General features: G+C 63.6%; 46 protein-coding genes. 24 read left to right on the forward strand and 22 right to left on the reverse strand.

The features are described from left to right. Positions 1 to 608: 608 nt before the first annotated feature. Genes dctA through P3C29_RS29150 form a run of 5 tightly spaced genes read right to left on the reverse strand, consistent with a single transcriptional unit; the run spans position 609 to position 5,446 of the window. On the reverse strand, positions 609 to 1,907 hold the full coding sequence (gene dctA, locus P3C29_RS29130) for a C4-dicarboxylate transporter DctA (protein WP_275966094.1): 1,299 nt from the start codon (positions 1,905 to 1,907) through the stop codon (positions 609 to 611). 49 nt (positions 1,908 to 1,956) lie between these two features. Continuing rightward, the gene (locus tag P3C29_RS29135) at positions 1,957 to 2,898 is read right to left on the reverse strand and encodes a D-2-hydroxyacid dehydrogenase (RefSeq protein ID WP_275966069.1); all 942 of its coding nucleotides are present in this window, start codon (positions 2,896 to 2,898) and stop codon (positions 1,957 to 1,959) included. Continuing rightward, complete coding sequence (locus P3C29_RS29140) at positions 2,895 to 3,278, reverse strand: VOC family protein (protein ID WP_275966070.1); 384 nt, start codon at positions 3,276 to 3,278, stop codon at positions 2,895 to 2,897. Before P3C29_RS29140 ends, P3C29_RS29135 begins: the two co-directional genes overlap by 4 nt. After that, positions 3,275 to 4,240: a hydroxymethylglutaryl-CoA lyase gene (locus P3C29_RS29145; RefSeq protein WP_275966071.1), complete on the reverse strand. Its 966-nt coding sequence runs from the start codon at positions 4,238 to 4,240 to the stop codon at positions 3,275 to 3,277. The genes P3C29_RS29140 and P3C29_RS29145 overlap by 4 nt, the downstream gene beginning before the upstream one ends. A gap of 15 nt (positions 4,241 to 4,255) precedes the next feature. Further along, positions 4,256 to 5,446, reverse strand: coding sequence for a CoA transferase (locus P3C29_RS29150; RefSeq protein ID WP_201122948.1), 1,191 nt, complete (start codon positions 5,444 to 5,446; stop codon positions 4,256 to 4,258). A 117-nt stretch (positions 5,447 to 5,563) separates the two neighbouring features. Here P3C29_RS29150 and P3C29_RS29155 point away from each other — a divergent pair, with 117 nt between their 5' ends. Next, positions 5,564 to 6,466 (forward strand): LysR family transcriptional regulator, encoded by a 903-nt coding sequence (locus P3C29_RS29155; protein WP_201122947.1) that lies wholly within the window; start codon positions 5,564 to 5,566, stop codon positions 6,464 to 6,466. Here the strand turns inward: P3C29_RS29155 and P3C29_RS29160 are convergent. Continuing rightward, a complete protein-coding gene (locus P3C29_RS29160; protein ID WP_201122945.1) occupies positions 6,463 to 7,347 on the reverse strand; it encodes a LysR family transcriptional regulator in 885 nt (294 codons plus the stop codon). The two genes, P3C29_RS29155 and P3C29_RS29160, sit on opposite strands and share 4 nt — an antisense overlap. Before the next feature lie 104 nt (positions 7,348 to 7,451). On the opposite strand from P3C29_RS29160, the gene P3C29_RS29165 reads away from it, so the two are divergent. The 4 genes from P3C29_RS29165 (at position 7,452) to P3C29_RS29180 (ending at position 11,457) form a co-directional block, all read left to right on the forward strand. Beyond that, entirely contained in the window at positions 7,452 to 8,108 is a 657-nt protein-coding gene (locus P3C29_RS29165) for an RraA family protein (RefSeq protein WP_275966072.1), read from the forward strand. Next, complete coding sequence (locus P3C29_RS29170; protein ID WP_275966073.1) at positions 8,105 to 9,334, forward strand: pyridoxal phosphate-dependent aminotransferase; 1,230 nt, start codon at positions 8,105 to 8,107, stop codon at positions 9,332 to 9,334. Before P3C29_RS29165 ends, P3C29_RS29170 begins: the two co-directional genes overlap by 4 nt. 96 nt (positions 9,335 to 9,430) lie before the next feature. Continuing rightward, positions 9,431 to 10,768 carry an MFS transporter gene (locus tag P3C29_RS29175; protein ID WP_275966074.1) on the forward strand — a complete coding sequence of 446 codons (1,338 nt, stop codon included), beginning with the start codon at positions 9,431 to 9,433 and terminating at the stop codon, positions 10,766 to 10,768. Between the two features lie 26 nt (positions 10,769 to 10,794). After that, the gene (locus P3C29_RS29180; RefSeq protein ID WP_010175397.1) at positions 10,795 to 11,457 is read left to right on the forward strand and encodes an RraA family protein; all 663 of its coding nucleotides are present in this window, start codon (positions 10,795 to 10,797) and stop codon (positions 11,455 to 11,457) included. A gap of 7 nt (positions 11,458 to 11,464) precedes the next feature. Here P3C29_RS29180 and gspD read toward each other — a convergent pair whose 3' ends face one another. From gspD to P3C29_RS29240, 12 genes are all read right to left on the reverse strand, one after another. After that, positions 11,465 to 13,672, reverse strand: coding sequence for a type II secretion system secretin GspD (gspD, locus tag P3C29_RS29185; RefSeq protein WP_275966075.1), 2,208 nt, complete (start codon positions 13,670 to 13,672; stop codon positions 11,465 to 11,467). After that, entirely contained in the window at positions 13,669 to 14,193 is a 525-nt protein-coding gene (locus tag P3C29_RS29190) for a general secretion pathway protein GspN (RefSeq protein ID WP_275966076.1), read from the reverse strand. Before P3C29_RS29190 ends, gspD begins: the two co-directional genes overlap by 4 nt. Next, the gene (gene gspM / locus P3C29_RS29195; RefSeq protein WP_275966077.1) at positions 14,190 to 14,801 is read right to left on the reverse strand and encodes a type II secretion system protein GspM; all 612 of its coding nucleotides are present in this window, start codon (positions 14,799 to 14,801) and stop codon (positions 14,190 to 14,192) included. Before gspM ends, P3C29_RS29190 begins: the two co-directional genes overlap by 4 nt. Further along, positions 14,776 to 15,813 (reverse strand): PilN domain-containing protein, encoded by a 1,038-nt coding sequence (locus tag P3C29_RS29200; RefSeq protein ID WP_275966078.1) that lies wholly within the window; start codon positions 15,811 to 15,813, stop codon positions 14,776 to 14,778. Before P3C29_RS29200 ends, gspM begins: the two co-directional genes overlap by 26 nt. After that, positions 15,810 to 16,532, reverse strand: a complete 723-nt coding sequence (locus tag P3C29_RS29205; protein WP_275966079.1) for a type II secretion system protein GspK — start codon at positions 16,530 to 16,532, stop codon at positions 15,810 to 15,812. The genes P3C29_RS29200 and P3C29_RS29205 overlap by 4 nt, the downstream gene beginning before the upstream one ends. Beyond that, the gene (locus P3C29_RS29210; RefSeq protein WP_275966080.1) at positions 16,529 to 17,149 is read right to left on the reverse strand and encodes a prepilin-type N-terminal cleavage/methylation domain-containing protein; all 621 of its coding nucleotides are present in this window, start codon (positions 17,147 to 17,149) and stop codon (positions 16,529 to 16,531) included. Before P3C29_RS29210 ends, P3C29_RS29205 begins: the two co-directional genes overlap by 4 nt. Continuing rightward, positions 17,146 to 17,517 (reverse strand): type II secretion system protein, encoded by a 372-nt coding sequence (locus tag P3C29_RS29215; RefSeq protein WP_275966081.1) that lies wholly within the window; start codon positions 17,515 to 17,517, stop codon positions 17,146 to 17,148. The genes P3C29_RS29210 and P3C29_RS29215 overlap by 4 nt, the downstream gene beginning before the upstream one ends. Continuing rightward, positions 17,514 to 17,945: a type II secretion system protein gene (locus P3C29_RS29220; RefSeq protein WP_275966082.1), complete on the reverse strand. Its 432-nt coding sequence runs from the start codon at positions 17,943 to 17,945 to the stop codon at positions 17,514 to 17,516. The genes P3C29_RS29215 and P3C29_RS29220 overlap by 4 nt, the downstream gene beginning before the upstream one ends. Then, entirely contained in the window at positions 17,945 to 18,370 is a 426-nt protein-coding gene (gspG, locus tag P3C29_RS29225) for a type II secretion system major pseudopilin GspG (protein WP_201122922.1), read from the reverse strand. The genes P3C29_RS29220 and gspG overlap by 1 nt, the downstream gene beginning before the upstream one ends. Before the next feature lie 20 nt (positions 18,371 to 18,390). Next, positions 18,391 to 19,593, reverse strand: a complete 1,203-nt coding sequence (gspF, locus tag P3C29_RS29230; protein WP_275966083.1) for a type II secretion system inner membrane protein GspF — start codon at positions 19,591 to 19,593, stop codon at positions 18,391 to 18,393. After that, positions 19,590 to 21,326, reverse strand: coding sequence for a type II secretion system ATPase GspE (gene gspE / locus P3C29_RS29235; protein ID WP_201122917.1), 1,737 nt, complete (start codon positions 21,324 to 21,326; stop codon positions 19,590 to 19,592). Before gspE ends, gspF begins: the two co-directional genes overlap by 4 nt. A 591-nt stretch (positions 21,327 to 21,917) precedes the next feature. After that, the gene (locus tag P3C29_RS29240) at positions 21,918 to 22,958 is read right to left on the reverse strand and encodes a LacI family DNA-binding transcriptional regulator (protein ID WP_275966084.1); all 1,041 of its coding nucleotides are present in this window, start codon (positions 22,956 to 22,958) and stop codon (positions 21,918 to 21,920) included. Positions 22,959 to 23,163: 205 nt separating this feature from the next. Here P3C29_RS29240 and P3C29_RS29245 point away from each other — a divergent pair, with 205 nt between their 5' ends. Genes P3C29_RS29245 through P3C29_RS29255 form a run of 3 tightly spaced genes read left to right on the forward strand, consistent with a single transcriptional unit; the run spans position 23,164 to position 27,700 of the window. Next, a complete protein-coding gene (locus P3C29_RS29245) occupies positions 23,164 to 25,404 on the forward strand; it encodes a TonB-dependent receptor (protein ID WP_275966085.1) in 2,241 nt (746 codons plus the stop codon). Positions 25,405 to 25,406: 2 nt separating this feature from the next. Beyond that, positions 25,407 to 26,738, forward strand: coding sequence for an LLM class flavin-dependent oxidoreductase (locus tag P3C29_RS29250; protein WP_275966086.1), 1,332 nt, complete (start codon positions 25,407 to 25,409; stop codon positions 26,736 to 26,738). Further along, complete coding sequence (locus tag P3C29_RS29255) at positions 26,735 to 27,700, forward strand: sulfonate ABC transporter substrate-binding protein (RefSeq protein WP_275966087.1); 966 nt, start codon at positions 26,735 to 26,737, stop codon at positions 27,698 to 27,700. The genes P3C29_RS29250 and P3C29_RS29255 overlap by 4 nt, the downstream gene beginning before the upstream one ends. On the opposite strand, the gene P3C29_RS29260 is transcribed toward P3C29_RS29255, so the two are convergent. Next, positions 27,670 to 30,060 carry a TonB-dependent receptor gene (locus tag P3C29_RS29260; RefSeq protein ID WP_275966088.1) on the reverse strand — a complete coding sequence of 797 codons (2,391 nt, stop codon included), beginning with the start codon at positions 30,058 to 30,060 and terminating at the stop codon, positions 27,670 to 27,672. The genes P3C29_RS29255 and P3C29_RS29260 overlap by 31 nt on opposite strands. Positions 30,061 to 30,147: 87 nt before the next feature. Further along, on the reverse strand, positions 30,148 to 30,570 hold the full coding sequence (gene hpaR / locus P3C29_RS29265; protein ID WP_010175430.1) for a homoprotocatechuate degradation operon regulator HpaR: 423 nt from the start codon (positions 30,568 to 30,570) through the stop codon (positions 30,148 to 30,150). A gap of 212 nt (positions 30,571 to 30,782) precedes the next feature. Here hpaR (P3C29_RS29265) and P3C29_RS29270 point away from each other — a divergent pair, with 212 nt between their 5' ends. Further along, positions 30,783 to 32,039: an OprD family porin gene (locus P3C29_RS29270; RefSeq protein ID WP_010175431.1), complete on the forward strand. Its 1,257-nt coding sequence runs from the start codon at positions 30,783 to 30,785 to the stop codon at positions 32,037 to 32,039. 11 nt (positions 32,040 to 32,050) lie between these two features. Here P3C29_RS29270 and hpaA read toward each other — a convergent pair whose 3' ends face one another. After that, complete coding sequence (hpaA, locus tag P3C29_RS29275; RefSeq protein WP_010175434.1) at positions 32,051 to 32,953, reverse strand: 4-hydroxyphenylacetate catabolism regulatory protein HpaA; 903 nt, start codon at positions 32,951 to 32,953, stop codon at positions 32,051 to 32,053. A 143-nt stretch (positions 32,954 to 33,096) separates the two neighbouring features. Between hpaA and P3C29_RS29280 the strand changes: the two genes are divergently transcribed. The 8 genes from P3C29_RS29280 to hpaI all read left to right on the forward strand — a co-directional run bounded on the left by P3C29_RS29280 (position 33,097) and on the right by hpaI (position 40,543). Beyond that, the gene (locus P3C29_RS29280; protein WP_169387706.1) at positions 33,097 to 33,762 is read left to right on the forward strand and encodes a fumarylacetoacetate hydrolase family protein; all 666 of its coding nucleotides are present in this window, start codon (positions 33,097 to 33,099) and stop codon (positions 33,760 to 33,762) included. Next, a complete protein-coding gene (locus tag P3C29_RS29285; protein ID WP_010175437.1) occupies positions 33,759 to 34,529 on the forward strand; it encodes a fumarylacetoacetate hydrolase family protein in 771 nt (256 codons plus the stop codon). Before P3C29_RS29280 ends, P3C29_RS29285 begins: the two co-directional genes overlap by 4 nt. 5 nt (positions 34,530 to 34,534) lie before the next feature. Beyond that, positions 34,535 to 35,995 (forward strand): 5-carboxymethyl-2-hydroxymuconate semialdehyde dehydrogenase, encoded by a 1,461-nt coding sequence (gene hpaE, locus P3C29_RS29290; protein WP_154973868.1) that lies wholly within the window; start codon positions 34,535 to 34,537, stop codon positions 35,993 to 35,995. 170 nt (positions 35,996 to 36,165) lie between these two features. Continuing rightward, the gene (gene hpaD / locus P3C29_RS29295; protein WP_169387705.1) at positions 36,166 to 37,023 is read left to right on the forward strand and encodes a 3,4-dihydroxyphenylacetate 2,3-dioxygenase; all 858 of its coding nucleotides are present in this window, start codon (positions 36,166 to 36,168) and stop codon (positions 37,021 to 37,023) included. A 141-nt stretch (positions 37,024 to 37,164) separates the two neighbouring features. Further along, on the forward strand, positions 37,165 to 37,557 hold the full coding sequence (locus P3C29_RS29300) for a 5-carboxymethyl-2-hydroxymuconate isomerase (protein WP_275966089.1): 393 nt from the start codon (positions 37,165 to 37,167) through the stop codon (positions 37,555 to 37,557). Positions 37,558 to 37,606: 49 nt separating this feature from the next. Next, on the forward strand, positions 37,607 to 38,911 hold the full coding sequence (locus P3C29_RS29305) for an MFS transporter (RefSeq protein WP_169387704.1): 1,305 nt from the start codon (positions 37,607 to 37,609) through the stop codon (positions 38,909 to 38,911). Positions 38,912 to 38,921: 10 nt separating this feature from the next. Beyond that, a complete protein-coding gene (gene hpaH / locus P3C29_RS29310) occupies positions 38,922 to 39,725 on the forward strand; it encodes a 2-oxo-hept-4-ene-1,7-dioate hydratase (protein ID WP_201122899.1) in 804 nt (267 codons plus the stop codon). A gap of 17 nt (positions 39,726 to 39,742) precedes the next feature. Further along, positions 39,743 to 40,543, forward strand: a complete 801-nt coding sequence (gene hpaI, locus P3C29_RS29315) for a 4-hydroxy-2-oxoheptanedioate aldolase (protein WP_275966090.1) — start codon at positions 39,743 to 39,745, stop codon at positions 40,541 to 40,543. 142 nt (positions 40,544 to 40,685) lie between these two features. On the opposite strand, the gene hpaR (P3C29_RS29320) is transcribed toward hpaI, so the two are convergent. Next, a complete protein-coding gene (gene hpaR, locus P3C29_RS29320) occupies positions 40,686 to 41,108 on the reverse strand; it encodes a homoprotocatechuate degradation operon regulator HpaR (protein ID WP_010175444.1) in 423 nt (140 codons plus the stop codon). Positions 41,109 to 41,303: 195 nt separating this feature from the next. Between hpaR (P3C29_RS29320) and P3C29_RS29325 the strand changes: the two genes are divergently transcribed. The 7 genes from P3C29_RS29325 to P3C29_RS29355 form a co-directional block, all read left to right on the forward strand. Further along, on the forward strand, positions 41,304 to 42,602 hold the full coding sequence (locus P3C29_RS29325) for an FAD-binding oxidoreductase (protein WP_275966091.1): 1,299 nt from the start codon (positions 41,304 to 41,306) through the stop codon (positions 42,600 to 42,602). Positions 42,603 to 42,627: 25 nt separating this feature from the next. Continuing rightward, a complete protein-coding gene (locus P3C29_RS29330) occupies positions 42,628 to 42,993 on the forward strand; it encodes a cupin domain-containing protein (RefSeq protein ID WP_201122884.1) in 366 nt (121 codons plus the stop codon). A gap of 50 nt (positions 42,994 to 43,043) precedes the next feature. Next, complete coding sequence (locus P3C29_RS29335; RefSeq protein WP_275966092.1) at positions 43,044 to 43,703, forward strand: helix-turn-helix transcriptional regulator; 660 nt, start codon at positions 43,044 to 43,046, stop codon at positions 43,701 to 43,703. An 85-nt stretch (positions 43,704 to 43,788) separates the two neighbouring features. Further along, complete coding sequence (locus tag P3C29_RS29340) at positions 43,789 to 44,610, forward strand: molybdenum cofactor biosynthesis F family protein (protein ID WP_201122880.1); 822 nt, start codon at positions 43,789 to 43,791, stop codon at positions 44,608 to 44,610. Beyond that, positions 44,603 to 45,403, forward strand: coding sequence for an SDR family oxidoreductase (locus P3C29_RS29345; RefSeq protein WP_201122877.1), 801 nt, complete (start codon positions 44,603 to 44,605; stop codon positions 45,401 to 45,403). The genes P3C29_RS29340 and P3C29_RS29345 overlap by 8 nt, the downstream gene beginning before the upstream one ends. Then, entirely contained in the window at positions 45,396 to 46,157 is a 762-nt protein-coding gene (locus P3C29_RS29350) for an SDR family oxidoreductase (RefSeq protein WP_275966093.1), read from the forward strand. The genes P3C29_RS29345 and P3C29_RS29350 overlap by 8 nt, the downstream gene beginning before the upstream one ends. 174 nt (positions 46,158 to 46,331) lie before the next feature. Further along, a partial coding sequence (locus P3C29_RS29355; RefSeq protein ID WP_275966095.1) for a DUF6531 domain-containing protein occupies positions 46,332 to 47,970 on the forward strand: 1,639 nt, incomplete at its 3' end.

Consider the following 47,970-nt stretch of genomic DNA (forward strand, 5'->3'; position numbering starts at 1 on the left):
ACTACCTGCGTTCGGCCAGCGTGGTTTAACGGGGCGCCTAAGATCAAGATCAAAAGCAGATCAACAGCACAGCGGCCTACAGGCCGGCTTGAGTGGTGTGAAGCAAAGGCAACATCAAGATCAAAATCTACAGCGGGCACGGTCAAATGTGGGAGCTGGCTTGCCTGCGATGGCCTCACCTCGGTGTACCTGAGAGACCGAGTTGTCTGCATCGCAGGCAAGCCAGCTCCCACAGAAAAGCAGAGCTGCATCAGTTTCAGATTTGGCTTTGGCTTTTGATCTGGCTTCTACCACTCAAGCCGGCCTGTAGGCCGCTGTGCTCTTGCTTTTGATCTTGATCTGGCTCTGACTGCCCCATTCAGCCCGAGGCCGAACGCAGGTGGTGCGGAGCGGGTAAACCGGCAGGACGCCGGTTTAGCCGCGCTGGGCCAAGGATGGCCCATCGCGGCGGCCCGCGGAGCATCGCCGGAGTGAGGGAACGCCGAGCCTAGGCGAGGCGCCGACAGGCGGGGCAGAGCCCTTTGCTTACTTTGGGGCTTTTCCAAAGTGAGTCGCTGTAAGAGCGAAACCATAAGTGGCCGTTACCTAACAAACGGATATACACCCAATCACACCCGCCCCTCCCTACCACACCCATCCCGCAACTGCGCCGCCAGCTTCCCCTCATCCAACGCCCCTTCCCACTTGGCAATAAACAGCGTCGCCACCCCATTGCCAATCACATTAATCAACGCCCCACCCTCAGAAATAAACCGATAAACCCCAAGCACCAACACCAACCCCGCCGCCGGAATCACATCCAGGCTGCCCAGCGTCGCCGCCAACGTAATAAACGCCCCACCCGTCACACTGGCAGCACCCTTGGAAGTCAGCAGCAAAATCAGCAACAACGTGACCTGGTGCCAAAGGTCGAGGGGAATATCCAACGCCTGGGCAATGAAAATCGCCAGCACCGTCATGTTGATGCAACTGCCATCCAGGTTGAAACAGTACCCCGACGGCACCACCAACCCCACCACCGATTTCTCACACCCCAGGCGCTCAAGCTTGCCCATCAACCGCGGCAACGCCGACTCCGAAGACGATGTCCCAAGCACCAGGAACAACTCATCACGAATGTACTTGAGAAACTGCCACAGACTGAACCCGGCCAACCGCGCCACCAGGTTCAACACCACAAACACAAAGAAAACCGCCGTCACGTAGTAGCAAATCAGCAAGTTCCCATAGGCCCCCAACGACCCCACACCATACTTGCCGATGGTAAACGCCATCCCCCCAAACGCCCCCAGCGGCGACACATACATGACAATCTTGACCATGCGAAAAAACGCCTGGGCCACCAGATCAATCAGGCTCAGCAACGGCTTGCCCGCCGCCCCCAGCATCTGCAAGGCGAACGCAAACAGGATGGAAATAAACAGCACCTGCAGGATATCGCCCTCGGCAAACGCCCCAAACACCGTGCTCGGCACGATATGCGTAAGGAACCCCACCACACTCTGCTCATGGGCCAGCTTGCTGTAGCCGGCAACTGCCTGGCCATCAAGGGTCGCCGGGTTGATGTGCATCCCCGCGCCGGGCTGCATCAGGTTGACGCCGATCAGGCCGATCACCAGCGCCAGGGTCGTGAGCACTTCGAAGTACAGCAGCGACTTGAAGCCGACCCGGCCGATGCGCTTGAGGCTCTGCATGCTGGCGATGCCGCTGACCACGGTGCAGAAGATGATCGGGGCAATCAGCATCTTGATCAGCTTGATGAACGTGTCGCCCAGGGGCTTCATCTGTTCGCCAACGCCAGGGTAAAAGTGCCCGACGATGATGCCCAGCAGGATCGCCAGCAGCACCTGCACATACAGGTGGCGCAGTACGCGGCGCAGGCGTGACGGGGATTTTTCCGAAATCATGCTTGTTATTGTTTTCATGAGTGGACCTTGTTGTGGGAGGGTGAAACCTCTACGACACGACGTTGATCAGGCTCCCGCTGTGGTAACCCTGAAGGTTGCCGAGGATGCCGTCGGCCAGCCGTTGCAGGCTGCTCTGGCTGGCCCAGGCCACGTGGGGCGTGACGATCAGGTTGGGATGCGGGCTGTTGAGCAAGGGGTGATCGGCCGGCGGCGGTTCCTGGCACAGCACATCCAGCGCGGTGCCACCCAGGCGGCCGCGCTCCAGTGCCGCGAGCACGGCGGACTCATCCACCAGCGGCCCGCGTGCGGTGTTGATCAGCAAGGCGCCGGGTTTCATCTGTGCACATTCAGCAGCGCCTATCAGGTGACGGGTGCGCTCGGTCAGCGGGCAATGCAGGGAAATCACGTCGCTTTGCGCCAGCACGGTTTCAAACGATTGGTAACCCTGGCGCACCGACGTCACGCCCCGGTGTTCAGCAAACAGCAGGCGCATGCCCAACGAACTTGCCAGGCGCGCCGTGGCCAGGCCAATCGCGCCTTTGCCGAAGATGCCCAGCACGCTGCCTTGCACATCCTGGATCGGCGCGCGGTGCACGCAAAAGTGTCGCGAGTCCGGCCAGTCCTGCCGGGCCGCACGCTGGTAGGCAAACAGCTGCCGGCGCAGGGCGAAGATCGAGGCGATTACCGATTCGGCAACGCTTTGCGCCGAATACGCCGGCACGTTGGACACCGTCACGCCGAAGTCGCGGCAGGCGGCCAGGTCGATGCAGTCGTAGCCGGTGGCCGCGACGCAGATGAAGCGCAGGTTCGGCAGTTGTTCCAGTTCGACGCGGCCAATGCGCACCTTGTTGGTGATCAGCACGTGGGCATGCCGGGACACGTCCACCACTTGATCAGCAGGCGTATCGGGGCGGTCTTGCCAGTCAGTGACCCAGGCCGGCGCGGGAATGTTCAGGGGCAGGCTGTCGCTGTCGAGGAACACCACGTTCATGGCTGTACCTGCTCGGAAATCTCGATCAGGTTGAGGTCCGGGTCGCGCACATACACCGAGCGGATCGGCCCGGTGGCGCCCGTGCGCATCACCGGGCCTTCGATGATTGGCCACTCGACCCTGGCCAGGTGCGCAATCACCTGATCCAGTGGAACCGAGGCGATAAAACACAAATCCAGCGCCCCCGGCACCGGCAAGTGCGCCTTGGGTTCGAACTCGTGGCCGCGCACGTGCAGGTTGATTTTCTGCTGGCCGAAGGCGAACGCCTTGCGCCCGCCGGCGAAGGTCTGCACCTGCATGCCCAGCACGCGCACGTAGAAATCCTCGGCGGCAACCGGGTCGAGGGTGGTGAGTACCAGGTGGTCAAGATGGTCGATCATGGGCGCAGCTCCAGGGTGTTGGCCACCTGCTTTTCCAGGCGGGCGACATGGGCGGGAATCGGGTGCAGGTCCAGGCGTTTGCCGGCCTTGAGGACCTGGCTGGGAATCTCGTGGCCGATCAGGTCGGGCAGTTGCCGGGCAACGGCCAGCACGCGGTCGAGGTCGACGCCGGTGCTGAAGCCCATCAGTTGCAGCATGTGCAGCAGGTCTTCGGTGCACACATTGCCGCTGGCACCCGGCGCGTAGGGGCAACCGCCGAGGCCGCCGAGTGATGAATCGAAGCGGTCAACCCCGGCGTCGATGGCCGCCAGGGCGTTGGCCAGGGCCATGCCACGGGTATTGTGAAAATGCAGGGTCAGTTGCAGCGCCGGGAACCGCTCACGCACAGCCCGGGACAGCGCCTCGACCTGGCTCGGGTAGGCCATGCCAGTGGTGTCGCACAAGGTCACGCCACGGGCACCCAATTCCGCGAAGCGCTCGACCCAATGCAGCACCTCCCCCACCGGTACATCGCCCTGCATCGGGCAGCCAAACACCGTCGACAGCGACACATTGATCGCCACCGGGCCCTTGGCGCCGATCACGCTGAACACTTCGCGCAGTTGAGCGAACGACTGCTCGCGGCTCATGCGCAGGTTGGAGCGGTTGTGGGGTTCGCTGACCGACATCACCAGGTTGGCTTCATCAATGTTGCACGCCAGCGCCCGCTCGGCGCCACGCACGTTGGGCACCAGCACGGTGTACTCCACTGCGGGGTTGCGGCGGATGCCGTGCATCACCGCTTCGGCATCCCGCAACGCGGTGATGGCCTTGGGCGAGGTAAACGAGGTGACTTCGATCTTGGCGAAACCGCACTGGCTGAGGGCGTCGATCATGGCGATCTTGTCGGCGGTCTCGATAAACCGTGCTTCGTTCTGGAAGCCGTCACGGGTGGCGACTTCCTGCAAAAACAGGCGTTGCATGGCTGTTCCTCCGGTTCAAATAATGCCGCGCTGGCGCCAGTCGGCTTGCTGCGCGGGGGCGATGCCGAGGCCGTCGAGGATCTCGGTGGTGTGCTGGCCCAGGGTGGGCGCCGGGTGCATGACGCGGCCCGGGGTGGTGCCCAGCTTGGGCACGATGCCGGGCAAGGTCACCGGCGTGCCGTCGCCAAGCACGCTGTCGAGGAGCATGTCGCGGGCCCGGTAATGCGGGTCGTGGGCGATGTCGGCGGCGGTGTAGATCTTGCCGGCGGGGATGCGCGCTTCGGTGAGGATCGACAGCACTTCTTCCAGCGGCAGGTGTGCGGTCCATTGGGAGATGGCGGCGTCGATGCGTTCAACCTGCAACACCCGGCCGTCGTTCTGCGCCAGCGCCGGGTCGGCGGCCAGGTCGGGTCGACCGATGACCTCCATCAGGCGCTGATAGATGCTGTCGCCATTGCCCGCGATCAACGCAAAACCGCCGTCGCGGCAACGGTACGCATTGGTCGGCGCAATGCCCGGCAAGCTGCTGCCGGCGGGTTCGCGCACGGCGTTGAACACCGAGTATTCGGGCAACAGGCTTTCCATCATGTTGAACACCGACTCGTACAGCGCCACGTCGATCTGCTGGCCTTCGCCGCCGTTCTGGTCGCGGTGCCGCAGGGCCAGCAGGATGCCGATCACCCCGTGCAACGCCGATAGCGAGTCGCCAATGGAAACGCCCACTCGCACCGGCGTACGCCCCGGCTCGCCGGACAGGTGGCGCAGGCCGCCCATGGCTTCGCCGATCACGCCGAAGCCGGGTCGGTCCCGATAAGGGCCGGTCTGGCCGTAGCCGGAGACCCGCAGCATGATCAACTTAGGGTTCAGCGCATGCAGCGTGTCCCAGCCCAGGCCCCAGCTTTCCAGGGTGCCGGGGCGGAAATTTTCGATCAGCACATCGGCGTCGGCCACCAGTTGGCGCACCACCTGCTGGGCCTCGGCCTGGCGCAAATCAAGGGTCAGCGAGCGTTTATTGCGTGATTGCGCGGCCCACCATACAGACGTGCCGTCGTGCAGCAGTCGCCATTTGCGCAGCGGGTCGCCGGTCACCGGCGGTTCGATCTTGACCACCTCGGCGCCGAATTCGCCGAGCATCTTGGCGGCAAAGGGTCCGGCAATCAGTTGACCCAGCTCCACGACCTTGAGACCTTGCAGCGGTAAGCCCATGACGTTTTCCGTTCTTGTTGAGTGCGTGTGCCCTGGATAATCGACACAAACCGGGCGGATGAAAATTTCGGATTTCGCCACTATCCTTTCCAGATTGGAAACCCTCGGACTCCCTTGATGATCAATCCCCTGCATTTCGACCTGCTGTCCCTGCGCTTGCTGATCTTCGCCGCCGAAACCGCCAACCTCACCCGCGCCGCGGAAAAGGCCAACATGACCGTCTCGGCCGCCAGCAAGCGCCTGGCCGAACTGGAGCGCACCACCGAATGCCCGCTGTTCGTGCGCCTGCCACGGGGGCTGGAGCTGACGGCGGCGGGACAAGGCATGGTTGGACACGCAAAAATCATCCTGGAAGGCGTCAACCGCATGGCCTGCGACGCCAGTGACTACGCGGTGGGGGTGCGCGGGCATGTGCGGCTGTTCGCCAACACGTCGGCGGTGGTGCAGTTCCTGCCGGACGACCTGGCGGCGTTCCTGCGGGACAACCCCCACGTGCGCATCGGCCTGGAAGAAGCCCTCAGCGAGCCGATCATCCAGGCGGTGGAAAGTGGCCGCGCCGATATCGGGATCTTTGCCGATAACGTCCCGGCCGAGGGGCTGTACAAGCTGCCGTACCGTGAAGACCGGCTGGTGTTGCTGGTGCCTGTGGGCCATGCGCTGGCGGCGCAGCGCTGCGTTTCTTTCAGCGACACCCTGGGTTTTGACTACGTGGCCCTGAATCAGGGCAGCTCGCTGCTGCGCCGGATCACCGACGCCGCCGCGAGCGCCGGCAAGGTGCTCAAGGTGCGGATCCAGGTCAGCAGTTTCGACGGGATCTGCCGGATGATCGAAGCCGGGCTGGGCATCGGTATCCTGCCGTTGTCATCGGTGCGTGACGAATTGCTGGGCAGCCGGTTGATCGCGGTGGAACTGGACGACGACTGGGCGCAGCGCACCCTGTTTGTCGGGGTCAGCAGCCAGGCGCAGTTGGCACCGGAAGCAGCAAAGCTGTTCGAGTACCTGAGCCAGCGCAACCCTTAGCGAAACCGCGCGATCACCGCCTCCACCACCGGGTTAGGGCGCTGGGTGTTCCAGGCGATGGCCGTGGTGACGACATTGAGTTTCTGGCTCAACCCGCGAAACACCACATTGGCCGGGGCCAGTTTTTTCAGCGACGCCGGCACCAGCGCAATGCCCTGCCCATAGCTGACAAAGGCGATCTGCGAGGCCACCGAACGCACCTCATGCAGCACCCGTGGGGAAAAACCGCTGGCGCGGCAGGTGGCGATCAGGTTGTCGAAATACACCGGGCTGACATTGCGCGAGAACATCACCAACGGTTCATTGGCCAGGCTCGACAGGCTGATGCGCGTGCGGCTCGCCAATGGGTGATCGGTCGGCAAGGCCACCACCAACCGGTCTTCCGTCAGCGGCAGCGACTGCACCGAGGCGCCCAGGTCGCCGTCCAGACGGGCGAAGGCCAGGTCGATGTCCCCCGCTTCCAGCGCCGGCAGCGCCTCGACGCTGTCGATTTCCCGCACCGACACCGTGAGCTGGGGGTAATCGAGTTTCAGTTGTTCGATCAGGCCGGGCAACACATCGAACATCGCCGTGGAGATCGCGCCAATGGTCAACATCCCCGACTGCCCCGCCACCGCTTCCTCCACCGCAAGCTCCAGGCGCTCCAGTTGCTCGGCGAACTTGCGCACCGCCGGCAGGATCGCCGCGCCCACCGGGGTCAACTGGGCCCCGCGTCGCGAGCGGTCGAACAGTTTGACCTTGAGCGCCTGCTCCAGCACCTGGATCTGCTCGCTCAGAGGCGGCTGGGACATGCCAAGGCGCTTGGCGGCGCGGCCGAAGTTCTGCTCTTCGGCCACCGCGAGGAACAGCCAGAGGTGACGAATCAGGCGAAAGTTGATCATGGTTTTATCCATAGGTTAAGCGTATGCAAGGCTTCTGTACTTCGTAATATACCTATCAAAGCGACTCGCTGACACTGGCCGCCTCCGTCACCCGAGGCTTGCCCATGACCGCTGACCACTTGCTCGACCGCCTGGCCGCACTGGACACCAACACCGTGTCCGACGCCCTCGACTTCCTCGGCCTGCCCGGTGCTACCGTAGGCCTGCGCCCGCTGTGGAACTGCCCGAAGATCGTCGGTCGCGCCAGTACCGTATTGCTCGGCCCCAAGTCCGACGCGGCCCCCACGGTGCACCTGATCACGCCGGTGATCGAACAGGTGGAGAGCCGCGACCGGGTGCTGGTGATTGCCGGCGGCATCGAGGGCATTTCCTGCTGGGGCGACATCATCGCCAACGCGGCGTCGCGCAAACACATACGCGGCACGGTGATCGACGGGTTCAGCCGTGATATCGACGGTAGCGAGGCCATCGGCTACCCGGTGTACGGGCGCGGCGTGACCATGATCAGCGCACGCAACCGCGTGGTGCAGCTCGATGCCGGCGTGCCCCTCAGCGTTGCGGGCGTCAGCGTCAGCGAGGACGACTATGTGATCGCCGATGTGTGCGGCACGGTGTTCGTGCCCCAGGCGATGATCGAAAAGGTCCTGGACCTCGGCGAGCGCATCGCCCGCCGCCAGGACGGCATGGTGCAGGCGGTGCGCAGCGGGCGCTCGGTGGTCGAGGTGATGCACGACGCACAGTTCGAGGCGATCACCCAATGAGCCCCGATATCCAGCGGCTCAACCCGCGCCTGGCCAGCGCGCAACCGTCTGCCACCTATCGCATCATGGACCGCGTGGCAGAACGCCGGGCGCAAGGTGCACAGATCATCTCGCTGTGCGCCGGCGAGCCGGATTTCGATACGCCGGCGCACATCCGCGAAGCCGCGATCCAGGCCATTGAAAACGGCCATACCCGCTACACCCAGGTGGCGGGTGCCCGCGCCCTGCGCGAAGCGGTGGCGGCGAAGTTCCGGCGTGAAAACGGCCTGGACGTGTCCTGGCAGGATACCCTCGTGTGCAACGGCGGCAAACAGGTGATCTACAACGCCCTGGCGGCCACCCTCAACGACGGCGACGAGGTGATCGTGCCCGCGCCGTACTGGGTCAGCTACCCGGAGATGGTGCAGCTGTGCGGCGGCGAAGCGCGCATCGTCACCTGTGGGGCCGACAGTGGGTTCAAGCTGACAGCCGAGGCGCTGGCCACGGCGATCACCCCGCAGACCCGCTGGCTGATCCTCAATTCGCCCTCCAACCCGACGGGTGCGGTGTACAGCGAGGACGAGTTGCGGGCACTCGCAGCGGTGTTGTTGGCCTACCCGCAGGTGCTGATCCTCGCCGATGACATCTACGAGCACCTGATCTTCGACGGCCAGCCATTTCACACCCTGGCCCAGGTTGAACCGCAGCTGGCATCGCGCACATTGACCATGAACGGTGTGTCCAAGGCCTACGCCATGACCGGTTGGCGCATCGGTTTCGCCACCGGGCCGCGCTGGTTGCTGGAGGCCATGGAAAAGCTGCAAGGCCAGCAAACCTCCGGCGCCTGCTCGATCTCGCAACAGGCGGCCCTCGCTGCACTGGAAGGCCCCAAGGACTTCATCCGCGACAGCCGCGTGGCGTTCCAGGCGCGTCGGGATTTGATGGTCGACCTGCTGAACGACACCCCGGGCCTGGGGTGCATCCGCCCCGCCGGCGCGTTTTATGCGTTTGCCTCCTGCGCGGCGCTGATCGGGCGTACCTCGGCGGGCGGGCGCGTGCTGCACAGCGATGAAGAGGTGGCCCTGGCGCTGCTCGATGAGGCCAATGTGGCCGTGGTCCACGGCAGCGCCTTTGGCCTGGGGCCGTACCTTCGCATCGCCTATGCCCTGGATGATGCCTCGTTGCGCCAGGCGTGCGAGGCAATCCGCGGCTTCTGCAGCAGCCTGCTGACTGAAGAGGAAAAGTGATGAATTCACATAAATAAATATCGCTAATGGTGGCGTTCGGCCCTTCATAAGATTAGGGCCGAACAGGACAACACTCACAACAACAAGGTCCGCCCCATGTCTATGCCTGAAGTCATAAAACCCGCTGTGCGCAGCCAATACCGCTGGGTGGTTGCGGCGCTGATTTTCCTGATCTACACGGTGGCCGCGGCCGACCGGGCCAATCTCGGCGTGGCGCTGCCGTTTATTCGCCAGGAATTTGAAATGAGCAACGCCCAGGCCGGCGGTCTCGTCAGCCTGTTCCTGCTGGCTTACGCCCTGGCGCAACTGCCTTCGGGCTTTGCCTTCGGCCGCTTTGGCGTGAGCCGCATCCTCCCGGGAGCCATGGTGCTGACCTCGTTGCTGACCGGCCTGGTGGGCACCGCCAGCTCACTGCTGGCGCTGAAACTCTATCGCCTGGGGCTGGGCGTCGCCGAGGGCCCGTTGCCCATCAGCATGACCACCACCATCAACAACTGGTTTCCGGCGCGGGAAAAAGGTACTGCGTCGGGGATCTTTCTCTCGGCGGTGAAGTTCGGGCCGGTGATCGTGCCGCCGCTGTGTGCCGTGATCATTTCGGTGTGGGGCTGGCGCGAGATTTTCTACTTCTTTGCCATCCCCGGCATCGTGCTGGCAGTGGTCTGGTACTTCCTGGTCGCCGACCACCCGTCCCGCAGCCGCTTCGTCAATCAAGCCGAACTCCAGTACATCGTCGAAGACACGGCAATCACCCAGACCGCCCGCGTGCACAAGACCCCGGCCTGGGTGGAAAAGCTCGACCGGATGATTCGCACCCGCGATGAAAAGCGCCTGGAAACCAACCGCGAGGTGTTCAAATCCTGGAACGTCTGGGGCTGCGCCACCAGCTATTGCTTCCAGCTCGGCGTCTCCAGCGTGCTGCTGGCATGGATCCCGACCTACCTGATGACGGTCAAGCAGTTCTCGATCATGAACATGGGCCTGGTCTCGGCAGCGCCCTGGGTGGGTGCGGTGCTGGGCAACCTGCTGGGTGGCTGGTGCTCCGACCGCCTGATGGGCGGGCGCCGCAAGCCGGGCATGCTGCTGTCGGCGGTCGGTACCTCGTTGATGATGTACCTGCTGATCAACTCACCGGCCGAGCCCCTGCCCTATGGCTTGCTGCTGATGCTGACCGGCGTGGTGTTGAGCCTCGGCTTCTCCTCCTACATGGTCTACCCGATGGGCCTGACCACCAAGAAGACCTTCCCGATCTCCAACGCCATCGTGAACATGATCGGCCAGCTCGGCGCCGCTGCAACGCCCTTCATCACCGGCCTGCTGCTGGACAACTACGGCTGGAACTACGTGTTCGCCTGGCTGGCGATCGGCTCGTTCATCAGCTTCATCATCTTGCTGACCATCGCCGAGCCGCGCCCGGCCTCCCCCCACCCGAACTGATTTGTCACCACCACAAGGAGTTACCCATGTCGCCCCAAGACCAAGAATTGGTTGCCCTGTTTGCAGGCCTGGACACCCCGGGCGTGTCCGACGCCCTGGACAAACTCGGCCTGCCCGGCCAATGCCTGGGGATCATGCCCCTGGACAACTATCGCCAGGTGGTGGTCGGCCCGGCCTTCACCGTGCGCTACGTCAGCGCCAGCACCCCGCCGGGCACCGTCGGCGACTTTGTCGATGACGTGGCCGAAGGCGATGTGGTGGTGATCGACAATGACGGGCGCACCGACTGCACCGTGTGGGGCGACATCATGACCCAGTACGCCGGCAGCCAGCGGATCGCCGCGACCGTGATCGATGGCGTGTGCCGCGACGTGAGCAAGGCGCTGGGCGACGGCTACCCGTTGTTCACCAAGGGCCGGTTCATGCGCACCGGCAAGGACCGGGTTGAAGTGGCGTCGGTGAACCAGCCCGTTTCCATCGGCCAGGCCCGCGTATGCGCCCGGGACATCGTGGTCGCCGATGCCAACGGCGTGGTGATCGTGCCCCGCGAGCGCGCCCATGAAGTGGCGGCCTGCGCGCGCTCGATTGAAGCGGTGGAAGCGCGTATCCGGGCGCTGCTGGATGAAGGCAAATCGCTGCGCGAAGCGCGGGCAGCGCTGGGCTATCACACCCTGCAACGCAAGGGCTGACACACCCTTAGTTGGCCGGTCGCAACAGCTGCATCTGCTGGCGGTAGTCATCCGTCACCTGCCGCGACTGGCCGCTGCTGGTAATCACCCGGGGCGTGATCAGCACGATCAATTCGGTGCGGTCTTTTGATTTGCTGGTGTTGCCAAACAACCAGCGCAGCCCGGGGATTTTCCCCAGGTAGGGCACGGCGCTGACACTCTCGGCGTTGTCCTGCTTGATCAGCCCGCCGAGCAACACGGTCTGGCCGCTTTGCACCGCCACCTGGGTCGACACCGAGCGCGTGGAGATCCGCGGGTTGTTGGGCGTATCGCTGCTGTTGGTGGTCGGGTTCTCGGCGTCGCTGACCTGCTGCTGAATGTCCATATACACCAGGCCGCCCGGGTTGATGCGCGGCACCACGTCCAGAATCACCCCGGTCTGCACGTATTCGACGCTGCTCAACGTGGTGTCGGAGTTGCCGGTGTTGACCGTGGTCTGGCTGATGGGGATGTTGTCGCCCACCTGGATCTGCGCCGGCTGGTTGTTCATCACCACCAGCGACGGCGCCGACAGCACTTGGGTGCGGCCATTGGTTTCCAGGGCGTGCAAGGCCACTTGCAGGTTGGAGCTGACGAAGGAATAGAACAGCGAATCGGCGCCCAACCCCGCCCCGCCACCGCCCAGCGCGCCCTGGCTGCCGGGGGTGTTGGCTACCGTGGTGCTGGTGGAATTGCCCGCCAGCCGCCCCAGGTACCATTGCACCCCGAGGTCCAGCTCGCCGGTGAGTTTGACTTCGAGGATGCGCGTCTCGATCTGCACTTGCAGCGGCGGGTTGTCGAGGCGCTTGATCGCCGACTCGATTTCCTTCCACTGCACGGGGCGGGTGCGCACCAGCAACTGGTTACTGCTTTTTTGCGCGGTGATCCGGGTGCCGGCGTCGAGGCTTTTGGTGGCCGCGCCCTGCTCCGCACCGTCACTGTCTTCGCTGGCGGCCGGGGCCGGGTCTTCAGCCTCTTTGGCGGGCGGGTTATTGCCGCTGTTGTCCAGGCCACCCGGGGTGCTGCCACCGGTGTTGAGTGACGACAAGGTTGCGGTGCGCAACCCCGGCGCCACCTTGGCCGGGGTGTCGTCCTTGATCGCGCCGGTGCCGTAGATTTGCCGCAGGTACTTGGCGAGGTCGGTGGCCTTCATGTTGCGCACGTCGTAGACGTACATCTGCGGTTCGTTGCCGCCGCCTTCGTCGATGGTGTGAATCCAGTCGCCGACTTCGCTGAGGTACTGCGGCTGGGACGAGATCGCCACCACCGAGTTGGTCCGCTCAATCGGCAAAAACCGCACCATGCCCGCCAGGGGCATGCCGCTGTCGGGGCCGAACATTTTCTGCAGTTCGGGCATCAACTCGGCCACCGAGGCCCGTTGCAAACCGAACACCCCCACCGACATGCCTTTGAGCCAGTCGACGTCAAAGGTGTCGATGGTGTCCTGGTAGTTGGCCAACTCATCCGGCGTGCCGGCCAGGCTCAGCACATTGCGCGCCGGGTCCACCAGCAGGAACGCGTTTTCCCGGGCGAACGGCTTGAGCAGTTTCTGCATTTCCGTGGCCGAGATATAGCGCAGCGGAAACAGCCGCGCCGAGAGCCCGCTGGAAGGCTGGGACACGCTCATTTCCGGCACCAGCTTGCCCGCCACGGCCTGGTTGGCCGGCAGGATCACGTAGCGCTGGCCCTGGCGGATCATTGCGTTATCGGTCCACGACAGCAGGGTTTCGAGGATCGACAACGCCTGCTGCTTGTTCACCGGTTTTGAGGTGGAAAAGCTCACGTTGCCCTTCACGCCCTGGGCAATGCTGTAGTTCTCGTGCAACAGGTCGCCCATCACGCTGTTGATCACCGCTTCAATCGGCTGGTCGGCGAAGTTGAACACGATGTCGCCACTGGCCTCATCCTTGACCGCAGGCGCCGGCGCGGGCGCGGGCTGGCGCACAAACTGCTGGTTGCCGCGAATCAACTGGCGCTGGGGCGGCGTGGGCGTCCGGGATTGGCGACTGTCAGCAGCAGGCGGCTCGCTGGCCGGGTCCACGGGCGGTCGTTGTGAGCCAGTGCCCTGCATCGCCTCGTGAAGCAAGGCGTCGTCCGGGTCGAGGTGATCGGGGAGTGACCCACAGCCGCCCAGGGAGACGGCAGTGGCCAGGCAAAACACAGTGGTGCGCAAGGCGCCGGGGCAAGTATCGATCAAGGGGCGGGCTCGTGAGGAAGGGAAATCGGTGGCGTGGTGGACGGCGGCGGCAAACGCGGGACACTGAGGCTCAGGACCTGCGTGCATCCATCCAGCACAAAACGGGCGTGCAACGGTGTCAGGTGTTCCAGGCGCCAGCCATTGGGCAAGGTCTGGCCCTGATGGACTTTGAGTGGCGGGCCTTCCGCTCGCGTGAACAGCGCGACCCGCAGGTCGCCGTCCAGCAGCACACCGCTGAGCTTCAGGCTCGACAGGCTGGAAATCTCGGCCTGGCCAACGGCGGCATCGGGGCTGCGGTCGGGGCTGAACAGCGGCGCCTGCCAGGTGCCGGCGAGGCTTTCCAGGGTCGCGCTCGGGGCGACAAGCACCTTGGCCGAGGCAGTGGCGCGCGCTGTGCCGGCAGACTCATCCAGCCACTGCGGCGCATCGCCGATGCTGCTCAGGATGCCCACCATCAGCAGGCCCAGCAGCCCGGCCACACCGAGCAAGCCCCACTCCAGCGGGCGCAATGCATTGATCATCGGCGGGCCTGCGTGGCGATTGCCGGTTGCAGATAACCGCGCACCAGCAGGTGCACCACCAGCTTTCCGGCGCCACCGCTGGCCGGGGCATTCGGCCCGCGACGGATGCTCATTTCATCCACGAACAGGAACGGCCGCTGGTACTCCAGTTCATGCAGGATTGCGGTCAGGGGCTCGATGGCGCAGTTGAGGGTCAGGCTGACTTTTACCTGGCGATAGGGCTCGGTGTCGTCCTGCTCCGGGGTGATGGGCATGCGCTGGGTCAGGCTGCACCCGCCGCCGAGGCTGGCGCGGCGGCTGATCAGGTCGGCGATGCGCTGCATCAGGTCGGCCGCCACGGCGCTGGGGTCATCCCCGGGCAACAGGCTGGTGCTGCTGGCCGGGTCCTGGCGGGCTTGCTCCAGTTGCTCGCGCAAGGCGGCGCCCTGGTGCAGCAGTCCGGCGTAGCGTTGCTGTCGTTCGCGCAGCTGTTCGGCTTGCTCGCCCATGGCACGCAATGGCCCGGCGAACCAGCTGTCGATCAGCAGCCAGTAAGCGCTGCCGAGCACCAGCGCCAGCACCAGCAAGGCCGCGCCGCGACGTTCACGGGGTGTCAGTGGTCGGCGCATCGGCGGCCTCCTGGTGCAAGTGGGCGCTCAAGGAAAACTGATCCTTGCCGGTTTGCGCATCGGGTTGGATCACCCCTTCGAACTGGGCGTTTTCGAGGCTGTGACAGGCCTTGATCCGGGTGATCAAGGCACTCGCCTTGGCGCTCTGCCCGGAGAAGGAAACGTCGGCGCCGTGGTTGACGTCCAACTGGTCGATCCAGGTGTCGACGGGCAGGCACGCGGTCAGTTCATTGAGCAGTGCAGCCAGCGGCGGTTGTGCCGACTTGCGGCGAATCAGGTACTGCGCGGCGCCACGGGTGTTGAGCAATTGCTGGCGCAGGCGCTGGTTCTCCGCGACCTGGGCTTTTTGCTGCTGCACCTGCTCATGCATGACGTCGAGCACCCGCTGGCGGTCGTTGAGCCACAGCAGCATCGCCGCAATCAGCAACGCGCCGCACAGCCACGGCAAGCTGCGTTGCAAGCCCTTCCCGGCCGGGCGCTGGCGGGGGCGGAGCGGAGCCGGCAGCAAATCGATGCCCATTGCGTTCACATCCACCGCGTGGGGCTGCAAGCCGAGGCCGGCGCAGTCCACCAGGATCTGGTCCAGACGCGCTCGCAGGATCGCCACCAGGGTCACCTGCACGTGCGTGGCGGTGCGCCGCTCCTGACGGGCCACGAAGTACAACTGCCCGGCCTCGAACGGGGTAAAGCGGTCCAGCTCGTAACCCACCACCGTCGACAGGTTGCGCGCCGCCGCCAGGGGCAACTGCAAGGTTTGCAGCAGCACCGCCGACGGCGCAAGCACCAACACCTGGCGCACTTCGCCGGGGGGCTTGGCCACCGGCTCGGTCAAGGGCCAGTGGTAGCGGTGCTCGGGGATGTCGTGGAGCGACAGCCACGCCGGCAGGCAGCCACGCAGCTCCTTGAGCCACAGCCGCCAGCCCAATTGCAGCAAACTGCCGTGCCAGCGCCGGGTGAGCGGTGCTGCCAGCTGTTGAAGGCGCGCCACGGGCGCTGAAAAGTCTGGATTCATTCTTGCCAACGCAGCACCCGATAAGGTTGTGCGCTTCCCTCCGATGGGCTCAATAACACGGTGGTGCGTAACCGGGCGTGGTAACCGCCGGGGCGTTGCGCGCGGCTGTCGATCACCAGCACGTCACCGGGGTCGGCGCCCACCGCGCTCTGCCGTGGCAGGTCCAGGGCGTGGCGCATCAACGGGCTGGCGAAGGCGGGATCGGGCCGGTCCAGGCCACTCCACAGGCTGATTTCCGGAGCGAGCCGGCTGTACAGCGCCTGGGTCATGCCAGGCAATTGCCGCACTTCCTCCACCACCCGGAACGGTGCCAGGCCTTCGTTGCGCCGCGCCTCCAGGTCCTTGGCCAGCCGGTTGGCCTGAGCCTGGGTGGCGCCGCAGGCCAGGGCCAGGCGGGCAAAATCGGTGGGCTCGGCGCTGTTCAAATACAACTTGCCGCGCTCGCTGTGCAGGCTCACCTGCAACTGCGCGTCATCAAATACCAGGGGTATTTCCCGGCCATCGGCAATCCACTGTTTACGCTGCAAGGGATCGGCCAGCGCCTGCAGGGCCAACGCCACGCCCGCCTCCGCCGCCAGCAGCGCCTGGGTGTGCTGGCGATGCCACAGGGCCTGGCGAGTCTCCAACTGCACCCAACCGGCCAGGCCGCCCAGCAGCAGACTGAGCAACGCCAGCACCCACAGCACCAGCAGCAGTGCAACGCCGCGCTGGTGCTTCATTCGCCTGCCCCCGCACTGGAGAGATTCAGCCGCAGGGCGACCACCTGGGTCACCCACGGCACCGGCCCGTTGACCCGCGCCGCAATGCGCACCGCGTACGGCAGGCGCTTGGTCCACGGCCAGTCATTGATCCAGCCCGTGGCCTGGCCCTTGGGCGACACGCCGCGATAGCTGAATTGCAGGGTCTCGACGTTCCTCAGCAACACCTGCGGTTCACTGCGGGTGGCCGGCACACTCACCTGGGCACTGGACTCAAACCGCGCGAACGCCACCTGCAACTGGCGCTCCGCCAACTGCAAGGTGAAGCGCTGGATGCCGCCGCCGAGCACGCCCGGCAAGGTCGCGACGAATTGCAGGCGCTGGGCAGAGCCGACGAAAAAGCCGTTGGTCTGGCTGTCGTCCTCGGTCACGTCCAGGGGCAGCGCCTCGCTGATGGTTGTGCGCAGGAACTGTTGGGCGGCGCGCATTTCATCCAGGCTGACGGTGTAGCGCTGGGCCTTGAGCACGGCGCGGTTGGCGCCCAGCAACGCGCCGCCCACCAGCACCAGCAACACGCCCAGCAAGCCGAGCACAACCAGGATTTCCAATAAGGTAAAGCCCTGTTGACGCTGATTCACAGGCCGGCCCCGTCGGTGGCGGCGCGCAGCTTCAAGGTGCTGAACCGCGCCTGGCGCCGGGCCTCGCTGACGGTCAGGTCGAGCCGAAACAAGCGCGGCTGACCGATACCGGTCGGCTGCTGGGCGATGGTCAGTTGCCAATCGATACCCTCGTCCAGGTGTCCCTGGCGTGTGCCGCTGGACAGCGGGCCCGACGCTTCCTGATCCATCACGCTCAACGCGGCATGGGTCAGACGGTCGCTGTGGGCCACCTGCAACAACGCGCGCGCGCTCTGGCCGAATGCGACCAGCAACACCGTGCTGCAGATCGCCATAAGGGTCAGTGCGGCGAGCATCTCCAACAAGGTAAAACCCGACTGGCGATTCATCGCACTGCCTCGGACTGCACGCTGCCCGTCAGCCAGCCAATATCGATGCGCCAACGCCGCGTGCCATTGGCCAACAAGAGGTTGCCGCCGGTGGAACTGCCGTCGGGGTAAAACTCCACTGCCGAGCCTGCATGCTCGGCGGTGTGCAGGGTCACGTGCAGGTCGGCCGGCCAGTGCCTGGCAGGTCGTCCCGGCGCCTGGAAGCTCAGGTGAGCCAAGTCAAATACGGTTTTGGCCGGCACGCCGCCGATAACGGCCCGCGCCCGCGTGCTGCGCAAGGCATCGACGATCTGCCCGACCGCCTGGCGCTCTTTGGCAACCTGCAGGCCCTGTTGCAGGCCAAATCCCACCAACCCGGCGGCGATGCTGATCAAGATGATCACCACCAGCATTTCCAGCAGGGTAAAACCACGTTGGAGGGCAGGCATTATTCCCAGTTGCCCAGGTCGGCGCTGTAGCCTTCGCCGCCGGGCTGGCCGTCCTGACCGTAGAAGATCAGGTCGAAGGCGCCATGTTCACCCGGAAAGCGGTAGCCAAAGGCATGGCCGAACGGGTCCTTGAGGTCTGAAGGTTTGGCGTATGGCCCGGCCCAGCCGGCGGTGTTGCCGGGCTTGTCGACCAGTTGCTGCAAGCTGTTGGGCGGCGAACCGACGTCCAGGCCGTAGCTCTCGATCTTCATGCTCAGGCTGGCCAGTTGCGCCTTGCCTGCGCCGTATTTGCCCTTGTCGACGTTACCGCCCACCTGGCGCACCACGATGGTGGCGACGATGCCCAGCAGCACGATTACTGCGAGCATTTCCAGCAAGGTGAACCCGCCTTGACGGCGGGCGGGTTTGAAACGGGTATGGCGCATCGACTTGCTTCCTTGGGTCTTCATATATTGCTGGTCAGGCTCATCAGCGGCAGCATGATCGCCAGCATGATCACCGCCACCAGCACCGCCATGACCACAGTCAGGGACGGCACCAGCGCGGCCAGCAGCCGGTCGATGCCGCGTTTGGCTTCGACGTCGAACACGTCGGCGACCTTGAGCAGCATGCTGTCCAGTTCACCGGCCTGTTCGCCGACTTCAATCATTTGCAGGGCCAGGTCTGGCAACAGCGGCTGGCTGCCAAACGCACTGGCCAGGGTGCCGCCGCCCTTCACCGACTCGGCGGCGTGGGCGACTTGTGCCTGCAACGCACGGTTGGTGCAGACCTGACGGGCGATCACCAAGGCTTGCAGCAGCGCCACGCCGTTGCTCAGCAAGGTGCCGAGGGTACGGGCCAGGCGTGCGGCTTCGACCCGTTGCAACAGCGGGCCGATGAGACGAATACCGAGCACGCGCCGGTCATACGTTTCGCGGTGCAGAGGATTACGCAGGTACGCCGCCAGGCCCCAGCTCACCGCGATCAACCCGGCGAACACCGCCAGGCCATAGGCGCCGAGGAACTGCCCGAGGTCCAGAATCACTTCAGTGATCAGCGGGATTGGTACGCCCAGGTCCTTGAAGATCGGCACGAACTGCGGCACCACATAAGCCAGCAACAGCGCCAGCGAACCGAGCACGCCGACCACCAGGAAGGCGGGATAGATCAGGGCGTTGATCACTTCGCCCCTCAATAACTGGCTGCGTTCCAGGTAGTCGCTGAGCTGGCGCAGGGTGTGCTCCAGCGCACCGCCTGCTTCGCCGGCGCGGACCATACTCAGGTACAGCGGCGAGAACTGGCTGCCCTCCTCCTCCAGCGCCGCCGACAAGGGCTTGCCGGCCTTGACGTGCTCGCGGATGCGCTCGATCAGTGCACGGGTCTGCGGTTGGCCGGGCTGCTTGAGCAGGATGCCCAGGGAGCGTTCCAGCGGCTGGCCCGCCCCCAGCAGCGTGGCCAGTTGCTGGGTAAAGCTGACCAGCGCCGCGCCGTTCAACTGGCCACGCCCGAACGCATTACGCAGCCCTTGGGCACCGGCGGCATCGATCTGCAACAGCAACAGGCCGCGCTTGTGCAGCGCGGCGATGGCGGCGGCCTGGTCCCTGGCTTCGACGGTGCCGTTTTGCGCGAGGCCCTGGCTGTCCAGGGCGCGGTATTTGAACAGGCTCACGCGCCCTCTCCACGGGTGACGCGCAGCACTTCTTCCAGGGACGTGACACCCGCCAGCGCCTGGCGCAGGCCCTCTTCATGCAGGGTGCGCAGGCCACCACGGCGAGCGGCCTGCTCGAGGGTGGCGGCGTCGGCCTGGCGCATCAACAGGCTGCGCAGCTCGTCATTCATCACCAGTAATTCGGTGATTGCACTGCGGCCGTGGTAACCGCCGCCGAGGGTGTTGGCGCGGGGCCGGTACAGCAGGATCGGGCGCTGGTCGGTGAAGCGGTCGAGGCGGTGTTCCCGGATCAATTCCGGTGGCGCTTCGAACGCCTCGCGGGTCGCCGGGTCGAGGCGGCGCACCAGGCGCTGGGCGAGGATGCCATTGACGGTCGAGGCGATCAGGTAGCTCTCCACACCCATGTCCAACAGGCGCGTGATACTCGCCGCCGCGCTGTTGGTGTGCAGGGTCGAGAGCACCAGGTGGCCGGTCAGGGAGGACTGGATGGCGATGCGGCAGGTTTCGAGGTCGCGGATCTCACCGATCATGATCACGTCCGGGTCCTGGCGCACGATGGAGCGCAGCGCCCCGGCGAAGTCCAGCCCGATGGCCGGTTTGACCTGAATCTGGTTGATGCCTTCCAGCTGGTATTCCACCGGGTCTTCGACGGTGATGATCTTGCGCTCGGCGGTATTGAGCCGCGACAGCGCGGTGTACAGCGTGGTGGTCTTGCCCGAGCCGGTGGGCCCGGTGACCAGCAGGATGCCGTGGGGCCGTTCGAGCACCTCCAGAAAGGTTTCCAGCCGCCGGCCGTCGAAGCCCAGGCTCGGGAAATCGAACTGCACGGTCTGGCGGTCCAGCAGGCGCATCACCACCGACTCGCCAAAACTGGTGGGCACCGTGGACACCCGCAAATCCAGTTCCTTGCCCTGGATGCGCAACATGATCCGGCCGTCCTGCGGCAGCCGGCGCTCGGCGATGTCGAGGCGCGCCATGATCTTGACCCGGGAAATCACCGCCGCCGAAGAACTCGCCGGCGGCGCTTCGGCTTCGTGCAGCACACCGTCGATGCGGTAGCGCACCTTGAGCTGGTTTTCGAAGGGTTCGATATGGATGTCCGAGGCGCGCTGTTCCACGGCCCGTTGCAGGATCAGGTTGACCAGGCGAATCACCGGGGCTTCGGAGGCCATGTCCTTGAGGTGTTCGATGTCTTCGAGGGCGCCGCCCTGCTCGTCGAGGTTTTCGATCAGGGTGCCCATGGCGGAACGGCCCTGGCCGTAGTAGCGCTCGATCAGGGTTTCGACTTCATTGCGCGGCCCCACTGCCAGCCACACCGGCACGCCGCACGCATACGCCAGGGCCTGGAACGGATACAACAACGCCGGATTGGCCGCCAGCACCCGCACACCACCGTGGCTCCAGCCCACCGGCACCACCTGATAATGGCGCATGAAACGCTCGGTCAGCGCCGGCAGCGGGTCAAGTACGGGCGGTGCGGCGTCGGCCAGCAACAACGGGGCGCCGAGCAAATCAGCCCAGGCCCGCGCCAGTTGCACTTCGGAGACCAGGCCCAGGCGCGTCAGCAGGCCGAGCAAACCGCTGTCATCGGCGTCCTGGGATAATCGTCGCGCGCGCTCCAGGTCGACGGTTTTCAGACCGGCTTTTCGCATCAGCCACGCGCACACCTGTTCGGCGTCCGGAATTTGCATTCGGCACGCATCGATGGGTATTGCCGATATGGACTGGGGCATTTGTACAAATCTGAGGGGCTATTTAAAAACCTGTTCCGTGGCACGTGCGGCGCGCGCTGGAGCAAGTGCATCCAAACTTAGTTAGAGGTAATTGGCGCAGGCGATGTCCTGACAAGGTAAAGACCCTACACCAAAACATTTTGTATTACAGCCAACTTAATTTATGGCCATTTAGAACTACCGAAAGACGCCACTAGTTGGCCATGACCCCGGAACCGTCGTTTAAAAAATCGACTAACATGTTTAAACTAAGTTCATTAGTGCAGGGAAATATTGCCCACCTCACGCAGAATCCAGCTGCAGCTTGATGCTTAACGGCAATATTTGACCCGTTGACCGCAATTTATCGATTAAAAATGCCATTTCGCAATATCATATAGACACTACTCACCAGAACAGTCCACTCAATCATTACACCTTATACATTGTGAAATTCGCTGTGCTAATTGCAATTAGCCATCGCCCAAAAACCTCACAAAAGACGAACTAGCACCGGTAAAAAACTGACGAACGCGCACCACCCAACGCATGTTTCGGCGTCCGACTTTGAATAACTCGATATCACAGAGTCCCGAGAAGCCGCAATCAGACTCAGGCGCTCTCACGCTCCATCAAGCTGCACGCCAACAGGTTCAAGCGCTGCACTTCATCCTCTACCGGCAGCACGCCCAGGCTTTCAAGCACCCGCGTCGCCGCCAGCACACCAATCTCCAGGGCAGGCGGCTTGATGGTGCTGAGACTCGGCAAGAGCATTTCGGCAAACGGGTAATCACCAAAGCCGAGCACCGCACACTCCTCGGGGATTTTCAGCCCGGCCCGTTGCCCGGCCAGCAAGCCACCGGCGGCCAGGTTGTCATTGGCGAAGATGATTGCGTCGGGCGGCACGGCAGCGCTCATCAACGCTTGCATGGCTTGCTTGCCCGCCTCAAACGGTGCGCGATCGGCGTCCGGGGCAAACACCCAGGGCTGCAAACCCAGCTCCAGCAGGGTCGCGCTGTAGCCGTCCCGGCGCTCCAGTGCACTGAAGTCCCCCGGCGCGCTGTTCTGCACGAAGGCGATGCGCCGATAACCCTTGCCATGCAGGTAGCGCGCGGCGGTCACGCCCACCTCGTAATGGGAAAAGCCAATCTGCAACGGCTCGCGCCCGGGTTGGTAGTCCCAGGTTTCGACCACCGGGATATCGGCCTCGGCGATCATCTTCTCGGTGCCCGCACTGTGGAAGCGGCTGGTGAGCACCAACGCCGCCGGCGACCAACCGAGGAACGCGCGCACTGCGTTTTCTTCCTGCTCGGCGCTGAAGTAACTGGACGCCAGCAGCAGTTGATAGCCATGCCGGCTGAGGGTGTCGCTGAAGCCCTGGATGGTATTGGCGAAGATCGGCCCGGAGATGTTCGGGATCACCATCGCGACGATTCTGCCCCGCGCGGACGCCAACCCACCCGCCACCAGGTTGGGCACGTAGCCCAACTCGGCGACCACCGCCGCGATGCGTTCGCGGCGCTCAGGCGAGACCTGCTCCGGCTGGTTGAAATAGCGCGACACGGTAATCGCTGACACACCGGCCTGGCGCGCCACGGTGTTCAAGGTGACACGGCCGGCGCCACGGCGTTTCCGGGGTTTGTCTTCGCTCAAGGGACGATCCTGTTAAAAACCTAAAAGAATATAAAACTAATTTTTTAGTATTTGACGCTCTATGTCACACCTACCAATAATGCCGATGTTAGCGCTACCAAAGCGTTTTGTCTGCTACTCGCTCGAGCGAATGCCCAAGACAGTTTCAACGGCGCTGTCGTCGCAGAACGGCAGCGGTTCAGGGCACATTTCGAGCGGTCAGAGCATGCGCACACATTCGGGGCAACCTCAAAAACTTTCGCAATCCATCCGCGCCGCCACCGCGCGCCGCCCCCATCTGGGCTGGCTCCTCGCGGGGCTCGCCGCCCTGCCAGTACCCGGTGCATTTGCCGCCGACGAGCAGGAACCCACCCTCAAGCCGGTCACGGTAACCGCCACCCGCCGCGAAGAATCGCTGCAAAAGGTTCCGGTGGCCGTCTCGGTGCTCGATGGCGAACAGCTGGAGCGTGACAATCGCAACGGCGTGGGCAGCATCGTCCAGCAAGTGCCGTCACTGAATTTCCGTACCGGCGCGTCGAACAAAGACACCTCGCTGTTCGTGCGGGGCGTGGGCACGATTTCCACCTCGCCCGGGGTTGAACCCACCGTGGCCACGGTGATTGACGGCGTGGTGTACGCCCGCCCGGGCCAGGCCACTCTCGACCTGCTGGACCTGGAGCGCGTCGAAGTGCTGCGCGGGCCCCAGGGCACGCTGTTCGGCAAGAATGCCTCGGCCGGTGTGCTCAACATCACCAGCAAGGCGCCGACGGCCGAGACCCACGGCTACATCGACCAGTCCTACTACAGCGGCAATGAAAGCCGCACCCGCTTCGGCCTTGGCGGCAGCCTGATTCCCGGTACGCTGAAGGGCTCGATCAGCGGCCTGTTCGGCACCTACGACGGTAACGTCGACAACAAGCACAACGGCCAGGAAGTGAACGGTTACAACCACCAGGGCGTGCGCGGCAAGCTGGAGTTCACCCCCAACGACGACGTGAAACTGACCCTGATTGCCGACTACATGCAGTCCCACGACGACGCACCCAATGGCGTGGTGAGCAAATCCCTGACCCCGGCGTTCGCCAACGCGTTGAACCCGGTGCGCGGGACCAGCGACAACCGCGCCATCAACACCGACACCCGTACCCGCGTCGACGACACCAACAAAGGCTTGTCTGCCCAACTGGACTGGAACCTGGGTGATTACACCCTGACCTCGATCACCGCCTGGCGCGGCTGGGACAACACCCAGTACCAGGACGGCGACCGCCTGGGCGCCGTGACCGCGGCCTTCCCCGGCACCGCCGACAAAGGCCAACTGGCGTTCGACCAATATTCCCAGGAGCTGCGGCTGGCCTCGCCCAAAGGCGAATTCCTCGAATACGTCGGCGGCCTGTTCTACATGCACGGCAAGGACCAGGAAACCTACCAGCGCACCCTCACCACCACCACGCGCACCGACCGTGGCATCGCCGACTACGGCACCACCAGCGACAGCTACGCAGTGTTCGGCGAGACCACGCTGAATTTCACCTCGAGCTTTCGCGGCATCGCCGGCCTGCGCTATACCCACGACGACCTGGAATACGATCACCGCCGCGTGTCCACCTCGGCCACCACCGTCAGCGGCATTCAACCGGCCACCAGCAGTTCCGGCTCGGTGGATGAAGACGGCTGGTCCGGCCGGTTGGGGGTGCAGTACGACCTGAGCGACACCGTCACCAGCTACCTGACCTACTCGCGCGGGTACAAGGGCCCGGCCTACAACGTGTTCTTCAACATGCAGCCACGGGACACCGACGCGCTGAAGCCGGAAACCTCCAACACCTGGGAAGTCGGGATCAAGGCCACCAGCTGGAACAACCGCCTGACCACCAACCTGGCGATTTTCCACAGCGACTACGACAACTACCAGGCGAACTTCTTCGACACTGTCGCCGGGCAAGTGGTGACGCGCCTGATCAACGCCGGCAGTGTCAGCACCGAAGGCGTCGAACTCGACTACGCCTTGCAGGCCACCCAACAACTCAAGCTCTCCGGCGCACTGGCCTACACCCGTGCCCGCATCGATGAGTTCGCCTGCCCGCCGGGCGCGGCGGCATCGTGCAACGTCAACGGCAAGCCACTGCCCTTCAGCCCGGATTGGAAAAGCTACGTGCGCGCCGACTACAGCATCCCGCTGGACAATGGCCTGGATATCGAACTGGGCACCGACTACAGCTGGCAGAGCGAAGTGCAGTACGACATCAGCCAGAATGTCGACACCAAGCAAGGCGCCTACGGCATCTGGAACGCCAGCGTCGCCCTTGCCGACTACAACAACGGCTGGCGCGTGGCGCTGCTGGCGAAGAACCTCACCGACAAATCCTATTCACCGCTGCTGGCCAGTGGCGGCAGCTACATCTACCGCGCCGTACCCCGTGACGATGAACGTTACTTCGGCGTGCAACTGCGCAAGGATTTCTGAGCATGCCCCGTCAACTGAAACTCGGCGCTTTCCTCATGGCCACCGGGCACCACGTGGCCGCCTGGCGCCATCCTGATGTACCGGCCAACGCCGGGCTGGATTTCGCCCACTACAAACGCCTGGCGCAGATTGCCGAGGCGGCAAAGTTCGACGCCCTGTTCGTGGCCGACAGCATTGCTGCCGCCACCGGCGAGATCGCCAGCCGCATGGCGCGCTCGGACCATTTCGAGCCGCTGACGTTGCTCTCGGCGTTGAGCGCGGTGACCGAACACATCGGCCTGATCGCCACGGCCACCACCAGCTACAACGAGCCTTACCATGTGGCACGCAAATTCGCCTCCCTGGATCACTTGTCCGGCGGGCGCGCCGGCTGGAACCTGGTGACCTCGGACAATGCCGCCGAAGCCCGGAATTTCGGGCGAGACGAACACCTCGGCCACGGCGAACGCTACAGCCGTGCGCGGGAGTTTCATCAGGTGGTGACGGGCTTGTGGGACAGCTGGGAAGACGATGCCTTTGTGCGCGACAAGGCCAGTGGCAGCTACTACGACCCGGCAAAACTGCACGTGCTTGAACATGTCGGTGAACACTTTCGGGTCAAGGGCCCGCTGAACGTGGCGCGCTCGCCCCAGGGCCAGCCGGTGATTGTCCAGGCCGGTTCTTCCGAGGCGGGCCGTGAGTTGGCGGCGCAAACCGCCGAGGTGGTGTTCACCGCCCAGACTTCATTGGCCAGTGCCCAGGCGTTCTATGCCGACCTCAAGGGTCGCCTGGCTCAATACGGGCGCGAGCCGGATGCATTGAAGATCATGCCGGGGGTGTTTGTGGTCGTCGGGCAGACAGAAGCGCAAGCGCGAGACAAATTCGAGGCCTTCCAGCAGTTGGTCGAACCCGAAGTGGGCGTCGCCTTGCTGGGGCGCATGCTGGGCAATTTCGACTTGTCTGGCTACCCGCTGGACGGCCCGCTGCCGGAGCTGCCATTGACCGACAGCGGCCAGCGCAGCCGCCAGCAACTGCTGACCGAACTGGCGGGCCGCGAACACCTGAGCCTGGCGCAGCTGGGCCGCCGAATTGCCGGTGGACGCGGGCATTACAGCCTGATCGGCACGCCCGCTCAGATCGCTGATGAGCTGCAACACTGGTTCGAAAACGGCGCCGCCGATGGCTTCAATGTGCTGGTGCCGCACCTGCCGGGCGGGCTCGAGGACTTCGCCCAGTGGGTGGTGCCGGAACTGCAACGGCGCGGCCTGTTCCGGACCGAATACGCAGGCTCCACGCTGCGTGAAAACCTTGGCTTGGCGCGGCCGGGCAATCGCTTTGCGGAGAAACAAGCATGAAGATTCCTGCGCTGGTGTTTGCGCTGTTTGCCCTGACGCAAACCGCGCTGGCGGCCGATCCGGCCACCCTGAGAATCGGCTACCAGAAAGGCTCGATTGCCCTGGTGCTGGCCAAGGAACATGGCCTGCTGGAAAAACGCTTCGACCAGACACAGGTGCAATGGATCGAATTTCCCGCTGGCCCGCAAATGCTCGAAGCCTTGAACGTGGGCGCGCTGGACGTGGCGTCCACCGGTGATATTCCGCCATTGTTCGCCCAGGCGGCGGGCGCCGATCTCGTCTACATCGGCGCCGAACCGCCCAAGCCGACGGCGGAAACCCTCCTGGTGCGGGCGGACAGCCCACTGCACACCATCGCCGACCTCAAGGGCAAGAAAGTCGCCTTCCAGAAAGGCTCCAGCTCCCACAACCTGGTCCTGCGGGCATTGAATGAAGCCGGCTTGAGCTACAAGGACATCCAGCCGGTTTACCTGCCACCGGCCGACGCCCGGGCGGCCTTCGAGCAAGGCAGTGTCGACGCCTGGGCCATCTGGGAACCCTACTCGTCACTGGCCCTGAGCCAAAGCCCCAGCCACGTGCTCGCCAATGGCGAAGGCTTGAACCTTTCGGGGCCGATCTATACCGCGCGGCGCGACTACGCCCAGGCCCATGGCGGGTTCATCCACGCCCTGCTCGATGAACTCAGCGCTGCCGAAGCCCTGACCCGCAGCCAGCGCGAAGACAGCCTGCAGGTGCTGACCCGTTCCATGGGTCTGCCGGCCGGGGTGATTGCGCGTTATGTCGACAATCGACCGCCATCGCCGGTACTGCCGATTGATCAGCACATCATCCAGGCGCAGCAGGAGACGGCGGACCTGTTTTACCAGAACCGCCTGTTGCCCAAGCCCATCGATGTACAGAAGGCTGTGTGGCAGGCCGCCGATGCCTCCCCTCAAAAGTCGACGGTGGCCGACAGCAAGTAAGTACGTGGCGTCGACAAGGTCAAGCCCGGCTCGCTGTCATCCGAGGCGCCCGCCGAACTCCAGTAGCGCCGGTTGGCCACGTTCTCGACATTGGCCCGCAGCGTGATGTGCTTGTCGTCGACTTTGAAGGCATAGCGGGCGCCGACGTCGAGGCGGGTCCAGGCGTCGATTTCCTTGACGTTGGACTGGTCCAGGTACTGCGAGCTGGAGTAGATCCCGCGACTGGTCAGGGTCAGGCCCTCAACGGTCGGCACGTCCCACTCGGCCCCCAGGTTGACGTTGTATTTGGGCGTGGCGGGGGCGCGGTTGCCGTCGTAGGTGCCGTTGGTGGTGTTCGTCAACTCGCTGTCGATGTACATCACCCCGCCCAGCAGGCGGAAGCCCTTGAGCGGCTCGCCGAACACGCTGAGTTCGACGCCGTCGTTCTGGCGCTTGCCATTGGGGCCGAACACCAGCGTGGTGGCATTGGTCTCGTAGGCCGGCTGCTTGATCCGGAACACCGCCGCCGTCACTGCGAACGCACCGGCGTCGTACTTGGCGCCGACTTCGACCTGGCGACTGATGAACGGCGGGAAGATTTCGTCATCGTTGACCGAGGTCGACGGCGCGACCTTGCCCTGGCTCAAGCCTTCCATGTAGTTGGCGTACAGCGACAGCTTGTCGGTGGCCTTGAACAGGATGCCGCCCGAGGGTGAAATCTTCTCTTCGTCGTAGGCGGTGTCGCCTTTGACGTCATCGGTCCAGTCGTCCACCTTGACCCGCTGCCAGCGCGCGCCGAGGGTCAGCAGCAGACGGTCATCGAAGAAGCCCAGGGTGTCGGACAACGCCACGCCGCTGAAGCGGTTTTCGGTGTAGACCTTCGAGTCGAGTCGCGTCGGCCTGCCGGGGGCAGGGATTTCCACCGGGTTGTAGAGATTGCTCGAACCTGACGCATACCGCGCGCCGCCGTTTTCAAAGTCCATGTAGAAGTAACTGGCAGCCAGGTTGACCTCATGGCTCACCGGGCCGGTATGGAACCAGTTACGCACGCCCGCCGTGGCGGTGCGCACGTTTTCGTCGCGGGTGAAGTCCCGGGGCTGCACGCTGAAATCGCCGGCGTTGTTGGTCACCGATACCGCATGGCGCAGGAAGTCATGGTTACTTTTGCGCGCGCCGACGCCGCCGTAGAGCATCACGTTGTCGCTGAGGTCGAACTCACCGTTGACCGTGCCGAAGGTGTCATTGGTGCTGGCCTTGCTCCAGGGCTGCGCGTAGTTGTGGCGCACGTCGTTGGCGCTCGGCACATTGGCCTTGGGGCCGACCTGCACGCGCTCTTGCGGGGCGTCGGTGTCGCGCTCGGTGCGGCCGATGTCGGTGGAGAGTCGCAGGCGTTCACCGCGAAAATCCAGGCCGAGTACGGCCATTTCGCGGTCGACGCTCTGGTGATCCCAGGTGGTGTCGCCGGACTGCTTCACACCGTTGAAACGCAGGCCGAACTTATTGTCTTCACCAAAGCGCCGGCCGATGTCCACGGCGCCACCCGCCTGGCTGTCGGAGGCCCAACTGCCGGTGAACGAGGTGATGGGTGTGTCGGTGGCGCGCTTGGGCACCACGTTGATCCCGCCGCCCACGCTGCCCCGGGGCGAGATGCCGTTGATCAACTGGCTGGGGCCTTTGATGATGTCGACGCGCTCGGCCATTTCCATGTCGATGGTGTAGGTCGGCAGCACGCCGTAGAGGCCGTTGTAGGCGACATCACTGTTGAACAGGCTGAAGCCGCGAATGGTGAATTGCTCATAGCGCCCGCCCGCCGGGTTGGTGGCGCGCACCGAGGGGTCGCTGGCGATCAGGTCGCCGAGGGTGCGCGCCTGCTGGTTCTTGACCGCCTCGCTGGTGTAGGTGGTCATGCTGAACGGGGTTTCCATGAAGTCCCGCGAGCCCAGCAAACCCTGGGAACCACGGCGCGCCACCTGGCCACCGGCGAAGGACTCGCTGCCGGCATCGCCGGTGGTGCCGAGAATCGAGGTGGGCGCCAGTTGCAGGCTGCCGCCTTCGGGAACCGGGGTCAGTATGTAGGCCTGTTCACCCATAGGCTGCAGTTGCAGGCCCGAGCCCTGGAGCAAGCGCGCAAACCCTTCTTCGACGCCGTATTCGCCGGACAGGCCGGCACTGTTGCGGCCGCTGACCAGCGCCGGGTCTACCGACAGGTTAACCCCGGCCAGGCCGGCGAAACGGGTCAACGCGGCACTCAGGCTGCCGGCCGGCACCTGGTAACTGCGCCGGGACGCGCCGTCTTCGGCGTAACTGATGGGGACGAACAACGGGCTGGCACTCAGGCTCAGCATGAGGCTGAAATTCAGCAACGGACGTAGGGCGGGCATTGGCAAAAGCTCTCGATTTTGTTCACTTACCTGGAATGACCAGCCAGGTGAAAAAAGGGGACAGGCTTCAGCCAATATTTTTTGAAATTACGGTTTGATGCCTTTCAGCTTTTGCAGCAGCTCCATCAATTGCTCCAGGGATTCCTCGCCGAACTGTTCCTGAATCTTCTGGTAGTTGCTTTCCATCCCGGCGCTCATGTCGACAAAACACTGCTGCCCCTGCTCGGTCAGGGCGACGAACACCCGGCGCTGGTCTTCGGCGGATTTGCGCCGGCGTACGATGCCGTCACGCTCCAGCCGCCCCAGCACGCCAGTCATGCTGGGCTTGAGGATGCACGCGAGGTGCGCCAGTTGGTGGCTTTCCAGTTCGCCCTGCTGGCGCAGGATGCGGATCACCCGCCACTGCTGTTCAGTCAGGTCATGTTCATTGAGCAAAGGCCGGAAGAACGCCATGGTCGCTTCGCGGGCCTGGAGCAAGGTGAGCGTAAGGGACGGTCTGGGGGTGGGCATGGTTCACGCGCAGTAGAGGTCGAAGCGTCGAAGCTTAGAGTCGGTGTCACGTGCGTGCAACCCGGGGCACGCAGCAAGTCGTTAATTTCGAAACGAATTCATAAAAACCTGTTAATCCAGCTATTCAGCTTAAAGATAACATGTTAACAATATGCCCGCCCCTGCCCCGGTGGCGGGCTCTACCAACAAAAACAACAAAAGGAACGCCCCTCATGCATTCGTGCCTCTTTCGCACGGCGGCAAGCGCTGGCCTGTGCGCCGCGTTTACCCCTCTGGTCGCCCACGCCGATTTTATCCAGGACAGCAAAGCCAGCCTGGATCTGCGCAATTTCTACATGAACCGCGACTTTCGCCAGACCAACGCGCCGCAGAACAAGGCCGATGAGTGGGCCCAGGGGTTTGTGCTGCGCCTGGAGTCGGGCTACACCGAGGGCGTGGTCGGTTTTGGCGTGGACGCCCTGGGTGAAATGGGCCTGAAGCTCGACTCCAGCCGCGACCGCCGGGGCACCGGGCTGCTGCCATCCGGCGCCAGCGGCGAGCCGGCCGACAGCTACAGCGAACTCGGCCTGACCGCCAAGTTGCGCCTGTCGAAGACCGTGCTCAAGCTCGGCACCCTGCAACCGATATTGCCGGTGGCCGCCTACAACGACACCCGGCTGCTGCCGTCGACCTACAACGGCGAGCTGGTGACCTCCCAGGACATCGACGGCCTGACGTTAAACGTCGGCCGCCTGGAAAAACAGAACCTGCGGGACTCCTCCAACAACGAGTCCATGAGCTACGGCGGCGTCAACAGCAGCCACCTGGACCTGGCCGGCGGCACCTACGCGATCAACCCGCACCTGGCGGCGACCTATTACTACGCGCAGATGCAGGACATCTACCGCCAGAACTTTATCGGCCTGGTGCATGACCTGCCGCTGGCCGAGGGCGTGAACCTGCGCACCGACCTGCGCTACTTCGATACTCGCGAGCAAGGCAGCGCCCTGCTGCGCAGCCCTACCCGGGTGGACGGCGGGCGGATCGACAACCGGTTTTTCAACGGCATGTTCAGCCTGTCGGTGGGCGCGCACAAATTCGGCCTGGGCTTCCAGAACCTTTCCGGCGACGGCGACTTCGCTTTCCCGGGCCAAGACCCGTATTCGGTCAACCTGGTGACCATCAATATCTTCACCAAGGCCAACACCGATGCGTGGCAGGCACGTTACGACTACAACTTCGCCGCCCTCGGCCTGCCGGGCCTGACCTTCATGACCCGCTATGTCGACGGCAGCCACGCGCAAACCGCCACGGTGCGCAACGGCCGGGAATGGGAGCGTGATACCGACCTGGTCTACACCGTGCAAAGCGGCCCGCTGAAGAACGTCAACGTACGGCTGCGCAACGCCACCCTGCGCTCAAGCAACGGCCTGACCAGCGACATCGACGAAAGCCGGGTGATCATCGGCTACACCGTGGCCCTGTGGTAACGCCGGGCGCCTCAACGCAACCCCGACTGACGCTGGCGGTATTCCCCCGGCGTCATCTGCGCGTAGCGCTGGAAGAACCGGCTGAAATACGCCGGGTCCTTGAACCCAAGCTGGTAGCAGATTTCATTCGCCGAACTGCCGGTAAACAGCAGCAGGCGCCGGGCTTCCTGCATCAGCCGTTCAAGGATCAGGCGTTTCGACGGCAGGTCGGCAATCCGCCGGCACACCTCGTTGAGGCGCGCCTCGGTGACGCCCACACCGTCGGCGTAGCGCGACAGCGGCCAGTGTTGCAGGTAGTGGTCTTCGATCAGTTCGTTGAAGCGATGGAAGATCCGCAGGTCTTCATGGCGGGCCGGACGGGCTTCCAGGGAATTGGCGCAGAGGCGCAGCAGGCTGATCATGATCAGGCGAGTCAGGCTGTCCAGCGCCGAACCACGCCCGCAGGCCTGGGCGTTGATCTCGCTGCACAGCTCGTCGAAGAGGAACTCCAGGCGGCGCACCTCGGGATGAAACTCCGGTGCCAGTCGCGCCAGCGCCACACAGGCGGCCGGCAATTGCGCGCCGGGGGCCAGGCTGGGGTCGGCGTCGATCAAGGCCCACACCAGTTGCTGGCGCACCGTCAGCACATGGCCGTCGGCATCGGCTTCGGTGACGAAGGAATGTGCCACCGTCGGCGGTGTGAGGAAAAACATCGGCCCGGATTCAAGGTACTGCTGGTCATCCAGATAGACCCGCACTGCGCCCGTCTTGACGTAATGCACCTGGAAAAACCGGTCGTGGCGGTGCACCGGCATGTTGCGACCAAAAAATCCCGCCAGGTTGCCGAGCCTGTCGTAGTGCACCTCGGCATCGCTGTAACGCTGGTCGTAGACCTGCCCGATGTTGATGTTGGGGATCGGCTGACGATCGCTCATCGCTGCATTCTCTTTGTTGTTTTGACTGCCCTGAAATATTGCCACGCTTGACGATAGTTAACATCTTAATTATAACGTTAACAGGTTAACGAATATCCCGCGAAGCAGACCCCAATCTGCCCCGCCACTGCCAGGAGAAAAGCATGAGCCGTGCCCTGCACGATGTTGCGAACGGCACCCTGTTCGGCGTTGCGCTGAACTACCAGGGGTTGCTGAACCAACGTCTCGCCGAATTCGAACAAGCGCCTTACCAGAAACCACCGGTCAAGCCGGTGCTGTTCATCAAGACGCCCAACACCCGCAACCACCACGACGGCGTGGTGCTGCACCCTCAGGGTGAACGGCTGCAACCAGGCCCGGCCCTCGGGGTGGTGATTGGCAAGAGCGCCAGCCGGGTCAGCGTCGAAAACGCCCTGGAACATGTGGCGGGCTACACCATCGTCAACGAGTTCAGCCTGCCGGAAGACAGCTACTACCGCCCGGCGGTGAAGGCCAAATGCCGGGACGGTTTCTGCGCAGTGGGCCCGGAGTTGATGGCCCGTGACCAGGTCGCCAACCCGCACCAATTGAGCGTGAAGCTGTTCGTCAACGGTGAACTGCGCCAGCAAAACTCCACCGCCAATTTCGTGCGCAGCATCCCGCAGTTGATCGCCGAGATCAGCGAGTTCATGACCCTGCACGAAGGCGATGTGCTGATCACCGGCACGCCCGAAGGCCGGGTGGATGTGCAACCCGGCGACACGGTTGAAGTCGAGATCAGCGGCCTGGGCCGCCTGGTCAACCACATCAAGGCAGAGGAGCTGTCATGAAACACGCCCGTATTCGCTTTGAAGGTGAAGCCCACCAGGTTCTGGTCGAAGCTGAAAACGCCGTGCGCCTGGCCGACGGTCGCCTGCTGGCCGAAGACCAGGTCGAGTGGCTGCCACCGGCCACCGGCAGCATGTTCGCCCTCGGCCTGAACTACGCCGACCACGCCGCCGAACTGGCCTTCAAGCCGCCCACCGAACCGCTGGCCTTCATCAAGTCCCCCGGCACCTACACCGGCCACAACCAGGTGACCTGGCGCCCGGACAACGTCGCCTACATGCACTACGAGTGCGAACTGGTGGCGGTCATCGGCAAGCCGGCACGCAACGTCAAACGCGAGAACGCCCTGGAGTATCTGGCCGGCTACACGGTGTGCAACGACTACGCGATCCGCGACTACCTGGAAAACTACTACCGCCCCAACCTGCGGGTAAAAAACCGTGACGCCACCACGCCGGTAGGCCCGTGGATCGTGGATGTCGCCGACGTGCCGGACCCGAGCAACCTGAAGCTGCGCACCTGGATCAACGGTGAACTGCGCCAGGAAGGCAGCACGAAAGACATGATCTTCGACATCCCGTATTTGATCGAATACCTGTCCAGCTTCATGACCCTGCAACCCGGCGACATGATCGCCACCGGCACGCCCGAAGGCCTGGCCGATGTGGTGCCGGGGGATGAAGTGGTCGTGGAAGTGGAAGGCGTCGGTCGCCTGGTCAATCGAATTGTCAGCGAGGCGGACTTTTTCGCCGCCGGTCAAGAGGCATGAGCAACATGATCAAACACTGGATCAACGGCCGTGAGGTCGAAAGCAAAGACACCTTCATCAACTACAACCCGGCCACCGGCGAAGCCATCGGTGAAGTCGCCAGCGGCGGTGCCGAAGAAGTGGCGCAGGCGGTAGCGGCGGCCAAGGAAGCCTTTCCGAAATGGGCGGGAACACCGGCCAAGGAACGTGCCCGCCTGATGCGCAAGCTCGGTGAACTGATCGAACAGAACGTGCCGCACCTGGCCGAACTGGAAACCCTCGACACCGGCCTGCCAATCCACCAGACCAAAAACGTGTTGATTCCCCGGGCGTCCCACAACTTCGATTTCTTCGCCGAAGTCTGCACCCGCATGGACGGCCACAGCTACCCGGTGGACGACCAGATGCTCAACTACACCCTGTACCAGCCGGTGGGTGTGTGCGCGTTGGTGTCGCCGTGGAACGTGCCGTTCATGACCGCCACCTGGAAGACCGCGCCGTGCCTGGCGCTGGGTAATACCGCCGTTTTGAAAATGTCCGAGCTGTCGCCGCTGACGGCCAATGAACTGGGGCGCCTGGCGGTCGAGGCCGGCATTCCCAAGGGTGTGCTGAACGTGATCCAGGGCTACGGCGCCACGGCCGGTGATGCGCTGGTGCGCCACCCGGATGTACGGGCGATTTCCTTCACCGGCGGCACCGCCACCGGCAAGAAAATCATGCAGACCGCCGGGCTGAAAAAGTATTCGATGGAACTGGGCGGCAAGTCGCCGGTGCTGATTTTTGAAGATGCCGACCTGGAGCGCGCCCTCGACGCGGCATTGTTCACCATCTTCTCGCTGAACGGCGAACGCTGCACCGCCGGCAGCCGGATCTTCATTCAGGAGAGCGTCTACCCGCAGTTCGTCGCCGAGTTTGCGGCCCGCGCCAAGCGCCTGATCGTTGGCGACCCGCAAGACCCGAAAACCCAGGTCGGCTCGATGATCACCCAGGCCCACTATGACAAGGTCACCGGCTACATCAAGATTGGCCTCGAAGAAGGCGCCACCCTGCTGGCCGGCGGCCTGGAGCGCCCGGCCAACCTGCCGGCGCACTTGAGCCGCGGGCAGTTTATCCAGCCGACGGTGTTTGCCGATGTGAACAACAAGATGCGCATCGCCCAGGAAGAGATCTTCGGCCCGGTGGTGTGCCTGATCCCGTTCAAGGACGAAGCCGAGGCGCTGCAACTGGCCAACGACACCGAGTACGGCCTGGCGTCGTACATCTGGACCCAGGACATCGGCAAGGCGCATCGTCTGGCCTACGGCATCGAAGCCGGCATGGTGTTCATCAACAGCCAGAACGTGCGGGACTTGCGCCAGCCGTTCGGTGGGGTAAAAGGTTCCGGCACCGGCCGTGAAGGCGGCCAGTACAGCTTCGAAGTGTTCGCCGAGATCAAGAACGTGTGCATTTCCATGGGCAGTCACCACATCCCGCGCTGGGGTGTTTGAGTGATCCCTGTGGGAGCTGTCGAGCTTTGGCGAGGCTGCGATGCAAGCACTGCGGTCTGCCGGAGACAGCGCGGTGATCCCATCGCAGCCTCGCCGGGGCTCGACAGCTCCCACATTTGATCTTTGACAACACGCTTCCAAGACAAAAACAATTATTCAGGAGAATCATCATGGGCGAAGTCGTCCTGGCAGCAAAGATCTGCCACGTTCCCTCGATGTACCTGTCGGAACTGCCCGGCAAGCACCACGGTTGCCGTGAAGCAGCCATCGCCGGGCACAAGGAAATCGGGCGGCGCGCCCGTGAACTGGGGGCCGACACCGCCGTGGTGTTCGACGTGCACTGGCTGGTCAACAGCGGGTATCACGTCAACTGCGGCGAGCACTTCAAGGGCACCTACACCAGCAACGAACTGCCGCACTTCATCAAGAACATGGAGTACGAATACCCGGGCTGCCCGGAACTGGGCGAGTTGATCGCCGCCGAGGCCAACCTGGCCGGCGTGCGCACCATGGCCCACAACATCCCGAGCCTGGAACTGGAATACGGCACCCTGGTACCGATGCGCTACATGCACATGGGCGTACCGGACGCGCAGAAGTTCGACGTGATTTCGATTGCCGCGTGGTGCGCCTGGCACCGCCTGGAAGACAGCTTCGCGTTTGGTGCCGCCGTGCGCCGGGCCATCGAGAAGAGCGACCGCAAAGTCCTGGTACTGGCTTCGGGCTCCCTCTCCCACCGCTTCTCGGACGACCGCGAAGCCGAAGCCAACATCCACAACTGGACCCGTGAATTCGACAAGCAGATGGACCTGCACGTGGTGGAAATGTGGAAGCAAGGCCGCTTCAAGGAGTTCTGCGCGATGCTGCCGGACTACGCCGAGCACTGCTTCGGCGAAGGCAAGATGCACGACACCGCGATGCTCCTGGGACTGCTGGGCGGGCCGGACTACAACCAGCCGGCCGAGATCATCACCCCGCCATTCGGCAGCTCGGGCACCGGGCAGATCAATGCCGTTTTCCCATTATGAGCCTTGGTGAGGATCAATGTGGGAGCTGGCTTGCCTGCGATGCAGGCACCTCGGTGTAACTGTCTCACCGAGTTGATGCCATCGCAGGCAAGCCAGCGCCCACAAGAAACTCGCTGCACCTCACCCTTAGAGGAGACGCACATGCCGCACTTCATTGCCGAATACACCGACAACCTCGAACAGCAAGCCAACCTGCCGGCCCTGTTCGAACAGGTTCACGCCGTGCTGGGGGCCAGCGGCGTGTTTCCCCTGGGAGGCATTCGCAGTCGCGAGGTGCGCCTGGACACCTGGCGCATGGCCGACGGCAAGCATGACTACGCCTTCGTCCACATGACCCTCAAGGTCGGCCACGGACGGGACCTGGAAACCCGCAAGAGTGTCGCCGAAACCCTGTTCAAGGTCATCACCGAGCACTTCGCCGAGCTGCAGTCCCAACGGCTGCTGGCGTTGTCGTTCGAGATGATCGAGCTGCACCCCGAGCTGAATTTCAAGCAGAACAACGTGCACGCATTCCTGAAGAACCAGGCGGGCTGAGCACAGCCCGCTTTCCGCCCATGGCACTCAAACCAAAAAGAACAACATCATGAGCACAGCCAATACCGCCGACAGCACCACCCTGATCGAACATCAGCGCACCCACAGCATCGTCACCTGGCGACTGATGCCGTTGCTGCTGATCTGTTACCTGTTTGCCCACCTGGACCGGATCAACATCGGCTTCGCCAAGATGCAGATGAGTACCGACCTGCACTTCAGCGACACGGTGTACGGCCTCGGGGCCGGCCTGTTTTTCATCGCCTACGCGCTGTTCGGCGTGCCGAGCAACATGGCCCTGGACCGGGTCGGCCCACGGCGCTGGATCGCCTGCCTGATGGTGGTCTGGGGCGTGCTGTCCACCAGCATGCTGTGGATCGAAAGCTCCACCGGTTTCTACGTGCTGCGCTTTTTGCTGGGGGTCGCCGAGGCCGGTTTCTTCCCGGGAATCCTGGTGTTTCTCAACCGCTGGTACCCGGCCCGACGCCGGGCCCAGGTCACCGCGCTGTTTGCGATTGCAGTGCCCATGGCCGGTGTGGTCGGCGGCCCGTTGTCCGGTGCAATCCTGGAGAACTTCCATGATTTCGGCGGGCTGCGCGGCTGGCAGTGGATGTTCCTGATCGAAGGCGCGCCGGTGGTACTGCTCGGCTTGGTCGTCCTGAAATACCTGCCCGACAGCTTCGAAACCGTGAAGTGGCTGGCGCCCGCGCAAAAGCAACAACTGCGCGAGCAACTGAGCACTGAAGAACAACGCAAATCCATCACCTCCTTTGGCGGCATCCTGCGTGACCCGCAGGTGTGGCTGCTGGTGGCGGTGTACTTCGCGGTGATGCTGGCGGTGAACACCCTGGCGTTCTGGATGCCCACCCTGATCCACGGCGCCGGCATCGGCCGCGACAGCCAGGTGGGCCTGCTGAGTGCCGTACCGTATCTGGCCGGGTGCTTCTTCATGATCGGCTGCGGGCGCTCATCGGACCGCAACCGCGAGCGCCGCTGGCACCTGTGCGTACCGCTGTTGATGTCGGCCATCGGTATCGCCGTCGCCGGGCTTTCGCCCACCAACCCGACCCTGGTGCTCGGCGGCCTGATCCTGGCCGGTATGGGCGCCAGTGCCGCGCTGCCGATGTTCTGGCAACTGCCACCGGCGTTCCTGTCCAACAGCACCCAGGCGGCCGGTATCGCGCTGATCAGCTCGTTCGGCAGCATCGCGTCGTTCCTCGCTCCGTACCTGATCGGCTGGATGCGCGACACCACCCAAAGCGCGAGCCTGGCCCTGTATGTGCTGGCGCTGCTTATCGCCCTCGGCGGCCTGCTGGTGCTGCGCACCCATGCGGCCATCGTCAATCCCCAGTAGAGAGTTTGTCATGCTTGATCAAGCCCAAATCCAGCAAGCCGCCGCCCGCCTCGACCAGGCCGAGCGCTCCCGTGAGCAGGTGCGCCAGTTTTCCCTGGACCACCCCAACATCACTATCGACGACGCCTATGCCATCCAGCGCGCCTGGGTGGCACAGAAAATCAAGGACGGGCGCAAGCTGGTCGGGCACAAGATCGGCCTGACCTCCCGGGCCATGCAGGTGTCGTCGAACATCACCGAGCCGGATTACGGCGCGCTGCTCGATGACATGTTCTTCGATGAAGGCACCGACATTCCGTTCGAGCGCTTCATCGTCCCACGGGTGGAAGTGGAACTGGCGTTCATCCTCGGCAAGCCGCTGAAGGGCCCGAACTGCACGATTTTCGACGTGCTCGATGCCACTGAATGGGTGATCCCGGCGCTGGAAATCATCGACGCCCGCATCCAGCAGATCGACCCGCACACCAACGCCACCCGCAAGGTGTTCGACACCATTTCCGACAACGCCGCCAACGCCGGCGTGGTGATGGGCGGCCGCGCCGTGCGCCCGACCGAGATCGACCTGCGCAAGGTGCCCGCCGTGTTGTACCGCAACGGGGTGATCGAGGAGTCCGGGGTGTCGGCCGCCGTGCTCAACCACCCGGCCAAGGGCGTGGCCTGGCTGGCGAACAAACTGGCGCCCTACGACGTCACCTTGCAACCTGGCCAGATCATCCTCGGCGGCTCTTTTACCCGCCCGGTGGCGGCGAACCCGGGTGACACCTTCCATGTCGACTACGACATGCTGGGCTCCATCTCCTGCCGCTTTGTCTGACCCTGGAGGACTGTTTCATGGACATGCCCATCAACCGCTTCAAGCAGCGCCTGCAACGTGGCGAAACCCAGATCGGCCTGTGGCTCGGCCTGGCCGACGCCTACTGCGCCGAGCTGGCGGCGAATGCCGGGTTCGACTGGCTGCTGATCGACGGCGAGCACGCACCGAATGACCTGCGCGGCATGCTCGGCCAGTTGCAGGCCGTAGCGCCGTACGACAGCCAGCCGGTGATTCGCCCGGTGATCGGCGATACCGCGTTGATCAAGCAGGTGCTGGATATTGGTGTGCAGACGCTGTTGGTGCCGATGGTGGAGACGGCTGATCAGGCCCGGCAGCTGGTGCGGGCGATGCGTTATCCGCCCCAGGGCATACGCGGCGTGGGCAGTGCGCTGGCGCGGGCGTCGCGCTGGAACAGCATTCCCGGTTACCTGGACGAGGCCGATGCGCAGATGTGCCTGCTGGTGCAGATCGAGAACCGTGAAGGCCTGGAGAATCTGGACGCGATTGCGGCGGTTGAAGGCGTCGACGGGGTATTTATCGGGCCGGCGGATTTGAGTGCGGCCATGGGGCATCGAGGCAATCCCGGGCATCCCGAGGTGCAGGCGGCGATTGAAGACGCCATCGTCCGGATTCAAAAAGCCGGCAAGGCGGCAGGGATCTTGAGTGCGGATGAGAAGCTGGCGCGGCGGTATATCGAACTGGGGGCGGCGTTTGTGGCGGTGGGTGTGGATACGACGGTGTTGATGCGCGGGTTGCAGGGGCTGGCTGCGAAGTTCAAAGACACCGCAGCACCGGCCATTACCGGCGGAGTGTACTAACCCCGTCAAACAACAGAGATCAACTGTGGGAGCTGGCTTGCCTGCGATAGCATCACCTCGGTGTACCTGAAGGATCGAGGCGCCTGCATCGCAGGCAAGCCAGCTCCCACATTTTGATCACCTGTTACTCATCTACCGTGATTCAACGCTTGATGGTCTTCAACTCATCCAGCAACCCCAGCAACACCTGCAACTTCTCCTCCCCAAACTGCCCCTGCAAGCGCTGGTAATTCTCTTCCATGCACTGGCTCATCGACTCGAAACTGGCCTTGCCCTTCTCCGCCAGCGTCACCAGCACCCGCCGCTGATCCTGCTCGGCCTTGCGCCGGTGCACCATCCCCGCCGCCTCCATGCGCACCAGCACGCCGGTCATGCTCGGTTTGAGAATGCACGCCAGTTCGGCCAATTGATAAATCTCCAGCTCGTCATGCTGGCTGAGAATTCGGATGACCCTCCATTGCTGCTCGGTCAGCCCATGCTCATTCAGCGAAGGCCGAAAAAAACTCATGGCCGCTTCACGGGCCTGCAACAGGGTCAAGGTCAGGGATTGTCTGGGTTTCAACATAGGCTCAGGGTCACGATAGATTTAGTTAATGTTTTAACGAAACTCTAACACTCTCCTCCCCGCCTCACGCTATAACTTGTGAAGCCGGCGAGGGCTCTGGCGCGCAGGATCAAAACCCGCGGCACACAGAATCAAGACATCCAGCGTGCCAGCGCCCTTAATACACTCATTAGCTCTTCACTGTCAGGCAGCGCAATGATCAATATCGAAACGCCGACCTATTACACGGCGACCAAAAAATACAACCTCAGCTTCCCGACCCTGGAACAGGACGTGGAAGCCGACGTGGTGATCATCGGGGGCGGCTTTTCCGGGATCAACACCGCCCTGGAACTCGCCGAAAAAGGCATCACCAACATCGTCGTGCTGGAAGCGCGTTACCTGGGTTTTGGCGGCACCGGGCGCAACGGTGGGCAGATCATGGCCGGCATCGGTCACGACCTGGAGAAGATCAAGCAGGACGTGGGTGAAGACGGCCTGCGCCAGATCTTTGAGATCAGCGACCTGGGCGCCGACATCATCAAGAACCGCATCGCCAAGTACGACATCGATGCCGACTTCTGCCACGGCTACGGCTACATGGGCTTCAACGCCCGCCAGGAAAAAACCCTGCGCGCCTGGGAAAAAGACTTCAAGTCCATCAACACCCAACATGAAATCCGCTTCCTCGGCGGCTCCGACGTGAAGCAGATCATCGGCTCCGACGCCTACAGCAGCGCCCTGCTGCACATGGGCGGCGGGCATGTGCACTCGTTGAACCTGCTATTGGGCGAAGCCAAGGCCCTGGCCGGCTACGGCGTGCGGATTTTCGAGAACAGCCCGGCGCTGGAAGTCAGCTACGGCGAACGCATCACCGTGCGCACAGGGCGCGGTTCGGTCAAGGCCAGCAAACTGCTGTGGGCCTGCGACAGTTTCCTCAACAAGCTGGAACCGGAACTGCACCGGTCGACCATCAACACCTATGCGTTCCAGATGATGACCGAGCCATTGTCTGAAGAGCTGATCAACCGTATCAGCCCGATTCGCGGGGCCTACAGCGATATTCGCCCGGTGATCGACTACTACCGTGTCACCAACGAAAACCGCCTGCTGTTCGGTGCCGCCACGCCTTTGGTGGAGCACATTCCCGGCGATTTGAAAGCCTGGAACCGCAACTTGATGCTGAAGATTTTCCCGTACCTCAAGGACGTGAAAATCGACTTGGCCTGGGGCGGCCCGATGGCCTGCAGCCCGAACCTGTTCCCGCAGATCGGCACCCTGCCCGGGCGCAGCAACGCGTTTTATGTGCAGGGCTATTCAGGCTTCGGCGTGACCCCGAGCCACATCATCTGCAAGGTGCTGGCCGAGGGCATGAGCGAAGGCTCGGCGCGGTATGACCTGGTCAGCTCGATCCATCGCCCGACCATCATCGGCAAAGACACGATCCGCCCGCTGCTGCTCACCGCCGGCAAGTCCTGGCACCAGCTTTCCGGTTACTGGAACGGCCGCCGCTAATTTTTTCTCATCAGGAGCAACTGCCATGACCCTCGTCACCCTCAAGAAAGACATCCAGCTGTCGGAACTCGACGCCTGGGGCACCGTCGCCGACCTCGGTTCAACCATCCTCGAAGGTGAAGTCCGGGCCTTCGGCAAAATGACCTTCGGCGCCCCGACCGACGCGGTCAGCAGCGCCTATTTCGGCACCACCCAGGGCAAGTTCCGCATGGTCTACCCGTTTGCCGAACAGGCCACCGTGGTCACCGGCGAGGTGGTACTCACCGACGAGTCCACCGGCCAGAGCACCCGCTACAAGGCCGGTGACAGCTGGTTCGTGACCAAGGGCACGCCCGTACTGTGGGAAGTGGTCAGCGAAAGTTTCGTCAAACACTACTTCGCCGTGGTGTGACAGCCCCGGCTGCCGGCCCCCGTCGGCAGCCCTTTGGCGCAGGAGCCCCCATGCACACCCTCCCCGCCCACGAAGTCGCCGGCCAGTGCCTGCAGGCTTTTACCCGATTGATTCCGGTCAGCCAGGCCGCGTTCTATTGTGTCGACCGCCACCTGCAAGCGCGGGATTTCCAGCTGCACGGCATGAGCGGCGAGATGCACCGCGACTACCTCGACAACTACCGCCAGTTCGATCCACTTCAACCGCGCAACTGCTTGTCCAGTGGACTCGCAGTGGTGCCGCTGGGCCTTGCCATGGCCCGCCAGCCCGCGCGGGATACCCGACGGTATGGGGATTTTCTGCGGCGATACGGCGTGGTCGATGTGGTGGAAATTTTCGCCCAGCGCGACGGCCAGCCCCAGGCGGCGATCTCGCTGCTGCGCACCGCCGACCAGGGCACGTTCACCGGCGAGCAACTGACCCAACTGAATGCCCTTCAAACCTTGCTGCAACTGGCCGTCGCCAACATGCAGCCCGCTGAGGATGCACTGGCCGGGCTGACACCCAAGGAGCGCCAGATCGCTCTTTTACTCCGCCAGGGCGCCAGCAACAAACAGCTGGCCCGGGAGCTTGAAGTCGGCCTGCCGACCATCAAGACCCACCTGATCAACCTGTTTCGCAAGACCGGCGTCAGCAGCCGTACGGAGCTGGTGGGCAGCCTGTTTCTGTAGCCGGCCTCAACCATCCGGTTGATGGTCGGGCCTGCTGCCGGGCGCGATGATCCGTGGTGTTCACCCACCCAACCGGAGCATCGCAATGACCACCCCTTCTGACTGGATCACCGTGGGCGCCCTGGCCGACGGCTTCGCCCCCGAGGCCTTTATCCTGCCGAACCTGGCCGACCTGAGCGGCAAGACCTTCACGCTGTACTTCGCCAATGGCTGGCAGATCGAGCACCGTTTCGAGCGCGACAGCCTCGCCTGGGTCGCGGCCGACGGCCACTCCAGCGGCAGCGCAACCTACCGCGCGACCTCGGTGCGTCCCGGCCTGTACCTGGTGGACTTCATCAAGCGCGAAGGCGCGCAAGCCTGGTCGGTCAGCCTGGTGCTCGACACCGCCAGCGCCTCGTTCACCGCCGTGCTCGGGCGCATGCCCACCCAGGAACAAACCCGCGAAGGCCTCTACAGCCGCGCCCTCGCCGGCAAGCCGCTGACCTCGGTGGAAGTGGAGTTCCTCCACGGCAGCCTCGACCGCCCCTGGCAAGCCGGCCAATGCCCACACGCCCCTACCACCGAACTCACCGGCCTGCGCAACCAGTACCGCTACAGCCCGAGCGAGGTCTACGAGCACATCTACCTCAACCACCAGTTCTACGCCTGGCAATGCCTCAAGGGTGTGGAGCAAGGCCTGTGCGACACCGACCGCTGCGATTACTACAAGATCTCCGACCAGCTGTACCTGTTCGTGTGGCGCGAAAAAATCATCCCCACCCTCGGCCTGGTGCTGATCGACCTGCAGCAGCACCGCAGCGACGGCAAGATCTTTGGTTATGCCGACGCCTCTTTCGATGAATTGTCGAACTTTCCCATCAGCTCCTACTGCCAGGTGCTCAACCGCACGGAGCATCCTGATGACTGAGCCGCGCACCGTTGTGATTACCGGTGCCGGCACGGGCATCGGTGCCGCCTGCGCCCGGCTGTACGCCGCCGACGGTGCGCAATTGGTACTGATCGGCCGTCGTCGCGAACCGCTGGAGCAGGTTGCCCGGGACACCGGCGGCCTCGTGCTGGTGGGGGATGCGGCCTGCCCGCAGACGTGGGAGGGTTTCGTCACGCAGATTCGCCAACGCTATGGGCGGATCGATGTGCTGCTGGCCTGCGCGGGCGGGCATGGCGTTGGCAGCGCCACCGACACCAGCCCGCAGACCTGGGAAGCGGCGCTGCGCAGCAACCTCGACAGTGCCTTCTACAGTGCCCGGGCGTGTTTGCCGCTGCTGCTGGAAAGTGCCGGGAATATTGTGCTGATGGGTTCGATTGCCTCCCTGGCCGCCGGGCCTGAAGTGTGCGGCTACACCACGGCCAAGCATGCCTTGCTCGGGCTCAATCGCTCACTGGCCCGGGATTACGGCCCGCGTGGCGTGCGGGTGAACGCCGTGTGCCCGGGCTGGGTGCGCACGCCGATGGCGGATGAGGAGATGCAGCCGTTGATGGACTTTCATGGCGAGACGCTGCAACACGCCTATGACCGGGTATGCGCCGACGTACCCTTGCGCCGCCCGGCCAGCGCCGAGGAAATCGCCAGGGTGTGCCGCTTCCTGGCCTCCAGCGAGGCGTCGATCATTACCGGGGCAACGCTCGTGGCGGATGGCGGTTCAAGCATCGTCGATGTGCCGACGCTGGCGTATGCGCATATGGAGGCGAGTCATGGATGAAGACCTGGATTTCAGCGGTCGCAGCGTCCTGGTAACCGGCGGCGCCCAGGGCATTGGGCGGGCCATCGTCGAGGCGTTTGCCCTGCGAGGTGCGCGAGTGATGGTCGCCGACCTGCAACTGGCCGAAGCGCTGGCCTGTGATCTGTGCGAGCGCGGTTGCGAGGTGGAAGCGGTGGCGGTAGATCTGGCAGATGCCGCTGTGGTATTCGGGCTGGTTGAAGAGGTGGAACAACGCTGGGGGCGGCTGGATATTCTGGTGCATAACGCCGGGTATTTTCCGCTGACGCCGTTTGCCGACATCACCCCAGCGATACTCGAGCGCACCCTGGCGGTCAATTTATCGGCGTTGTTCTGGCTGACCCAGGCGGCGCTGCCGATGTTTCGTCGCCAGGGCCGGGGCTGCGTGCTGGTCACGTCCTCAGTCACCGGGCCGAGGGTCGCATTTGCGGGGTTGAGTCACTATGCGGCGTCGAAGGCCGGGGTCAACGGGTTCATCCGCAATGCCGCGCTGGAACTGGCCGGGCTGAATGTGCGGGTCAATGGCGTGGAGCCGGGCATGATCGCCACGCCGGCCATGGGCAATCTGGGGGATGACCAGGTGAACGCACAGATCGCCAGCCGGGTGCCGCTGGGACGGCTGGGTGCGCCGGGAGATATCGCCGGGGCGATGCTGTTTCTGGCGTCGGACCTGGCGGGCTACATCACCGGGCAGACATTGGTGGTGGATGGCGGTTCGACCTTGCCGGAGGTTTAACGAAACGTCCTACTAAACGGCCAGATAACCTCTACTCCCCCGCCTTGAGAACCGCTGCAAAGTCCCTCGCCTGATCACACAGCGCGAGGGAACGCCGATGCTTTTTTCGATTACTGCTCTGCCCAGTGGGGCTGCCTCTTGATTCCCGCCATTGGCTTTTTCGTCGTGGCGGCGATGGACCCGAAGACGCGCGACGTCAATGCGGTTCTCAACGACTTCACACACTGCCTGAACACCTACGACGCGTGGGCCGAGAGCTTCTGGAGTTTTTCGGCACTGGATGTCGAGCAGGTGTTCAAGGTCGGCGATGAGGTGTCGCTGGTCGCGCCCATCACCCGTTCTCTTTACCCCAGCAGCACCGTCGCGACCTGCAAGGCCAACTCACCGTTGACCCTGGTGCACATGTTCCAGAGCACACGGTTCGTGCCCATCGGCAATACGCCGGTCATGCTCCAGGAAATCGCGCAAGACGGTGGTCCGCTCGGCGCCCCCCTCCATAAAACCATCGGCCCCAGCGGCATCCTTGAAGTCACCGAGTGCACCGTCGACCGGCAGTACCGGGTCAGCTTTTATCCCGACGTGTCCAGGGACCACATCAAGGCACTGTATACCTCCTATCAGTCCGAGATCAGCTCGCTGGAAGGTCGCCTGCGCGGCGAGTGGACGAGCACGTTCAAGCCGATATGGGAGAGCTATGCCAAGGCCGGTTATGTCGATCGGTACACCTCGCTGCAAATGTCCTATGCGCAAGGGTTTGGCAACGTGCTTTACGGTCTTTGGGACGGTATTGCGCAACTGTACCAATGGTTGGCAGACATAAAGCCCAACAGCGAAAAGCTGCTGCAGTACCTCTCCCAGGCCGAGCTTGGAGCGCTGCTGAAGCTCAGTCATGAGGCGATTGCCAAAGGACTGCTGATTCTGAGCGATGAACCGCTGCTGTTTATCTACCTGTCCGCAATGGTCAGTTGGATGCGCATGCTGCCGCCGCATTACCTGTTTGAGTTGCTGGGGGAAATCACCACCGAGGTGCTGCTCAACCTGTTGTTGCTATGGGCCACCGGCGGTATGGGTGTGGCGGAGCGGCTGGGTGCGCAGGTGCTGGGCAAGGTCAAGTCCGAGCGGGCACGGGAATGGCTGGAACAGATGGCCACGCTGGGCGGCACGGCCCGGATGGATGGGCATGCCGAGGTGCTTAAGCCGGTAGCGCTTCAGCGTCATGCGGTGCCGGTCAAGGCGGCGGCGGTGCCGTTGAAGGTGGGTCCAGATCAGGTTTCGAATCCGGCACCGATGGTGCGGGAGCCGAAGACGGCGCGCACGGCGCTGGTGAAGCAGGAGCTTGTGGATGATGTGCCCGCCTCTGCCAAGAACCCTGGTGGCGATGCAGCCGCTCCCGCAGACAAGACCGCAACCAATGGCTGCCCGGTGTCGATGGTCACCGGTGAGGAACTGCTGACCCTCACCGACGGCTCGTTGGATGGGGTGTTGCCCTTTGCCTGGACGCGGTTGTATCGCAGCAGTGCGGTGGAAGTGGATTGCGGGTTGGGGTTTGGCTGGAGTCATTCGCTGGCTCAGCGGTTGGTGGTTAGCGGCGAGTCGGTGATCTGGACCGATCACGAAAACCGCAGCACTACGTTTCCCCTGCCCTCTGCTACGCGGCCAGCCATCACCAATAGCCTGGCGGAAGCGGCGATTTATCTGGGCGCTTTGCCTGATGAGTGGGTACTGGCTCAAACCTCCCTTTTCTATCACTTCCGCGACGGTGTGCTGACGTCGATCAGCGACGCGTATGACAACCGGCTGCGTATTTCCCGAG

This window comes from Pseudomonas sp. 1912-s, assembly GCF_029269205.1.
Classification (GTDB): Bacteria; Pseudomonadota; Gammaproteobacteria; order Pseudomonadales; family Pseudomonadaceae; genus Aquipseudomonas.

What these genes read in the sequence shown, in the direction of transcription:
- hpaR (WP_010175444.1), bottom strand. Translation starts at nt 41,108, where the DNA reads ATGTTGAAACCCAGACAATCCCTGACCTTGACCCTGTTGCAGGCCCGT.
- P3C29_RS29300 (WP_275966089.1), top strand. Translation starts at nt 37,165, where the DNA reads ATGCCGCACTTCATTGCCGAATACACCGACAACCTCGAACAGCAAGCC.
- P3C29_RS29200 (WP_275966078.1), bottom strand. Translation starts at nt 15,813, where the DNA reads ATGAATCCAGACTTTTCAGCGCCCGTGGCGCGCCTTCAACAGCTGGCA.
- P3C29_RS29325 (WP_275966091.1), top strand. Translation starts at nt 41,304, where the DNA reads ATGATCAATATCGAAACGCCGACCTATTACACGGCGACCAAAAAATAC.
- P3C29_RS29255 (WP_275966087.1), top strand. Translation starts at nt 26,735, where the DNA reads ATGAAGATTCCTGCGCTGGTGTTTGCGCTGTTTGCCCTGACGCAAACC.
- P3C29_RS29340 (WP_201122880.1), top strand. Translation starts at nt 43,789, where the DNA reads ATGACCACCCCTTCTGACTGGATCACCGTGGGCGCCCTGGCCGACGGC.
- gspE (WP_201122917.1), bottom strand. Translation starts at nt 21,326, where the DNA reads ATGCCCCAGTCCATATCGGCAATACCCATCGATGCGTGCCGAATGCAA.
- P3C29_RS29305 (WP_169387704.1), top strand. Translation starts at nt 37,607, where the DNA reads ATGAGCACAGCCAATACCGCCGACAGCACCACCCTGATCGAACATCAG.
- P3C29_RS29345 (WP_201122877.1), top strand. Translation starts at nt 44,603, where the DNA reads ATGACTGAGCCGCGCACCGTTGTGATTACCGGTGCCGGCACGGGCATC.
- hpaD (WP_169387705.1), top strand. Translation starts at nt 36,166, where the DNA reads ATGGGCGAAGTCGTCCTGGCAGCAAAGATCTGCCACGTTCCCTCGATG.
- P3C29_RS29165 (WP_275966072.1), top strand. Translation starts at nt 7,452, where the DNA reads ATGACCGCTGACCACTTGCTCGACCGCCTGGCCGCACTGGACACCAAC.
- P3C29_RS29220 (WP_275966082.1), bottom strand. Translation starts at nt 17,945, where the DNA reads ATGCCTGCCCTCCAACGTGGTTTTACCCTGCTGGAAATGCTGGTGGTG.
- P3C29_RS29190 (WP_275966076.1), bottom strand. Translation starts at nt 14,193, where the DNA reads ATGATCAATGCATTGCGCCCGCTGGAGTGGGGCTTGCTCGGTGTGGCC.
- P3C29_RS29260 (WP_275966088.1), bottom strand. Translation starts at nt 30,060, where the DNA reads ATGCCCGCCCTACGTCCGTTGCTGAATTTCAGCCTCATGCTGAGCCTG.
- hpaR (WP_010175430.1), bottom strand. Translation starts at nt 30,570, where the DNA reads ATGCCCACCCCCAGACCGTCCCTTACGCTCACCTTGCTCCAGGCCCGC.
- P3C29_RS29285 (WP_010175437.1), top strand. Translation starts at nt 33,759, where the DNA reads ATGAAACACGCCCGTATTCGCTTTGAAGGTGAAGCCCACCAGGTTCTG.
- P3C29_RS29180 (WP_010175397.1), top strand. Translation starts at nt 10,795, where the DNA reads ATGTCGCCCCAAGACCAAGAATTGGTTGCCCTGTTTGCAGGCCTGGAC.
- P3C29_RS29170 (WP_275966073.1), top strand. Translation starts at nt 8,105, where the DNA reads ATGAGCCCCGATATCCAGCGGCTCAACCCGCGCCTGGCCAGCGCGCAA.
- P3C29_RS29135 (WP_275966069.1), bottom strand. Translation starts at nt 2,898, where the DNA reads ATGAACGTGGTGTTCCTCGACAGCGACAGCCTGCCCCTGAACATTCCC.
- P3C29_RS29215 (WP_275966081.1), bottom strand. Translation starts at nt 17,517, where the DNA reads ATGAATCGCCAGTCGGGTTTTACCTTGTTGGAGATGCTCGCCGCACTG.
- hpaH (WP_201122899.1), top strand. Translation starts at nt 38,922, where the DNA reads ATGCTTGATCAAGCCCAAATCCAGCAAGCCGCCGCCCGCCTCGACCAG.
- hpaE (WP_154973868.1), top strand. Translation starts at nt 34,535, where the DNA reads ATGATCAAACACTGGATCAACGGCCGTGAGGTCGAAAGCAAAGACACC.
- P3C29_RS29335 (WP_275966092.1), top strand. Translation starts at nt 43,044, where the DNA reads ATGCACACCCTCCCCGCCCACGAAGTCGCCGGCCAGTGCCTGCAGGCT.
- P3C29_RS29155 (WP_201122947.1), top strand. Translation starts at nt 5,564, where the DNA reads ATGATCAATCCCCTGCATTTCGACCTGCTGTCCCTGCGCTTGCTGATC.
- hpaA (WP_010175434.1), bottom strand. Translation starts at nt 32,953, where the DNA reads ATGAGCGATCGTCAGCCGATCCCCAACATCAACATCGGGCAGGTCTAC.
- P3C29_RS29205 (WP_275966079.1), bottom strand. Translation starts at nt 16,532, where the DNA reads ATGAAGCACCAGCGCGGCGTTGCACTGCTGCTGGTGCTGTGGGTGCTG.
- P3C29_RS29280 (WP_169387706.1), top strand. Translation starts at nt 33,097, where the DNA reads ATGAGCCGTGCCCTGCACGATGTTGCGAACGGCACCCTGTTCGGCGTT.
- hpaI (WP_275966090.1), top strand. Translation starts at nt 39,743, where the DNA reads ATGGACATGCCCATCAACCGCTTCAAGCAGCGCCTGCAACGTGGCGAA.
- P3C29_RS29330 (WP_201122884.1), top strand. Translation starts at nt 42,628, where the DNA reads ATGACCCTCGTCACCCTCAAGAAAGACATCCAGCTGTCGGAACTCGAC.
- P3C29_RS29145 (WP_275966071.1), bottom strand. Translation starts at nt 4,240, where the DNA reads ATGCAACGCCTGTTTTTGCAGGAAGTCGCCACCCGTGACGGCTTCCAG.
- P3C29_RS29160 (WP_201122945.1), bottom strand. Translation starts at nt 7,347, where the DNA reads ATGATCAACTTTCGCCTGATTCGTCACCTCTGGCTGTTCCTCGCGGTG.
- P3C29_RS29175 (WP_275966074.1), top strand. Translation starts at nt 9,431, where the DNA reads ATGTCTATGCCTGAAGTCATAAAACCCGCTGTGCGCAGCCAATACCGC.
- P3C29_RS29150 (WP_201122948.1), bottom strand. Translation starts at nt 5,446, where the DNA reads ATGGGCTTACCGCTGCAAGGTCTCAAGGTCGTGGAGCTGGGTCAACTG.
- P3C29_RS29350 (WP_275966093.1), top strand. Translation starts at nt 45,396, where the DNA reads ATGGATGAAGACCTGGATTTCAGCGGTCGCAGCGTCCTGGTAACCGGC.
- P3C29_RS29250 (WP_275966086.1), top strand. Translation starts at nt 25,407, where the DNA reads ATGCCCCGTCAACTGAAACTCGGCGCTTTCCTCATGGCCACCGGGCAC.
- P3C29_RS29140 (WP_275966070.1), bottom strand. Translation starts at nt 3,278, where the DNA reads ATGATCGACCATCTTGACCACCTGGTACTCACCACCCTCGACCCGGTT.
- dctA (WP_275966094.1), bottom strand. Translation starts at nt 1,907, where the DNA reads ATGATTTCGGAAAAATCCCCGTCACGCCTGCGCCGCGTACTGCGCCAC.
- gspG (WP_201122922.1), bottom strand. Translation starts at nt 18,370, where the DNA reads ATGCGCCATACCCGTTTCAAACCCGCCCGCCGTCAAGGCGGGTTCACC.
- gspM (WP_275966077.1), bottom strand. Translation starts at nt 14,801, where the DNA reads ATGCGCCGACCACTGACACCCCGTGAACGTCGCGGCGCGGCCTTGCTG.
- P3C29_RS29245 (WP_275966085.1), top strand. Translation starts at nt 23,164, where the DNA reads ATGCGCACACATTCGGGGCAACCTCAAAAACTTTCGCAATCCATCCGC.
- P3C29_RS29270 (WP_010175431.1), top strand. Translation starts at nt 30,783, where the DNA reads ATGCATTCGTGCCTCTTTCGCACGGCGGCAAGCGCTGGCCTGTGCGCC.